Source organism: Sphingobium lactosutens, from assembly GCF_013393185.1.
Taxonomy (GTDB): domain Bacteria; phylum Pseudomonadota; class Alphaproteobacteria; order Sphingomonadales; family Sphingomonadaceae; genus Sphingobium; species Sphingobium lactosutens_A.
In genome coordinates this window covers 1-53,115 of sequence record NZ_QJQX01000012.1, presented here as the reverse complement: position 1 = coordinate 53,115, position 53,115 = coordinate 1, and the positions used below count along the sequence as shown (strand labels likewise).

At 65.5% G+C, this 53,115-nt stretch carries 61 protein-coding genes and 2 tRNA genes (1 of these 63 only partly in view); 42 read left to right on the top strand and 21 right to left on the bottom strand.

What is annotated here, in order from left to right; genetic code table 11:
• Positions 1–324, bottom strand: partial view of a MarR family winged helix-turn-helix transcriptional regulator gene (locus DM806_RS00385; protein WP_179041315.1) — the 5' portion only. 183 nt of this gene lie to the left of the window's left edge; the window shows 324 of its 507 coding nt (coding positions 1–324); the start codon lies at positions 322–324; the stop codon falls past the left edge of the window.
• Between the two features lie 125 nt (positions 325–449).
• Here DM806_RS00385 and DM806_RS00380 point away from each other — a divergent pair.
• The 4 genes from DM806_RS00380 to DM806_RS00365 all read left to right on the top strand — a co-directional run bounded on the left by DM806_RS00380 (position 450) and on the right by DM806_RS00365 (position 4,180).
• Positions 450–524 (top strand) — tRNA-Gln (locus DM806_RS00380).
• Positions 525–758: 234 nt separating this feature from the next.
• Positions 759–1,796, top strand: coding sequence for a rod shape-determining protein (locus DM806_RS00375; RefSeq protein ID WP_179041296.1), 1,038 nt, complete (start codon positions 759–761; stop codon positions 1,794–1,796).
• A 117-nt stretch (positions 1,797–1,913) separates the two neighbouring features.
• Positions 1,914–2,924 (top strand): aspartate carbamoyltransferase catalytic subunit, encoded by a 1,011-nt coding sequence (locus DM806_RS00370; RefSeq protein WP_256869015.1) that lies wholly within the window; start codon positions 1,914–1,916, stop codon positions 2,922–2,924.
• Between the two features lie 32 nt (positions 2,925–2,956).
• Positions 2,957–4,180 carry a dihydroorotase gene (locus tag DM806_RS00365; protein WP_179041314.1) on the top strand — a complete coding sequence of 408 codons (1,224 nt, stop codon included), beginning with the start codon at positions 2,957–2,959 and terminating at the stop codon, positions 4,178–4,180.
• Positions 4,181–4,368: 188 nt separating this feature from the next.
• Here the strand turns inward: DM806_RS00365 and DM806_RS00360 are convergent, their stop codons facing one another.
• From DM806_RS00360 to DM806_RS00340, 5 genes are all read right to left on the bottom strand, one after another.
• Positions 4,369–5,058, bottom strand: a complete 690-nt coding sequence (locus tag DM806_RS00360; protein ID WP_179041295.1) for an aspartate/glutamate racemase family protein — start codon at positions 5,056–5,058, stop codon at positions 4,369–4,371.
• A 183-nt stretch (positions 5,059–5,241) separates the two neighbouring features.
• Positions 5,242–6,663: an NAD(P)(+) transhydrogenase (Re/Si-specific) subunit beta gene (locus DM806_RS00355; protein WP_179041294.1), complete on the bottom strand. Its 1,422-nt coding sequence runs from the start codon at positions 6,661–6,663 to the stop codon at positions 5,242–5,244.
• Positions 6,663–6,947 (bottom strand): NAD(P) transhydrogenase subunit alpha, encoded by a 285-nt coding sequence (locus DM806_RS00350; RefSeq protein WP_066857938.1) that lies wholly within the window; start codon positions 6,945–6,947, stop codon positions 6,663–6,665. Before DM806_RS00350 ends, DM806_RS00355 begins: the two co-directional genes overlap by 1 nt.
• A gap of 108 nt (positions 6,948–7,055) precedes the next feature.
• Complete coding sequence (locus tag DM806_RS00345) at positions 7,056–8,180, bottom strand: NAD(P) transhydrogenase subunit alpha (RefSeq protein ID WP_179041293.1); 1,125 nt, start codon at positions 8,178–8,180, stop codon at positions 7,056–7,058.
• 34 nt (positions 8,181–8,214) lie between these two features.
• A complete protein-coding gene (locus DM806_RS00340; RefSeq protein WP_179041292.1) occupies positions 8,215–8,340 on the bottom strand; it encodes an aa3-type cytochrome c oxidase subunit IV in 126 nt (41 codons plus the stop codon).
• A gap of 154 nt (positions 8,341–8,494) precedes the next feature.
• Here DM806_RS00340 and DM806_RS00335 point away from each other — a divergent pair, with 154 nt between their 5' ends.
• Together DM806_RS00335 and DM806_RS00330 are read left to right on the top strand one after the other, a co-directional pair.
• A complete protein-coding gene (locus DM806_RS00335; protein WP_179041291.1) occupies positions 8,495–9,943 on the top strand; it encodes a sigma-54-dependent transcriptional regulator in 1,449 nt (482 codons plus the stop codon).
• A gap of 47 nt (positions 9,944–9,990) precedes the next feature.
• Positions 9,991–10,611 (top strand): hypothetical protein, encoded by a 621-nt coding sequence (locus DM806_RS00330; RefSeq protein ID WP_179041290.1) that lies wholly within the window; start codon positions 9,991–9,993, stop codon positions 10,609–10,611.
• A gap of 6 nt (positions 10,612–10,617) precedes the next feature.
• Here DM806_RS00330 and DM806_RS00325 read toward each other — a convergent pair whose 3' ends face one another.
• The 3 genes from DM806_RS00325 to DM806_RS00315 are packed head-to-tail and all read right to left on the bottom strand — an operon-like array spanning position 10,618 to position 12,775.
• A complete protein-coding gene (locus tag DM806_RS00325; protein WP_179041289.1) occupies positions 10,618–11,421 on the bottom strand; it encodes a hypothetical protein in 804 nt (267 codons plus the stop codon).
• Positions 11,418–11,735 carry a divalent-cation tolerance protein CutA gene (cutA, locus tag DM806_RS00320; protein ID WP_179041288.1) on the bottom strand — a complete coding sequence of 106 codons (318 nt, stop codon included), beginning with the start codon at positions 11,733–11,735 and terminating at the stop codon, positions 11,418–11,420. Before cutA ends, DM806_RS00325 begins: the two co-directional genes overlap by 4 nt.
• Positions 11,732–12,775: a COX15/CtaA family protein gene (locus tag DM806_RS00315; protein ID WP_179041287.1), complete on the bottom strand. Its 1,044-nt coding sequence runs from the start codon at positions 12,773–12,775 to the stop codon at positions 11,732–11,734. The genes cutA and DM806_RS00315 overlap by 4 nt, the downstream gene beginning before the upstream one ends.
• A gap of 137 nt (positions 12,776–12,912) precedes the next feature.
• Here DM806_RS00315 and DM806_RS00310 point away from each other — a divergent pair, with 137 nt between their 5' ends.
• The 5 genes from DM806_RS00310 to DM806_RS00290 all read left to right on the top strand — a co-directional run bounded on the left by DM806_RS00310 (position 12,913) and on the right by DM806_RS00290 (position 20,316).
• Positions 12,913–14,952 carry a hybrid sensor histidine kinase/response regulator gene (locus tag DM806_RS00310; RefSeq protein ID WP_218647259.1) on the top strand — a complete coding sequence of 680 codons (2,040 nt, stop codon included), beginning with the start codon at positions 12,913–12,915 and terminating at the stop codon, positions 14,950–14,952.
• A 135-nt stretch (positions 14,953–15,087) separates the two neighbouring features.
• A complete protein-coding gene (locus tag DM806_RS00305; protein ID WP_179041286.1) occupies positions 15,088–16,890 on the top strand; it encodes an IlvD/Edd family dehydratase in 1,803 nt (600 codons plus the stop codon).
• 177 nt (positions 16,891–17,067) lie between these two features.
• Complete coding sequence (locus DM806_RS00300; protein WP_179041285.1) at positions 17,068–18,645, top strand: aldehyde dehydrogenase (NADP(+)); 1,578 nt, start codon at positions 17,068–17,070, stop codon at positions 18,643–18,645.
• Positions 18,642–19,565 carry a Gfo/Idh/MocA family protein gene (locus tag DM806_RS00295; RefSeq protein WP_179041284.1) on the top strand — a complete coding sequence of 308 codons (924 nt, stop codon included), beginning with the start codon at positions 18,642–18,644 and terminating at the stop codon, positions 19,563–19,565. The genes DM806_RS00300 and DM806_RS00295 overlap by 4 nt, the downstream gene beginning before the upstream one ends.
• 16 nt (positions 19,566–19,581) lie before the next feature.
• A complete protein-coding gene (locus DM806_RS00290) occupies positions 19,582–20,316 on the top strand; it encodes a FadR/GntR family transcriptional regulator (RefSeq protein WP_179041283.1) in 735 nt (244 codons plus the stop codon).
• Between the two features lie 136 nt (positions 20,317–20,452).
• Here DM806_RS00290 and DM806_RS00285 read toward each other — a convergent pair whose 3' ends face one another.
• Complete coding sequence (locus DM806_RS00285; RefSeq protein WP_179041282.1) at positions 20,453–20,929, bottom strand: SspB family protein; 477 nt, start codon at positions 20,927–20,929, stop codon at positions 20,453–20,455.
• A gap of 85 nt (positions 20,930–21,014) precedes the next feature.
• Between DM806_RS00285 and hisB the strand changes: the two genes are divergently transcribed.
• From hisB to DM806_RS00245, 8 genes are all read left to right on the top strand, one after another.
• Positions 21,015–21,602, top strand: a complete 588-nt coding sequence (hisB, locus tag DM806_RS00280; RefSeq protein WP_179041311.1) for an imidazoleglycerol-phosphate dehydratase HisB — start codon at positions 21,015–21,017, stop codon at positions 21,600–21,602.
• 21 nt (positions 21,603–21,623) lie between these two features.
• Positions 21,624–21,911: a YciI family protein gene (locus tag DM806_RS00275; protein ID WP_179041281.1), complete on the top strand. Its 288-nt coding sequence runs from the start codon at positions 21,624–21,626 to the stop codon at positions 21,909–21,911.
• Positions 21,908–22,519: an imidazole glycerol phosphate synthase subunit HisH gene (hisH, locus tag DM806_RS00270; RefSeq protein ID WP_179041280.1), complete on the top strand. Its 612-nt coding sequence runs from the start codon at positions 21,908–21,910 to the stop codon at positions 22,517–22,519. Before DM806_RS00275 ends, hisH begins: the two co-directional genes overlap by 4 nt.
• Before the next feature lie 26 nt (positions 22,520–22,545).
• Positions 22,546–23,283 carry a 1-(5-phosphoribosyl)-5-[(5-phosphoribosylamino)methylideneamino]imidazole-4-carboxamide isomerase gene (gene hisA / locus DM806_RS00265; protein WP_179041279.1) on the top strand — a complete coding sequence of 246 codons (738 nt, stop codon included), beginning with the start codon at positions 22,546–22,548 and terminating at the stop codon, positions 23,281–23,283.
• Positions 23,284–23,383: 100 nt separating this feature from the next.
• Entirely contained in the window at positions 23,384–24,148 is a 765-nt protein-coding gene (gene hisF, locus DM806_RS00260) for an imidazole glycerol phosphate synthase subunit HisF (protein ID WP_179041278.1), read from the top strand.
• 158 nt (positions 24,149–24,306) lie between these two features.
• Positions 24,307–24,576, top strand: a complete 270-nt coding sequence (locus DM806_RS00255; protein ID WP_179041277.1) for a PEP-CTERM sorting domain-containing protein — start codon at positions 24,307–24,309, stop codon at positions 24,574–24,576.
• Between the two features lie 36 nt (positions 24,577–24,612).
• Positions 24,613–24,933 (top strand): phosphoribosyl-ATP diphosphatase, encoded by a 321-nt coding sequence (locus DM806_RS00250; protein ID WP_179041276.1) that lies wholly within the window; start codon positions 24,613–24,615, stop codon positions 24,931–24,933.
• A 71-nt stretch (positions 24,934–25,004) separates the two neighbouring features.
• Positions 25,005–25,577, top strand: coding sequence for a hypothetical protein (locus DM806_RS00245; RefSeq protein WP_179041275.1), 573 nt, complete (start codon positions 25,005–25,007; stop codon positions 25,575–25,577).
• 188 nt (positions 25,578–25,765) lie between these two features.
• On the opposite strand, the gene DM806_RS00240 is transcribed toward DM806_RS00245, so the two are convergent.
• Positions 25,766–26,659, bottom strand: a complete 894-nt coding sequence (locus tag DM806_RS00240; RefSeq protein ID WP_179041274.1) for a histone deacetylase family protein — start codon at positions 26,657–26,659, stop codon at positions 25,766–25,768.
• 57 nt (positions 26,660–26,716) lie between these two features.
• Between DM806_RS00240 and DM806_RS00235 the strand changes: the two genes are divergently transcribed.
• From DM806_RS00235 to DM806_RS00190, 10 genes are all read left to right on the top strand, one after another.
• A complete protein-coding gene (locus DM806_RS00235; RefSeq protein ID WP_179041273.1) occupies positions 26,717–28,186 on the top strand; it encodes a L,D-transpeptidase family protein in 1,470 nt (489 codons plus the stop codon).
• 6 nt (positions 28,187–28,192) lie between these two features.
• Positions 28,193–28,507, top strand: a complete 315-nt coding sequence (locus tag DM806_RS00230) for a hypothetical protein (protein WP_179041272.1) — start codon at positions 28,193–28,195, stop codon at positions 28,505–28,507.
• A gap of 52 nt (positions 28,508–28,559) precedes the next feature.
• Positions 28,560–29,258 carry a murein L,D-transpeptidase catalytic domain family protein gene (locus DM806_RS00225; RefSeq protein WP_179041271.1) on the top strand — a complete coding sequence of 233 codons (699 nt, stop codon included), beginning with the start codon at positions 28,560–28,562 and terminating at the stop codon, positions 29,256–29,258.
• Between the two features lie 120 nt (positions 29,259–29,378).
• Positions 29,379–30,296: a YihY/virulence factor BrkB family protein gene (locus DM806_RS00220; RefSeq protein ID WP_179041310.1), complete on the top strand. Its 918-nt coding sequence runs from the start codon at positions 29,379–29,381 to the stop codon at positions 30,294–30,296.
• 63 nt (positions 30,297–30,359) lie between these two features.
• Positions 30,360–30,435, top strand: a tRNA-Trp gene (locus DM806_RS00215).
• Positions 30,436–30,666: 231 nt separating this feature from the next.
• Positions 30,667–30,873: a preprotein translocase subunit SecE gene (gene secE / locus DM806_RS00210; protein WP_179041270.1), complete on the top strand. Its 207-nt coding sequence runs from the start codon at positions 30,667–30,669 to the stop codon at positions 30,871–30,873.
• A gap of 33 nt (positions 30,874–30,906) precedes the next feature.
• Positions 30,907–31,443 carry a transcription termination/antitermination protein NusG gene (gene nusG / locus DM806_RS00205; protein WP_179041269.1) on the top strand — a complete coding sequence of 179 codons (537 nt, stop codon included), beginning with the start codon at positions 30,907–30,909 and terminating at the stop codon, positions 31,441–31,443.
• Between the two features lie 383 nt (positions 31,444–31,826).
• Positions 31,827–32,258, top strand: coding sequence for a 50S ribosomal protein L11 (gene rplK / locus DM806_RS00200; protein ID WP_179041268.1), 432 nt, complete (start codon positions 31,827–31,829; stop codon positions 32,256–32,258).
• Between the two features lie 4 nt (positions 32,259–32,262).
• Positions 32,263–32,961, top strand: a complete 699-nt coding sequence (rplA, locus tag DM806_RS00195) for a 50S ribosomal protein L1 (protein ID WP_179041267.1) — start codon at positions 32,263–32,265, stop codon at positions 32,959–32,961.
• Positions 32,962–33,271: 310 nt separating this feature from the next.
• Complete coding sequence (locus DM806_RS00190) at positions 33,272–35,020, top strand: DEAD/DEAH box helicase (RefSeq protein ID WP_179041266.1); 1,749 nt, start codon at positions 33,272–33,274, stop codon at positions 35,018–35,020.
• A 121-nt stretch (positions 35,021–35,141) separates the two neighbouring features.
• On the opposite strand, the gene ybaL is transcribed toward DM806_RS00190, so the two are convergent.
• The 3 genes from ybaL to DM806_RS00180 all read right to left on the bottom strand — a co-directional run bounded on the left by ybaL (position 35,142) and on the right by DM806_RS00180 (position 37,508).
• Positions 35,142–36,785 (bottom strand): YbaL family putative K(+) efflux transporter, encoded by a 1,644-nt coding sequence (gene ybaL / locus DM806_RS00185; RefSeq protein ID WP_179041265.1) that lies wholly within the window; start codon positions 36,783–36,785, stop codon positions 35,142–35,144.
• A 148-nt stretch (positions 36,786–36,933) separates the two neighbouring features.
• Complete coding sequence (locus tag DM806_RS27045; protein ID WP_256869013.1) at positions 36,934–37,059, bottom strand: hypothetical protein; 126 nt, start codon at positions 37,057–37,059, stop codon at positions 36,934–36,936.
• 53 nt (positions 37,060–37,112) lie between these two features.
• The gene (locus tag DM806_RS00180) at positions 37,113–37,508 is read right to left on the bottom strand and encodes a hypothetical protein (protein ID WP_256869012.1); all 396 of its coding nucleotides are present in this window, start codon (positions 37,506–37,508) and stop codon (positions 37,113–37,115) included.
• Positions 37,509–37,695: 187 nt separating this feature from the next.
• Here DM806_RS00180 and rplU point away from each other — a divergent pair, with 187 nt between their 5' ends.
• The 3 genes from rplU to DM806_RS00165 all read left to right on the top strand — a co-directional run bounded on the left by rplU (position 37,696) and on the right by DM806_RS00165 (position 39,135).
• Entirely contained in the window at positions 37,696–37,992 is a 297-nt protein-coding gene (rplU, locus tag DM806_RS00175; RefSeq protein WP_004207901.1) for a 50S ribosomal protein L21, read from the top strand.
• A 27-nt stretch (positions 37,993–38,019) separates the two neighbouring features.
• Positions 38,020–38,289 carry a 50S ribosomal protein L27 gene (gene rpmA / locus DM806_RS00170; RefSeq protein ID WP_179041264.1) on the top strand — a complete coding sequence of 90 codons (270 nt, stop codon included), beginning with the start codon at positions 38,020–38,022 and terminating at the stop codon, positions 38,287–38,289.
• A 270-nt stretch (positions 38,290–38,559) separates the two neighbouring features.
• Entirely contained in the window at positions 38,560–39,135 is a 576-nt protein-coding gene (locus tag DM806_RS00165; RefSeq protein WP_179041263.1) for a GNAT family N-acetyltransferase, read from the top strand.
• A 70-nt stretch (positions 39,136–39,205) separates the two neighbouring features.
• On the opposite strand, the gene DM806_RS00160 is transcribed toward DM806_RS00165, so the two are convergent.
• On the bottom strand, positions 39,206–39,730 hold the full coding sequence (locus tag DM806_RS00160; RefSeq protein ID WP_179041262.1) for a GNAT family N-acetyltransferase: 525 nt from the start codon (positions 39,728–39,730) through the stop codon (positions 39,206–39,208).
• A gap of 250 nt (positions 39,731–39,980) precedes the next feature.
• Here DM806_RS00160 and DM806_RS00155 point away from each other — a divergent pair, with 250 nt between their 5' ends.
• From DM806_RS00155 to DM806_RS00140, 4 genes are all read left to right on the top strand, one after another.
• Entirely contained in the window at positions 39,981–40,598 is a 618-nt protein-coding gene (locus DM806_RS00155) for a TetR/AcrR family transcriptional regulator (protein WP_179041261.1), read from the top strand.
• Between the two features lie 90 nt (positions 40,599–40,688).
• Positions 40,689–41,786 carry a GTPase ObgE gene (obgE, locus tag DM806_RS00150; protein WP_179041260.1) on the top strand — a complete coding sequence of 366 codons (1,098 nt, stop codon included), beginning with the start codon at positions 40,689–40,691 and terminating at the stop codon, positions 41,784–41,786.
• Between the two features lie 97 nt (positions 41,787–41,883).
• Complete coding sequence (gene proB / locus DM806_RS00145) at positions 41,884–43,014, top strand: glutamate 5-kinase (protein ID WP_179041259.1); 1,131 nt, start codon at positions 41,884–41,886, stop codon at positions 43,012–43,014.
• Between the two features lie 23 nt (positions 43,015–43,037).
• Positions 43,038–43,934: an NAD-dependent epimerase/dehydratase family protein gene (locus DM806_RS00140; RefSeq protein WP_179041309.1), complete on the top strand. Its 897-nt coding sequence runs from the start codon at positions 43,038–43,040 to the stop codon at positions 43,932–43,934.
• 19 nt (positions 43,935–43,953) lie between these two features.
• On the opposite strand, the gene DM806_RS00135 is transcribed toward DM806_RS00140, so the two are convergent.
• From DM806_RS00135 to radA, 3 genes are read right to left on the bottom strand one after another with little or no spacing between them, the layout of a single operon-like run.
• Positions 43,954–44,475, bottom strand: a complete 522-nt coding sequence (locus tag DM806_RS00135) for a hypothetical protein (protein WP_256869011.1) — start codon at positions 44,473–44,475, stop codon at positions 43,954–43,956.
• Between the two features lie 3 nt (positions 44,476–44,478).
• A complete protein-coding gene (locus DM806_RS00130; RefSeq protein WP_179041258.1) occupies positions 44,479–45,000 on the bottom strand; it encodes a CvpA family protein in 522 nt (173 codons plus the stop codon).
• Positions 45,001–45,011: 11 nt separating this feature from the next.
• Positions 45,012–46,379, bottom strand: a complete 1,368-nt coding sequence (gene radA / locus DM806_RS00125; RefSeq protein WP_179041257.1) for a DNA repair protein RadA — start codon at positions 46,377–46,379, stop codon at positions 45,012–45,014.
• An 88-nt stretch (positions 46,380–46,467) separates the two neighbouring features.
• Here radA and DM806_RS00120 point away from each other — a divergent pair, with 88 nt between their 5' ends.
• The 3 genes from DM806_RS00120 (at position 46,468) to DM806_RS00110 (ending at position 50,072) form a co-directional block, all read left to right on the top strand.
• Positions 46,468–47,166, top strand: coding sequence for an endonuclease/exonuclease/phosphatase family protein (locus tag DM806_RS00120; RefSeq protein WP_179041256.1), 699 nt, complete (start codon positions 46,468–46,470; stop codon positions 47,164–47,166).
• A 75-nt stretch (positions 47,167–47,241) separates the two neighbouring features.
• The gene (locus tag DM806_RS00115; RefSeq protein WP_179041255.1) at positions 47,242–49,575 is read left to right on the top strand and encodes a patatin-like protein; all 2,334 of its coding nucleotides are present in this window, start codon (positions 47,242–47,244) and stop codon (positions 49,573–49,575) included.
• A 29-nt stretch (positions 49,576–49,604) separates the two neighbouring features.
• On the top strand, positions 49,605–50,072 hold the full coding sequence (locus tag DM806_RS00110; protein ID WP_179041307.1) for a hypothetical protein: 468 nt from the start codon (positions 49,605–49,607) through the stop codon (positions 50,070–50,072).
• A gap of 3 nt (positions 50,073–50,075) precedes the next feature.
• Here the strand turns inward: DM806_RS00110 and DM806_RS00105 are convergent, their stop codons facing one another.
• Positions 50,076–50,366 (bottom strand): 4a-hydroxytetrahydrobiopterin dehydratase, encoded by a 291-nt coding sequence (locus DM806_RS00105; RefSeq protein WP_179041254.1) that lies wholly within the window; start codon positions 50,364–50,366, stop codon positions 50,076–50,078.
• A 97-nt stretch (positions 50,367–50,463) separates the two neighbouring features.
• Between DM806_RS00105 and DM806_RS00100 the strand changes: the two genes are divergently transcribed.
• From DM806_RS00100 to DM806_RS00090, 3 genes are read left to right on the top strand one after another with little or no spacing between them, the layout of a single operon-like run.
• Positions 50,464–50,871, top strand: coding sequence for a metallopeptidase family protein (locus DM806_RS00100; RefSeq protein ID WP_179041253.1), 408 nt, complete (start codon positions 50,464–50,466; stop codon positions 50,869–50,871).
• On the top strand, positions 50,868–51,467 hold the full coding sequence (ccmA, locus tag DM806_RS00095; protein WP_179041252.1) for a heme ABC exporter ATP-binding protein CcmA: 600 nt from the start codon (positions 50,868–50,870) through the stop codon (positions 51,465–51,467). The genes DM806_RS00100 and ccmA overlap by 4 nt, the downstream gene beginning before the upstream one ends.
• Entirely contained in the window at positions 51,464–52,111 is a 648-nt protein-coding gene (locus DM806_RS00090; protein ID WP_179041251.1) for a heme exporter protein CcmB, read from the top strand. Before ccmA ends, DM806_RS00090 begins: the two co-directional genes overlap by 4 nt.
• A 147-nt stretch (positions 52,112–52,258) precedes the next feature.
• Here DM806_RS00090 and DM806_RS00085 read toward each other — a convergent pair whose 3' ends face one another.
• Complete coding sequence (locus DM806_RS00085; RefSeq protein WP_179041250.1) at positions 52,259–52,471, bottom strand: hypothetical protein; 213 nt, start codon at positions 52,469–52,471, stop codon at positions 52,259–52,261.
• Positions 52,468–52,932 carry a hypothetical protein gene (locus DM806_RS00080; RefSeq protein ID WP_179041249.1) on the bottom strand — a complete coding sequence of 155 codons (465 nt, stop codon included), beginning with the start codon at positions 52,930–52,932 and terminating at the stop codon, positions 52,468–52,470. The genes DM806_RS00085 and DM806_RS00080 overlap by 4 nt, the downstream gene beginning before the upstream one ends.
• Positions 52,933–53,115: the final 183 nt, after the last annotated feature.

Here is a 53,115-nt window from a genome sequence, read left to right as displayed (position 1 = left end):
CTGTCGCCGGTCGCTGGCCCCGGTCCGGGTCTCGATATAGCCGCGCTCGACCAGATCGTTGAGCACCCGCCCCAGCGACTGTTTGGTGATCGCGAGCAGCCGCAACAGATCCTTCACCGTCAGATCGGGCTGGCGCGAGATGAAATAGAGCGCCCGATGATGCGCACGGCCCAGCCCCTGCGCCGCAAGCCCCTCGTCGATCGACCGGGTGAGCGCCGAATAGCCGAAATAGAGCATCTCGATCCCGCGCCTGATCTCGTCCTCACGCAGGAAGAGCGGCGATGCGGAAGAAATCTGGGCGGTGGGTGCGTTAGGCAACGACATGAAGGGTGTGCGATCCGACAAAAGGGCGAGGTGCATATTGGCGTCATCAAACTATCATGACTAGGCTTTCCTTTCGCCAATCACACGTTATATGGCGGTCCGCGTCGGCGATCAGTCGGCTCTGCTGGGGCGTAGCCAAGCGGTAAGGCAGCGGTTTTTGGTACCGCCATGCGCAGGTTCGAATCCTGCCGCCCCAGCCAGATCGAATCCTCTGGATCCGGTCATTTTCAGCCCGACCGGCTTTAGCGCGGGCGCCTTCCGATTTTCTGTGCCGCAACCTCGAGATCGCATCCAAAAGCCCGATTCGGGCTTTTGCGGCGCTTGACGGCCTGTGCGTCCTGTCCGATCAGCGGGCCGCTCTGTCGCAGCATCCTTCTTCTGCGGTCCCCGGCCATGCAGGGCGCGGCTTTGCCAAGGACGAGTTCCCCGCCTCTATGAAACTTCCCCGTTTTCTGTCTTCCACCGCCGGCGACATGGCTATCGACCTGGGTACGGTCAACACGGTCATCTATGTCCGCGATCGTGGCGTAGTGCTCAATGAGCCGTCGGTGGTGGCGCTGGAAACGCGGCAAGGCGTTCGCCGTGTCAAGGTGGTCGGCAACGAAGCCAAGCTGATGATGGGCAAGACGCCATCCGGAATCGAGGCGATCCGCCCCCTGCGCGACGGCGTAATTGCCGATCTCGACATTGCCGAACAGATGATCCGGCACTTCGTGGGCAAGGCGCTCAGTGGCGGCCGCTATGGCCGGCGGCACGCCATCGTCATCTGCGTGCCATCGGGCGCCACGATGGTAGAACGGCGCGCCCTTCGCGATGCGGCGTCCAATGCGGGGGCATCGAGCGTGCGACTGATCGAGGAACCGCTTGCCGCAGCGATCGGAGCAGGTCTCCCGGTGACGCAGCCCAGGGGCGCCATGATTGTCGACATTGGCGGCGGAACGACCGAAGTCGCCGTGCTGTCGCTGAGCGGCATCGCCTATAGCGGATCGGCGCGGATCGGCGGAGACCGGATGGACGATGCCATCGCATCCTATATCCGCCGCGCCCACAATCTGCTGATCGGCGAAGCGACGTCCGAAAGGGTCAAGTTCCAGATCGGCGCGGCGACCCCACCATCCGGGGAGGGACAGCGGATCATCGTGAAGGGTCGCGACCTCGTGAACGGACGGCCCGCCGAAATATCCATAACGGAAGCGGAAATTGCAGGCGCCCTCGCGGAGCCTGTGAGTCAGATCACGGCTGCCGTTCGGGCCGCGCTGGAGCAGACCCCGCCCGAACTGTCCGCCGACATCATCGAGGAAGGTATTACGCTGTCGGGCGGAGGCGCCCTCCTCCACAGGCTGGACGAAGCACTGGTGGATGCCACGGGATTGCCGGTCAGGATCGCGGACACGCCCCTCATCTGCGTGGCGAACGGCGCCGGCATGGCGCTAGAGCAACCGGTCTATGAAAACATTCTCACCAGCCTTTGACCGGGCGGGCCTCCCTTAGCCAACATCACCGCCAATGTCTGGTTTCTCGCTTTTTATCGCGATTTCCGGATCGTCAGATGTTCCATCGCGCCAGGAATCGCTCTAGAGGGTCGGCTCATGCCCGACATTTTCATTCCCGACGCGCTCCCCCAGTCTTCTGGGCCTGAATTGACGGGGCGAGCGCTGTTCCCCCATCGGCATCTGCTGTCGATCGCCGATCTCAAGCCTTGGGAAATCCGCTTCCTGCTGGACGAAGCCGAACATTGGGCGCAGGCCAATAAGGGCCAGGCGCGCAAGCATGACGGCCGGCTGGCGGGTATGACCCAGATCAACGCCTTTTTCGAGAACAGCACCCGCACGCTGCTGTCGTTCGAGATCGCCGGCAAGCGGCTGGGCGCCGACGTCGTCAACATGCACGCCGGCCAGTCCAGCGTGAAGAAGGGCGAAACGCTGATCGACACCGCCATGACGCTGAACGCCATGGCCGCCGACGTGATCGTCATCCGCCATGCCAGTTCGGGCGCGGTCGCGCTGATCGCGGACAAGGTCGACTGCCCGGTCCTCAACGCGGGCGACGGCTGGCACCAGCATCCGACGCAGGCGCTGCTCGACGCGCTCACCATCCGCCGCCGCAAGGGCGGCTTTGAGGGGCTGATCGTGGCGATCTGCGGCGACGTGCTGCACAGCCGCGTCGCGCGCTCCAACATGCTCTGCCTCGCCGCACTGGGCGCTCAGGTCCGCGCGGTTGCACCGCCGACCCTGCTGCCGCCGGAGGTCGAGATGCTGGGCGCAATCCCCTTTACCCGCATGGACGAAGGGCTGGATGGCGCTGACGTGGTGATGATGCTGCGGCTCCAGAATGAACGGATGGACGGGGCGTTCATCCCCTCCCCGCGCGAATATCATGCGCTCTACGGCCTGACGCCGGAACGACTGGCGATCGCCAAGCCCGACGCGCTGGTGATGCATCCCGGCCCGATGAACCGGGGCGTGGAAATCACCAGCACCGTCGCCGATCATCCCGACCGATCGGCCATCACCGAACAGGTGGCGATGGGCGTGGCGGTGCGCATGGCGTGCCTGGATGTGCTGACGCGCGGCGCGCGTGGTGTGGAGGGATGGGCTTGAACATCCCGGCAAACAAGGAAATGGGGCTGGGCATGAGCCGCATTGCAATCATCAACGGCAAGCTCGCCGATCCCGCAGCGGATAGCCTTTCCCCCGGCACTGTGCTGATCGAGGACGATCGAATCATCGCCACCGGACAAATCGACATCCCGTCGGATGCCCAGCAGGTCGATGCGCAGGGTCTGGTGGTCGCGCCGGGCCTGATCGACCTGGGGGTCTTCGCCACCGACAAGCCGGCCTTTCATTTCGGCGGCATCACGCGCGCCGCGCTGATGCCCGACCAGCGCGCGCCGCTCGATGAAGTCGGCCTGATCCGGGAAGCGACCCGCGCAGGCAAGCCCGATTTCTGGATCCATCCGATCGCCGCCGCCACGCGCGGCCTGAAGGGCGCGGAAATGGCGGAAATGGGCCTGATGCAGGCGGCGGGGGCCAAGGCGGTCGGCACCGGTCGCCAGTGGATCGCCGATTCGGGCGTGATGTTGCGCGTTCTCTCCTATGCCAGCGGCCTCGGCCTCACCCTGATCGCCCATGCCGAGGATGGCGGGCTGACGGCAAAGGCGGTCGCGACCAGCGGCGAGACGGCGACGCGGCTCGGCCTGCCCCACGCCCCGGCCTGCACGGAGGCGATGGCGATCGCGCGCGACATCATGTTGGTGCGCGAAACCGGCGCGTCGATCCATTTCCGGCTGGTCACGACGAAGGCCGGCTTCGACCTGATCCGCGCCGCCAAGACCGAGGGACTGAAAGTGACCTGCGGCATCAGCCCGGCCTATCTGTTCCTGAACGATCAGGCCGCAACCGACTTCCGCACCTTCGCCCGCCTCTCGCCGCCGCTCCGGTCGGAAAACGACCGGCAGGCAAGCCTCGCCGCCGTCGCCGACGGCACGGTGGACGTTATCACCTCCAGCCACGACCCGCGCGGGCCGGAGGACAAGCGGCTCCCCTTCGCCGATGCCTCGCCCGGCATGGCGGGCGCGGAAACGCTGCTGGCGCTGTCGCTCAATCTGGTGCGCGAAGGTCAGTTGACGATCAATCGGCTGATGACTTTGCTGTCCGCCAATCCGGCGCGGATATTGGGCATCAACGCGGGCAGCTTTGCCGTCGGCAGCGCGGCCGATCTGATCTTCGTGGATCCCGATACCCCCTGGATCGTCGATTCCGCCAAAATGGCGGCGTCGGCAGGCAACACCCCGTTCGACAAGATGCCGGTGCAAGGCCGCGCGCGTCGGGTCATGAAGGGCGGCGCCTTCCTGTAACGGACCTTCCCATAACGGACAGGGCCGGCAGAATCGCTCGCCGGCCCCTGCCCTGTCCTACTTGACCTGATGATGGTAAAAGCTGCGGTCGCCCCAGCTCGGCTCGTAATAATATTACCCAGATGCAACCGTAAATTTCAAAATCTGCGGGAAATGTGCGAAGTTAAGCGCCGTATTTCCTACCGGCCTCACCCCAGGATGAAGTCCACGCCCGCCTTCGCGTGGATGCCGGTGCAGTCGTAGATCGGCAGCACATTGGCCTTCACGTCGACGATCAGCTCCAGCTCGGTACAGGCCAGCACCGCCGCCTGCACATCCTGCTTGGCGATGTCGGTCAGCTCCGACTTCATGTAGCGCTCGCTCTCGCGGCTGATCTTGCCGACGGTCAGTTCGTCATAGACGATGCGATCGATCCGCTCGGCCAGCTCCATGTCGGCGGGCAGCAACGACACGCCATGCGACACCAGTCGCTGGCGGTAGAATTTCTCGGTCATGACGTTGCGGGTGCCGATCAGCGCTGCCTTCTCGACGCCGTCGGCCAGCATTCTGTCGCCCACCACTTCGGCGATATGGATGATCGGAATACCGACTTCCGCCTGCACCTGATCATAGACGCGGTGCATGGAATTGGCGCAGATCAGCAGGCTTTCCGCGCCGCCCTGCTCCAGCCGCCGCGCCGACACGATCAGCTGGCCCGCCGCGGCGTCCCAGTCCGATTCGGTCCGGCACCCTGCGACGGAGGCGAAGTCGAGGCTGTCGATCAACAGCGGCGCGCTATGCTGCCCGCCCAGCGCGCGATGCACGGCCTTGTTGATGATCTCATAATAGCGGGCGGTGGACGTCCAGCTGAGACCACCAATCAGACCAAGTTTACGCATCATGACCCCTGGATACAAAAAACCGTTCGGTTCAAGCGCAGTCGAGAACCGGCCCCCAGGCGGCGCGGCATGTCTCGACTTCGCTCGACACGAACGGGTTAGGGTATCGGGGCGGCGCGGGGCAACCCCTCAGAGTGATTTCGCGCCGGATGGATCATCAGGCGGCGCGAAATCGCCGCAGTTTTAGTGGGCCAGCCCCTTGACGATCTCCTCGACCATCTTCTTGGCGTCGGCCAGCAGCATCATGGTGTTGTCCATGTAGAAGACTTCGTTGTCGACGCCGGCATAGCCCGCACCGCCCATGGAGCGCTTCACGAACAGCACCGACTTGGCGTTGGCGACGTCCAGGATCGGCATGCCGTAGATGGGCGACGTCTTGTCGGTCTTGGCCGCCGGGTTGGTCACGTCATTGGCGCCGATGACGAAAGCGACGTCGGCCTGGCCGAACTCGCTGTTGATGTCCTCCAGCTCGAACACCTCGTCATAGGGCACATTCGCCTCGGCCAGCAGCACGTTCATATGGCCGGGCATGCGGCCTGCGACCGGGTGGATCGCATATTTGACGCTGACGCCTTCCTTCTTGAGCAGGTCGCCCATCTCACGCAGCGCATGCTGCGCCTGCGACACCGCCATGCCGTAGCCCGGCACGATGATGACGCTGTCGGCCTGCTTCATCAGGAACGCCGCGTCCTCCGCACTGCCGCGCTTGTAGGGGCGATCGACCGCCGAAGCATCGGCCGACGCGCCGCCGGTTTCCGCGCCGAAGCCGCCCGCGATCACACTGATGAAGCTGCGGTTCATCGCCTTGCACATGATGTAGGACAGGATCGCACCCGAACTGCCCACCAGCGCGCCGGTGATGATCATCGCCGTATTGCCCAGGGTGAAGCCCATGGCGGCGGCGGCCCAGCCCGAATAGCTGTTCAGCATCGACACCACGACCGGCATGTCCGCGCCGCCGATCGGAATGATCAGCAGGAAACCGATGACGAAGCTCAGCGCCGTCACGGTCCAGAACACCCAGGGCGACTGGTCGGTCACGAAATAGGCGACCAGCCCCAGGATCGCGGCCAGCGTGCCCAGATTGATGACATGGCGGCCGGGCAGCATGATCGGCTTGCCCGACATGTTGCCGTTGAGCTTGAGGAAGGCGATGATCGAGCCGGAGAAGGTGATCGCGCCGATCGCAACCCCCAGGCCCATCTCGACCCGGCTGGCATTGTGGATCTCGTCCGTCAGCGGATCGAGAATGCCGAAGGCGCCGGGATTGAGGTAGGCGGCCGCGCCCACCAGCACCGCGGCCATGCCGACCAGCGAGTGAAAGGCGGCGACCAGCTGCGGCATCGCCGTCATCGCGATCCGCCGGGCAATCAGGAAACCGATGCCGCCACCGACGATGATCGCGCCGACAATCTCGGGCAGGCTGACGACATCATGGGTGTAGAGCGTGGTGGCGACCGCAATGGCCATGCCGATCATGCCCATGCGGTTGCCGCGACGGCTGGTGGCCGGGCTGGACAGCCCGCGCAGCGCCAGGATGAACAGGATGCCGGCGATCAGATAGGCCAGCGCCACGAAAGGAGAGACAGGAGCAAGCTCGTGCATCACTTGCGCTCCTTCTTCTTGTACATGGCCAGCATGCGTTCGGTGACGGCGAAGCCGCCGAAGATGTTCACCGATGCGAAGACCACCGCGACCAGCCCCAGCACCTTGGCGGCAATGCTGCCCGCCTCCGCCGACGCGACCAGCGCGCCGACGATGATGACCGACGAAATGGCGTTTGTGACCGCCATCAGCGGCGTGTGGAGCGCTGGCGTCACCGACCAGACCACATAATAGCCGACGAAGCACGCCAGCACGAAAATCGACAGGATGGAGATGAAGTCCATCGTTCCTACTCCCTGTTCGTCCCGCCCTCAAGGTGGCGAGACGTGCCCGCGCGGCCCGCCCCCTCGGCAGGCCCGCGCTCTATATTCCGTTTGGAACCAAGCCCGCCATCAACTCGTCAGCAGCCGCTCGTTGACGACCTTGCCACCCTGGGTCAGGCGGATGGCGTTGCCGATTTCCTCGTCCAGCACCGGCGCATTCTTTTCCTTGTCCCAGAAGGCGGACAGGAAATTGTAGAGGTTGCGCGAGAAGAGCGCTGACGTGTCCGTGGCAAGCCGCGACGGCATGTTGCGATGGCCGACGATTTTGACGCCATGGCGCTCGACCACTTCGCCGGCGACCGCGCCCTCGACATTGCCGCCCTGCTCGACCGCGAGATCGACGATCACGCTGCCCGGCTTCATCGTCGCGATCTGCGCGTCGGTGATAAGGCGCGGCGCGGGACGGCCCGGAATGAGCGCGGTAGTGATTACGATGTCCTGCTTGGCAATATGCGACGACACAAGCTCCGCCTGCGCGGCCTTATACTCGTCGGACATTTCGGTGGCATAGCCGCCGCTGCCCTCACCCTCGATGCCCGCGACCTTCTCCACGAAGATCGCCTTGGCGCCGAGCGATTCGATCTGTTCCTTCGTCGCCGCGCGGACGTCCGTGGCGGACACCTGCGCGCCCAGACGCCGCGCGGTGGCAATCGCCTGCAGACCCGCGACGCCGACACCCATGATGAAAGCCTTGGCCGCCGACACCGTGCCGGCCGCCGTCATCATCATCGGGAAGGCCTTGCCATATTCGGCGGCGGCATCGAGCACCGCCTTGTAGCCTGACAGGTTCGACTGGGAGGACAGGATATCCATCGACTGCGCACGCGTGATGCGCGGCATGAACTCCATCGCCAGCGCCTCGAACCCGGCGGCGGCATAGGCGTCGACACGCGCACGCTCGCTAAAGGGATTGAGGCCCGCCGCGATCCAGGCGCCCGGCTTTGCCCCAGAAAGGCCCGCTACATCCGGTCCCTGCACGCCCAATATGATGTCCGCGTCCGCCACTGTTGCAGCCCGGTCGGCAACCACAGCGCCCGCCGCAATATAGTCGGCGTCCGCAATCGACGCCGTCAGGCCCGCGCCAGCCTCGACCGCAATGTCGGCACCCAGCGCCTTGAATTTCTTCACCGTCTCCGGCGTCCCGGCAACACGGCGTTCACCCGCTGCCTGCTCCCTCAATATCGCTATTTTCATATGCGTAGCCCCCCTCCTGGTCCCGATCTTCCGCTCAGCTGGAAATCAGCAGGACCACGATGGCCGCAACGATCACGCTTGCAATGGTTCCCCATTTCATCAAGCCGACGAAACCACCATAGGTTTCGTTCGCGCTTTTCATATGTCCTTCATTCGACATATCCGCTCCTCATCCTGCACTTTTCGCGGCTCACCTCTTATCCTGTAGCCCTCCCCCCCTCAACCCAGAGGCCGACAAGAAAATCTTTCGCAGTTAAGTACGCCTTTACTCCTGCCCGTTAACCTTGGTCGCCTGTAATATTTGAGGGGTGAAGATGGCGCGCGACGGCGTACCGATGCTGATGCTGATCGACGACGAGCCGGCGCAGAGACGGCTGGTTTCCGCTCTGGCATCACGGGCCGGCTGGCGCACCATCTTCGCGCAGGACAGTGAAACGGCGATTGCGATGCTGGGCACGCAGGACGGGATGCGGCTCGATGCCATCATCCTCGACCAATGGAGCCCGGACTATGATCCCTCTGCGCTGATCCGGGAGATTCGCGCCCGACGCCCGGCCCTGCCCCTGCTGATCCTCACCGCCCACAATAATGTCTCCGGCGCGGTCGAGGCGATGCGCGCGGGTGCAACAGATTATCTTTCCAAGCCGATAGCCCCCGAACGCCTGCTTGCCGCCCTCAATGCCACGCTGGCCGAAGGCAGCGCGGCGGGTGAACTGCGCCCTCTGACCGAAAAGATTACTGCGCCCCTGTCCTTCGAGGATGTGGTCGGCTCCGCTCCGCTGTTCCGCGCCGCGCTCGCCATCGCGGCCAAGGCAGCCCGCGCCCGCGTGCCCGTGCTGATCGAGGGCGAGAGCGGCGTCGGCAAGGATGTGATCGCCTGCGCGATCCATGCCGCCTCGCCCCGCCACAAGCAGCCAATGATCACGGTCAATTGCGGCGCCATCCCCGCCAACCTCGTCGAATCGGAGCTGTTCGGCCATGAACGCGGCGCCTTCACCGGCGCCTTCGACCGGCATGTCGGCAAGTTCGTGTCGGCCGACATGGGCACCATCTTCCTCGACGAAGTCAGCGAAATGCCGCTCGATGCGCAGGTAAAGCTGCTGCGCGTCTTGCAGGATGGCGAAGTGCAGCCGATCGGCGCGCGCCGCCCGATCCATGTCGACGTGCGCGTGATCGCGGCCACCAACAAGCGGCTGATCGAAGAGATCGAGGCCGGCCGTTTCCGCGAAGATCTCTATTATCGACTCAACGTCGTCCAGCTCACCATCCCGCCGCTGCGCGAGCGGATGGGTGACATTCCTGCGCTCTGCCGCCACCTGCTCGCCCGCATCGCGACCCAGCCGGGGCTGCGCAGCCTGGGCCTGACCGACGACGCGCTATCCCTGTTGATGCAGCATCCCTGGCCGGGCAATGTCCGCCAGTTGCAGAATGCCCTCTTCCGCGCTGCCGTGCTGTGCGACGGCGACGCGTTGACCCCGCAGGATTTCCCGCAGATCGCGGCGCAGATTCGTGTCGGGGACGGCATCGACCGTATTACCGCCCGCCCGCGTGTCGTGGGCCAGCCTCATCGCGACGGCGCGGGCATCACCCTGTTCGAGGGCGACGGCCATGTTCGCCAACTGGCCGAAATCGAGGCCGACGTCATCCGCCTCGCCATTGGTCATTATCGCGGCCGCATGACCGAAGTCGCCCGTCGCCTGGGGATTGGGCGCTCCACCCTCTATCGCAAGCTCGCCGAACTGGGCATCGACAGCGCCGCCTGACGGGCTATGGCGTTGAAATCTGCCCGCGCCTATGCTTTGGACGGGACATGAAACATGCTTTGCTCGTCGTCTGCCTGCCCGTCCTGCTGCTCGCCGCCTGCGGCCGCACCGAACCTGTGGCAGACATGCCGAGTCAGGAGGAACTGGCCGCCGCCGCCAATGCCGCCGCCGCCAACGCCATTGCGAACCAGCAGTCGGACGAAACGCCCGACGGCCGCAACTATGTGAATATCGAACGCGGCTTTTCCATCACCCTCCCCGAGGGCTGGGTACGGGACAAGGGCGCCAGCAATGCGGATGGCGTCGTTTATGAAGACCCCGGCGCAGGCGCTGACGCGCGCGTCTTCTGGCAGAAGAATGACGGCGACCAGACGCTCCAGCAGATCGTCGAGGCGCTCAACACCGGCGCTGAAGGCGTGGACGGCGACTTTGTCGGCGACAATGAATATCGCGGCACCGCCAATGATGGCGAAGGCAATAATGTCGGCATCCGCCTGCTGCGCCAGCCCGACGGGTCGATCGTCACCGCGACCTTCGTCTATCCCGAAATGCTGAGCGAGCAATATCAGGCGATCTCCGAGACGCTGCTGACCAGCCTGCGCATCTTCGCGCCGAAGGAGGAGGCGGAAGCCGCTGCCGTCGCACCCGCCGCCAACGCAGCACGCTGACGCCGGTCAGGACGCGTCGCCTTCGCGCAGATCCCGCGTTTCGACAAGGGATTTTGCCCCCAGCGTCAGGTCGCGCGTCTGGTGCTCGACCATCCCGCTGTGCGTCGACAAGGCATAGCGCGCCACCAGTTGCACGCCATTGCCGGCCAGTCTCTCTTCCAGCTGGAACCGGCCGCCTTCGCGCGCTTCGAGCCGGAGCAGGCCTTCGACACTCACCGGCCGGCCCAGCGGCGATCCTGCCATGGTGCGCACGCCGCGCCCGACCGCATCATCCTCCACCTCACCGCCCGCAAAGAGAAAGAGCGGCTGATATTCGCCCGCGAGCAGCGCCAGCCGCCCTTCCGGAGGCAGACCGGCAAACAGCGCCTGCACCGCACCGGCCGCACGATACTGGGCAGAATCAGGCGCAAACCCGGTCATCATGCGCGCCAGTCCCTGCTCGACCGACCCCCAGACCTTTTCCATATCGTCGAGGCCGACGATCTTGCCCGTCGCATCGACGCGAAAGCCCATCTCCACGCCGACCAGCGGCGTCAGCGCCGCGCGCCAGGATTGGGTCGCGGCGGCCGGCGCATCGCTGTCGATCGTGCGCAGCGTGGCATGCAACAGATAGGCCTGCCCCACCCGCTCGAAACGCAGGCTGCGGGTCGCGCTGAACCGACTTTTCTGCCCTTCGACAATGCGGCTTTGCTCAATGTGGTAGACGAGATCGCGCCCAACCGGCGGGGCGAAGGCGATGGGGACCAGTTCGGCCGCAGCCGGTTGCGCGCCTATGACGAGCAGGGCGGACGCCAGCTTCCACATCTTCATTGAACCTGCTCCCCGACCCAGCCCGCAAAGGCGGCGGACGCCTTCCCATCGACCTTCACGATCGCCGGCAGGTCATAGTCGTGCAGTTCGGCGAGCCGGGCCTGCAACGCTTCGCTTCGTGCCGGACTGGTCTTGAACAGCGCAGGGGTTTCGGCCGCCTCCTCGATAGCCCCCTTCCATTTGTAGATGGACGTACAGGGCGCGCCGATATTGGCGCAGGCCGCCAGCCTTTCCTCGACGAGCTGCCGGGCGATGCGCCCGGCGTCTTCGGCCGATCCGAACAGCGTATAGACCAGCACGACCGGCTCGTTCATGCGCGCCGTCCGATGGCATGGGCGCCCCAGCTAGCCGACGCCACCACCAACGCGCCCACGGCTTGGTGCAGCACCGCCAGCGGCAGCGCGATACCGCTGATGACGGTCGCGATGCCGAGCAGCACCTGGACGCCGACCGTGGCATTGATCGCGATCGACGGGCCGCGCTGCCCCGCCTTCTTCGCGCGTCGCGCCAGCAGGATCAGCAGCGCCGCCGCGACCCAGGCCCACCAACGATGGATGAAGTGGACGAGATAGGGATCGGACGAGACGGTCGCCCAGAGCGATCCCACCCAGCTGATCCCTTCCGGCACCAGATAGTCGTTCATCAGCGGCCATGTATTGGAGATATAGCCGGCATCCAGTCCTGCGGTGAAGGCGCCGAACAGCAGTTGCACCAGCAACGCCAGCAGCGCCGCCAGCGCGAAGGGCGTCATCCGTGCCGGCCGCGCTGCCGGATTGCGTGCCAGCATCAGCAGGTCGAGCGCGGTCCAGATCAGGCCACCCATGATGAAGAGCGCGGTCAGCAGATGCACCGCCAGACGATAATGGCTGACATCCGTGCGCACCGAGAGGCCCGACTTCACCATCCACCAGCCGATTGCCCCTTGCAGCCCGCCCAGCGCCAGCAGCGCGGCCAGACGCCAGCCATAGCCGGACGGGACCGCGCGCTTCCACGCGAACCAGATCAGCGGCAGGGCAAAGGCAATACCGATCAGCCGTCCGAGCAACCGGTGCGCCCATTCCCAGAAGAAGATGAACTGGAAATCCCCCAGAGTCATGCCGCGTTTAATTTGCTGATATTCGGGGATCTGCTGGTAGAGGCGGAAGGCTTCCATCCACTGGTCATGGGTCAGCGGCGGGATCGCGCCGCTGATCGGCTTCCACTGGGTGATCGACAGGCCGGATTCGGTCAGGCGGGTGATGCCCCCCACCACCACCATGCAGAAGACCAGAGCGGCCACGGCCAGCAGCCATCGCGCGATGGCGCGGGGCATGGCGATGGCAGAGGAGCGGAAGGCGGAGGCAGCGGCTGTCATGCCCGTTCCATGCGCCGCCGCCTTGTCCGTTTCAAGAGCACAGGTGATGGACAAAAGGTCCGGGGCATCACATCAAGGGAAACAAATCGGCCCATGGGCGTATCGAGCCAATAGCATCGGATACAGAAGAGACTAGGATGACCGTCGCGCCCGGCATAGCAGACAGGATCGCGGCTCAAGGCCCCCTGGGCGCGCTCACGGCGGGCATCGACGCCGCATCGCCGCTTGGCCCGGTGGAAAGCTGGTCGCCGACCCTGGTGTCGACGGTGCGATTGATGCTGTCTTCCAGAGCGGAAATCGTGCTTTTCTGGGGAACGGATTTCTGCGCTCTCTACAACGATGCCTATGTCCCGACCATCGGCGACAAACATCCCCATGCGCTGGGACGCCCGGCCCGCGAGGGCTGGGCCGAACTCTGGAACGATCTGGAACCCTTGCTCCGGTCGGTGCGGGATGGAGGCGAAACGATTCATGCCAAGGACCGCCCCTTCTATATCGAACGCGATGGCGGCCGGGGGGAACAGGTCTTCTTCGACATCAGCTATTCGCCGGTCTTCGAGGCGGACGGATCAATCGACGGCGTGCTCTGCATCGTCAGCGAAACGACGAAGCGCGTGCTGGCCGAGCGGCAGATGGCGGCCGAGCGCGACCGTCTCTGGGCGCTGGCGCGCGACCCCTTCCTGATCGCCGATGTCAGCGGCGTCTGGCTGGCCGCCAGTCCAGCCTGGACCGACATATTGGGCTGGAGCCAGGAGGAGCTGGTCGGTCGCACGTCGGAGTGGATGGAGCATCCCGACGATAGGTCCGCCACCCGCGACAAGATCGACGAACTGGCCGATGGTCGGCCCACTTGGCGCTTTGAAAATCGATTCCGCACCAGGGCCGGCGACTATCGCACCTTCAGCTGGACCGCGGTGCCGGAGGGCGAGCATATCTACTGCGTCGCCCGTGACGTCACCGAGCATCGCGCCGAGGCGCGCGCCCGCGCAGAGGCGGAAGCAGCGTTGCGGCAGGCGCAGAAGATGGAAACGCTGGGCCAGTTGACCGGCGGTGTCGCGCACGACTTCAACAATCTGCTGCAGGTGGTGACGGGCAATCTGGAGCTGCTGCAACGCGGCCTGCCCACGGACACGCCGCGCCTGAAACGGGCGGCGGACAATGCCATGGCGGGCGCGGAACGGGCCTCCGTCCTGACCCAGCGCCTGCTGGCCTTTTCCCGCCGCCAGCCGCTCAGCCCGCAGCCGATGGATCCCAATCGCCTGATCACAGGGATGTCCGACCTGTTCCAGCGGACGCTGGGCGAGACGATCGAGGTCCGCACCGTACCGCTGGACGGCGCATGGGCGATCGAGGTCGATCATAACCAGATGGAAAATGCACTGCTCAATCTGGCGGTCAATGCGCGCGACGCGATGCCGGAGGGCGGCAAGCTGGACATCGAAATAGACAATCTCCAGATCGATTCCACACAGGCGGCGCGCGATGGAGAGATGACGCCCGGCCAATATGTGCAGATCAGCGTGTCCGACAGCGGCGAAGGGATGGACGCCGACACGCTCCATCATGCGGTCGAACCTTTTTTCACGACCAAGGATGTCGGGCGCGGGACGGGATTGGGCCTCTCAATGGTCTATGGCTTCATCCGGCAGTCGGGCGGCCATTTGCAGGTCTATTCCGAACCGGGCCTGGGCACATGCGTGAAGCTCTATCTGCCCCGCCGTCATGGGATTCTGCCTGTCGAGGAGAGCGGCGAAACGCTGCCGGTCCAGACCGTTGGCGGCACGGAAACCATCCTGCTGTGCGAGGACGACGAAAATGTCCGCGCCTATTCGGCCAGCGTCTTGCGCGACCTCGGCTACAGGATCGTGGAAACCGGCACCGCCGCCGATGCGCTCGCGGCGCTCGACGGCGCGAGCGAGCCGATCGACCTGCTCTTTACCGATGTCGTGCTACCCGGCGGGATGAGCGGCGCGGACCTCGCCCGCGAGGTTCATGTCCGCTACCCCGCGCTCCGCATCCTCTTCACCACCGGCTATGCCCGCAACGCCATCATCCACCATGGCCGGCTCGACCCCGGCGTCGAACTGCTGACCAAGCCCTTCACCTATGCCGATCTGGCCGCGAAGGTGCGAGCGATGCTCGACGACCAGTCGAGCCAGACCCGCCAGCCGGCCTAACCCCTCTTCCCGTGCCGCATTTCGCTGCGATTTTCCGCAGGGTCGCCTTCATGCGTCCTTGAAATAGTATTTGTATGAGTATATCGAAAAGGCGAGCGCGCAGAAGCGCCCCGTCTTTTTCGTCAGGATGCCCCAATGAGCGATTCGCCCAAGACTGCCCCGAAGCTGCGCAGCCGCGCCTGGTTCGACAACCCCGACAATATCGACATGACCTCGCTCTATCTGGAGCGTTACCTGAACTTCGGCCTCAGCCTCGAAGAACTGCGCAGCGGCAAGCCGATCATCGGCATCGCCCAGACCGGCAGCGACCTGTCGCCCTGCAACCGTCACCACCTCGTGCTGGCCGAGCGTATGCGCGAGGGCATCCGCGAAATGGGCGGCATCGCGCTGGAATTCCCGGTCCACCCGATCCAGGAAACCGGCAAGCGCCCGACCGCCGGCCTTGACCGCAACCTGGCCTATCTGGGTCTGGTCGAAGCCATGTACGGTTATCCGCTCGACGGCGTGATCCTGACCAGCGGTTGCGACAAGACCACCCCGGCGCTGCTGATGGCCGCCGCCACCGTCAACATCCCGGCGATCGCTTTGTCGGTCGGCCCGATGCTGAATGGCTGGCACAAGGGCGAGCGCACCGGGTCTGGAACGATCGTCTGGCATGGTCGCCAGCTGCTGGCCGCCGGCAAGATCGACGATGAAGGCTTCATCAAGCTGGTCGCCTCGTCGGCACCCTCGACCGGTTTCTGCAACACCATGGGCACCGCCAGCACCATGAATGCGCTGGCCGAAGCGCTGGGCATGATGCTGCCGGGCAGCGCGGCAATCCCCGCCCCCTATCGCGACCGTCAGGAAGCCGCCTATCGCACCGGCAAGCGCATCGTCGAAATGGTGCATGAGGATCTGAAGCCCTCCGACATCATGACGCTCGACGCGTTCCACAACGCCATCGTCGCCAACTCGGCGATCGGCGGTTCGACCAACGCGCCGATCCACCTCGCCGCCATCGCCCGCCACATGGGCGTCGAGCTGCCGCTCAAGGATTGGGAGACGGTCGGCCACAAGGTGCCGCTGCTGGTCAACATGCAGCCGGCCGGCGAATATCTGGGCGAGGATTATTACCGCGCCGGCGGCCTGCCCGCCGTCATCAGCCAGCTGATCGACCAAGGCCTGATCCGCGAGGGCGCGATGACCGTCAATGGCAAGACCATGGGCGAAAACTGCAAGGGCGTGGAGATCGAGGATGAAAAGGTCATCCGCCCGTTCAACCAGCCACTTAAGGACGAAGCCGGCTTCCTGGTCCTGACCGGCAACCTGTTCGACGAAGCGGTCATGAAGACCAGCGTCATCAGCGAAGAGTTCCGTCAGCGCTACCTGTCCAACCCCGATGATCCCGAAGCCTTTGAAGGCCCGGCGGTCGTGTTCGACGGGCCGGAAGATTATCACCACCGTATCGACGATCCGTCGGTCGGCATCACCGCCGACACGCTGATGTTCATGCGCGGCGCGGGCCCGATCGGCTATCCGGGCGCGGCGGAAGTCGTGAACATGCGTCCGCCCGCTTACCTCATCACCGAAGGCGTGTCCGCCCTTCCCTGCATCGGCGACGGTCGCCAGTCGGGCACGTCGGGTAGCCCGTCGATCCTGAACGCCTCGCCCGAAGCGGCGGCGATGGGTGGCCTCGCCCTGCTGGAAACCGGCGACCGCGTTCGCATGGACCTGAAGGCCGGCACGGTGAACGTGCTGATTTCCGACGAGGAACTGGAAGCACGCCGCGCGAAGCTGGTGGCCGAGGGTGGGTTCAAATATCCTGCCTCGCAGACGCCATGGCAGGAAATCCAGCGCTCGGTCGTCGGCCAGATGAACACCGGCGCCATCCTGGAAGGCGCGGAGAAATATCAGCGCATCGCCCAGACCATGGGCCTGCCGCGCGACAACCATTAATCGGGAATATTAAGTCCGACAAATATTCGGACATGCCCCTTGAAAGGACGGGGCGGCTATCCATCTGAACGCCGCCCCATCCTCCCGATTTTTGCATCACTTGTGCCGGAAAACGAACCGCTCTTTTTCGGCACGATCGTCTAGCCAGACCTTTCTGACCCCCTTCAGGAGACAGCCATGTTCAACGGAGCCATCCTCATCGGCGCGAGCGAGCGCAACAGCGGTGAGCCTTTCTACGCGATCAACCCGTCCACCGGCGGAAAGGGCGACGTCGCCTTTTCCAGCGCCATGCCCGCCGAAGTCGATGAAGCCGCCGCGCTGGCCGATGCCGCGTTCGAAAGCTTTTCGACCCTGTCGCCTGACGCTCGCGCGACCTTCATGGAAACCGTCGCCGACAACATCGTCGCGATCGGCGACCTGCTGATCGAAACCGCCATGGCCGAAACCGGCCTGCCGCGCGCCCGTCTGGAAGGCGAGCGTGGCCGCACCGTCGGTCAGCTGCGCCTGTTCGCTTCCTATGTCCGCCTGGGCGACTGGCTGGACGCCACCATCGACAAGGCGCTGCCGGACCGCACGCCGCTGCCGCGCGCCGACCTGCGCCGCGTCAACCATTCGGTCGGCCCCGTCGCCGTGTTCGGCGCGTCCAACTTCCCCCTCGCCTTCTCGGTCGCGGGCGGTGACACCGCATCGGCCTTCGCCGCCGGTTCGCCCGTCGTCGTCAAGGGCCACAGCGCCCACCCCGGCACCGGCGAGCTGGTCGCCCGCGCCATTCAGGCTGCCGTGAAGAGCCTTGGCCTGCATGAGGGCGTCTTCTCCTACCTGCCGGGCGCCAACCGCGCACTGGGCACCTCTCTGGTCGCCGACCATCGCATCAAGGCCGTCGGCTTCACCGGTTCGCGCGGTGGCGGCACGGCGCTGATGAAGATCGCGGCCGAACGCGCCGAACCGATCCCGGTCTATGCCGAAATGTCGTCGATCAACCCGGTCGTGCTGCTGCCCGGCGCGCTGGCGGCCAAGGCGGAAGCGCTCGGCACCGCTTTCGTCGGTTCGCTGACCATGGGATCTGGCCAGTTCTGCACCAACCCCGGTCTGGTCATCGCCTTGGACGGCCCGGACCTCGACACCTTCGTCGCCGCTGCCGCTACCACCCTGTCGGGCGCCGCGCCGCAGGTCATGCTGACGCCGGGCATCCACGCCGCCTATGAACAGGGCGTCGCCGCCCTCGTCGGCGCCGATGGCGTCACCACCGTCGCCCGTGGCACCGACCCCGAAGGCGTCAACCGTGGCCAGGCCGCCTTCTTCGCGACCGACAGCGCGACCTTCAAGTCGAACCCGGTCATCGCTGAAGAAGTCTTCGGCTCCTCCTCGGTCCTCATCCGTTGCTCCAGCATCGAAGAAGTCATCGCGACCATCGCCGGTCTGGAAGGCCAGCTGACCGCGACGTTGCACATCGGCGAAGGCGATGAAGGCGACGCCGCCAAGCTGCTGCCCACGCTGTCGCGCAAGGTTGGTCGCATCCTGACCAACGGCTGGCCCACCGGCGTCGAAGTGACCCATGCCATGGTCCATGGCGGTCCTTTCCCCTCGACCGCCGATGGCCGTTCGACCTCGGTCGGTACGCTGGCGATGATGCGCTTCCTGCGCCCCGTCTGCTATCAGGACGTGCCCGACGCGCTGCTGCCCGACGCGTTGCAGGACGCCAACCCCTGGGGTCTGACGCGCCGTAACGAAGGCAAGCTGGAAATCGCAGCATGACGATCAGGGCAGGTCTGGTAGGGCTCGGCAAGATCGCGCGCGATCAGCACCTGCCCGCCATCGAAAAGATCGACGGCATCGAACTGGTCGCCGTCGCCAGCCGCAACGCGCAGGGGGAAGGGGTGAACAACTACCCCGACCTCGGCGCGATGCTGGCGGGCGAGCCTGATCTGGATGCCGTCATCCTCTGCCAACCGCCGCAGGTCCGCTATCATGCGGCCCGGCAGGCGTTGCTGGCAGGGAAGCATGTCTTCCTCGAAAAGCCGCCGGGCGCGACCGTGTCCGAAGTGGAGGCGCTGACCGCACTGGCCCAGCGCCAAGGCGTCACGCTCTACGCCAGCTGGCACAGCCGCTATGCCGCCGCCGTGGCGCAGGCCAAGGCCTGGATCGCGGAGCGCAAGGTGGAACGGATCGACATCCAGTGGCGCGAGGATGTCCGACACTGGCATCCGGGCCAGCCCTGGATCTGGGAGGCGGGCGGCTTCGGCGTGTTCGATCCGGGCATCAATGCCCTGTCGATCCTGACCGAGATCGTCGGCGAGCCGATTACCGTGCTGTCGGCCTCGCTCGAAGTCCCGTCGAACAAGCAGGCGCCGATCGGCGCGACGCTCAGCATGGCGACGGCGTCGGGCGCAGCGATCGACACCGTGTTCGACTGGCGCCAGACGGGGCCACAGACCTGGGACATTGCAGTCGAGACCGACAAGGGCAGCCTGCTCCTGTCAGAAGGCGGCAATACGCTGCGCCTCGACGGTGAAGTGCAGATGAAGGCGCCGGACGAGGAATATCCGACGATGTATCGCCGTTTCGTCGGTCTGGTGGCGGACCAGGCGATCGACGCCGACACCGCGCCGCTGCGGCTGGTGGCGGACGCCTTCCTTTGCGGACGGCATTGCCCTACGGCTGCCTTCGAGGACTGATGTAAAGGAAAAGACGATGGGGAGCGCGCGACAGGACGGATCGTTCGGATCGGAAGAAGGCGCGCTCCGCATCCATCAGGCGATCGCCCGCGATCTGGGCACCGCCATATTGACCGGCAAGCACAAGCCCGGCGACCTGTTCGAGGGCGAGATCGAGGCGTCGGAACGGCTCGGCGTGTCGCGCACCGCCTATCGTGAGGCCGTACGCATCCTGATCGCCAAGGGGATGCTGGAAAGCCGCCCCAAGGCCGGCACCCGCGTCCTGCCCCGCGCGCGCTGGAATGTGCTCGACCCGGAAATGCTCGCCTGGATGTTCGCGGGGGAACCGGACGCAAATTTCATCCGCGACCTGTTCGAGCTGCGCGGGGTGATCGAACCCGCCGCCGCCGAATTCGCCGCGCGCCGCCGCACCGAGGAGCAACTGGCGGTGATGGACGCGGCTCTGGCGGAAATGGCGCGCTATGGCCTCTCCACGCCGGAGGGCCGCGCCGCCGACCAGCGTTTTCACCACGCCATCCTCGCCGCCGCGCATAATGACGCGCTGGAAGCGCTGGCGAGTTCGGTCGGGGCGGCGGTGAGCTGGACCACGACCTTCAAGCATCGCAAGAAGTTGCTGCCGCGCGACCCCCTGCCCGACCATCAGGCGGTACATCGGGCGATCGCCGCGCGCGATACGGCGGCAGCGCGCAACAGCATGGCCGAACTGCTGCGGCTTGCGCTGGCCGACATGGATATTGCGCTATCGGAATAGGGCTGCACGGCTTCGGCTGAGGCGCATTCGACGCGCTTCGGCTGAGATGGAACCGCTTTTCCAGCGGCCTGATGCAAACCGACGGCGGCGGGAAGCGACTATGCGTGCCAGAAGACGAACCCGCCCGCGCGCGCCCTTATTTCTTCTTCCCGAAATCCACCGTCACGACGTTCGAGCCGTCCTCGGTCTTCACTTGCGGCGCGTCATTTTCGGCCTGGTCATGCGGCTCTGGCTCCTCGTCGGCCTGAACCTGGAACTGGAGCGCGAAATTGACGGCGGGATCGACGAACGCGGTGATCGCGCTGAAGGGGATGAAAAGATGGGCGGCAATCTGGTTGAAGGTCAGGCTGACCTCGAAATGGGTGCCGCTGACCTTGAGATCCCAATATTTATTCTGGAGAACGATCGTCATTTCATCGGGAAAACGTTCGATCAGATGCTTGGGAATATCGACCCCCGGCGCCTGCGTCTTGAACGTGATGTAGAAATGATGCGCGCCCGGCAGCCCGCCGGTCTGCTGGACTTCGCCCAGCACCCGGCCGACGACTGCACGCAGGGCCTCCTGCACGATTTCGTCATAGGGAATCAGGCTATCGGGCAGATCTTCACTCATGGCCCAATGTCCTAGCGGCACGAAACAGAGGGTCAAGCCCGTCCAGACAGATTGCATGACGCGCGGCAGGCGCTATAGGGCGGCCATGCGCAAGGCCGAGATTCACCGCAACACGGCGGAAACCCAAATCGACGTCACCGTCAACCTTGACGGGACGGGCATTTATACCGTTTCGACGGGCATCGGCTTCCTCGACCATATGATCGAGCAGCTGTCGCGCCATTCGTTGATCGACATGGATGTGAAGACCGTGGGCGACCTGCATGTCGACCAGCATCACACCACCGAGGATACGGCTATCGCGATTGGCGAGGCTGTAGGCAAGGCACTGGGCGACAAGCGCGGCATCAGCCGCTACGGCAGCGTCTATTCGCCGATGGACGAGACGCTGACCCGCGTGTCGCTCGACATTTCGGGCCGCCCCTGGCTGGTGTGCAAGCTGCCCTTCACGGTCCAGAAGATCGGCGAATGGGATACGGAGATGGTGGAGCATTTCTTCCACAGCTTCGCCCAGGCCGCCGGCATCACGCTGCATATCGAATTTCTCTATGGCAGCAACAACCACCATATCGTCGAGAGCGCGTTCAAGGGGCTTGCCCGCGCCCTGCGCCAGGCGGTGGAGATCGACCCGCGCAAGGCCGACTCCATTCCCTCGACCAAGGGCATGTTGTAAGCGCATAGAAAGGCCGGTTCCATGTTCATCATCTCGCTGACCTACACGGCGCCGATCGAGGTGCTGGACGGCCTGCTGGCGGATCATCGGGCATGGCTGGACCGCGGGATCGAGGATGGCTGGCTGCTGCTGGCGGGCCGGCGCGAGCCGCGGACCGGTGGCATCCTGATCGCCCGCGGCGAAAAGGCCGAGATCGCGGCGAAGGCGGCGACCGATCCCTTCGTCGTCAATGGCGCGGCCTCCTTCGATCTGATCGAATTCCTCCCGGCGCGCGCCGCCAGCGTCAATCTGGAGACGCTGCTGCCATGATAGCCCTGATCGACTATGGCGCGGGCAATCTCCATTCGGTGCATAACGCCCTGCGCAAGGCGGGCGCGGACACTGTCGTCATCACCGCCGACGCCGATGTCGTGGCCAAGGCCGACCGCATCGTGCTGCCGGGCGTGGGCGCCTTCCGCGCCTGTCGCGATGCGCTGGTGGCGATCCCCGGCATGGTCGACGCCATGAACGAGGCCGTGAACGGTCGCGGCACGCCGTTTCTGGGGGTCTGCGTCGGCATGCAGTTGCTCGCCGATGCGGGTGAGGAATTTGGCCGGCATGAAGGGCTGGGCTGGATTCCCGGCACGGTGCGGCTGATCGAGCCGGCCGACGCCGCCGTGAAGGTGCCGCACATGGGCTGGAACGATGTCGTGCTGAACGGCGCGCCGCCCCTGATCGAGGCGGGCGAGGCCTATTTCCTGCATAGCTATCATTATGAAGTCGCCGATCCGGCGCATGTCGCCGCCACGACCGACCATGGCGGGTCGCTGGTCGCCGCCGTCGCGCGCGACACCATCATCGGCTGCCAGTTCCACCCGGAAAAGAGCCAGCGCTATGGCCTCTCTTTCCTGTCCCGTTTTCTCGACTGGCGGCCCTAAGCCCCGCTCGCGCAAAGGTTAAGTCCATGTCCCTGATCGTCTTTCCCGCCATCGACCTCAAAGGGGGGCAGGTCGTCCGCCTTGCCGAGGGCGACATGGACCGCGCCACCGTCTATGGCGACGATCCCGCCGCGCAGGCGCTGCTCTTCGCCGAGGCGGGCGCGCAACATCTCCACGTCGTCGACCTTGACGGCAGCTTTGCCGGCCATGCGGTCAATGCCGAAGCGGTCGAGAAGATCGTCGAAGCCTTCCCCGGCCATGTCCAACTGGGCGGCGGCATCCGTAACCGCGAATCGGTCGAGCGTTGGTTCGACCTGGGCGTGTCGCGCATCGTGATCGGCACGGCGGCGCTGAAAGATCCCACCTTCGTCAAGGCCGCGGCGCGCGATTTCCCCGGCGGCATCGTCGTCGCGGTCGATGCGCGCGACGGCTTCGTCGCGACCGACGGCTGGGCGGAAAAGAGCGACATGCCGGTGATCGACCTGGCCCGCCGGTTCGAGGATGCGGGCGTCGCCAGCCTGCTCTTCACCGATGTCGGCCGCGACGGCCTGCTCAAGGGCTGCAATGTCGACGCGACCGTCGATCTTGCCCGCGCCACCGACATTCCGGTGATCGCCAGCGGCGGTGTGGCGGGGATCGCGGACATCCGCATCCTCAGCCTCCATGCCGATGACGGGATCGAAGGGGTCATCACCGGCCGCGCCCTCTATGACGGCCGCCTCGACCTCAAGACCGCGCTGGCCGTGGCGCAGGCGGCGGCTTGATCCGACACGCCCCACTCCCCGTTCGGTTCGAGCTTGTCGAGAACCGTTGCGCGCGGGTTCTCGACAAGCTCGAACCGAACGGATTTGGGAGCCTGTTTCAATGACCGTCCGCACCCGCGTCATTCCCTGCCTCGACGTCGCCAATGGCCGCGTGGTGAAGGGCGTCAATTTCGTCGACCTGAAGGATGCCGGCGATCCGGTCGAGCAGGCCAAGCTCTATGACGCAGCCGGAGCGGACGAACTCTGCTTTCTCGACATCACCGCCACCCATGAGGCGCGGGGCACCATCCTCGACGTCGTGCGGCGCACCGCAGAGGTGTGCTTCATGCCCGTGACCGTGGGCGGCGGGGTGCGCAGCGCCGAGGATGCGCGCGCATTGCTGCTCGCCGGTGCGGACAAGGTGGCGGTCAACAGCGCGGCCGTGGCGCGCCCCGAACTGGTCGCCGACATTGCCGACCGATTCGGCAGCCAGTGCATCGTCGGGTCGGTCGACGCCCGCCGCGTCGGCGAGGAAAAATGGGAAATCTTCACCCATGGCGGCCGCAAGCCGACCGGCATCGACGCGCTGGACCATGCGCTCCGTCTCGCCGAGCTGGGCGCGGGCGAATTGCTCGTCACCTCGATGGATGGAGATGGTACGAAGCAGGGCTATGACCTCGCCCTCACCCGCACGATCGCGGACGCGGTGTCGATTCCGGTGATCGCCAGTGGCGGCGTCGGCACGCTCGACCATCTGGTCGAGGGTGTCGTGGAAGGCCATGCGAGCGCGGTGCTAGCCGCCTCCATCTTCCATTTCGGCCAGCATACGATCGCGGAGGCGCACCATGCGCTGGCGGCGGCGGGCGTGCCCGTCCGCGCTGGTTGAAGGCGTCGATTTACTTTACAACGACCACCAGTCCCGCCCGGCTGTTAACCATGATTTTCGGCGGAAATACGTCCGTTGATACCCTGTGGCACGAACCCTGCTTAACCAAAGTCGGTCGCGTTCAACCGATCATGGTTCGACGCAAACGGGGTAATGTGATGAAATTGACCAAGATGCTTCTCGCCGTCGGCGCTGCCGGCCTGATGGGCGCCGCCGTGCCCGCGCCTGCTCAGGCAACCTGGTGGTGCTGGTTCGGCAAGTGCAGCGGCTCGTCCAGCAGCGGCGGTGGCGACACGGGTTCGTCGGGTGGCGGCTCGTCGGGCGGCGATCCGACCAAGGTGCCGGAGCCGGAACAGATGGCGCTGTTCGGCATGGGCGCTGCCGTGCTGGCCGGCCGGGTACTCTACGCACGCCGTAAGAAGAAATGATTTGACGGGTCGCGCGCACGGCGCTTGATGCGCTGCATGCGCGCGACCCTTCAGACTCTCGAACAGACCATCCGCCAGCGGCGGAACGCCGATCCTTCGGCTTCCTATGTCGCCAAGTTGGCCGCCAAGGGCCGCGCCAAGATCGCCCAGAAAGTGGGCGAGGAAGCGGTCGAAACCGTCATCGCCGCCATGGCGGACGATCGCGACGGCGCGATCGGCGAAAGTGCCGACCTGATCTTCCACCTCATGATGCTGCTGGCCGATCTCGACATATCGTTCGATGCCGTGCTGGACGAGCTGGACCGGCGCGAAGGCGTGTCCGGCATCGCCGAAAAGGCGTCGCGCGCCAAGGACTGACCGCTCGCCGGGGAAAGATGTTGCCTGCCCCGCGTTGATGCGTCAGCTTCGCATCGGAAAAAGGGGGAGGCATGATGGTTCGTTCTCTGATCGGCGGCCTGCTGGGCGGTCTCGCCATGTTCATCACCGGCTTCATCTTCTGGGGCACGCCCTTGAGCGCGCTGGCGTTCAGTCGCGCCGACGGGCAGGCGAGCGCCAATTTGCAGGCAGCGATGGCGCAGGCGCTCACCCCGACCGGTACCGGCGTCTATGTCATCCCTGATCCGGCCACCGCGCAGGGCACGATCCTCTACGGTCGCGGCCCCGTGGCGCAGGTCTTCTACAATAGCAGCGGTTTCCCGGTGATGGACGGCGCCAGCCTGATCGGCGGCCTGATCCTGTCGCTGGTCGTCGGCGTAGTGATCGCGCTGGCGCTGCGCTTCGCTCTGGCCGACTTCGCCAGTCGGGTGCGGGTGACGATCCTCTTCGCGCTGGCCGCCGTGCTATGGCTGCATGTTGGACAGGCCGTGTTCAACCATGCGCCCTGGGGCTATATCCTCTACCTCGCCTTCAGCGATTTCGTCGCGCTGACCGCCGCCGGCCTGATCGCGGCGAAGCTGATGGAGGGCAAGGACTCCTCAGCGACGGCCGGCACGCTGCACTAGGAGCGATCGACGTTCAGATGATGACGTGGCGAAAATGGTGGGTTTTCGTGACCCTTGAAGCGAGTCACGTGCCTCGCTTCAACGCAGCGTACTAAAAGTATGTGAGCACCGGAAGCGCCGAAAGTTGGGCCGAGGCACGTGACCCGGCTCAACATTTGCAGCCCGTCAGGGCTGAATGCCGATCGCTCCTAAATTTCCTCCGCCATTCGGATCATGCAGGCGGCGTGGCGGTGCGCGACCGCCATGCGGTCCGCGCCATAGCCGCCGCCCATGGTGCTGGCGACAGGCAGACCGCGCCCGCGCGCCTGGCGCATGACATAGCGATCGCGGGCATCCAGCCCGGCATCGCTCAGCGCCAGCCGGCCCAGCCGATCCTCGCCATGGGGATCGACTCCGGCCTGATAGAGGATCAGGTCCGGTGCGAAATCATCCAGCACGCGCGGCAGCGTGTCCGCCAATATGGCCAGATAGGCCTCGTCGCCCGTGCCATCCTCCAATCCGATATCGAGCGTCGACCGCGCCTTGCGCACCGGGAAATTCTTTTCCGCATGGATCGACAGAGTGAAAATCTCCGGTCGCCCCGCCAGCAGGGAGGCGGTGCCGTCGCCCTGATGCACGTCGAGGTCGAGGATCAGGATTCGCGCTGCATCACCCTCCGCGATCAACCGGTTGGCCGCGATGGCGAGGTCGTTGAACACGCAATAGCCCGCACCGGTATCGGCCAGCGCATGATGGCTGCCACCGGCCGCATTGGCGGCATAGCCATGAACCAGCGCCAGCTTCGCCGCCAGCCAGGTGCCGCCCGGCGACAGCATCGACCGGCGCATGACGCGCTCCGTCACGGGAAAACCGATGCGCCGCTCCTTGTCCGCCGGCACCGACAGGGTCAGCACCTCGTCGACATAGGCCGGATCATGCACCGCCGCGATCCACTCGCGCGACATGAGCTGTGGCGCATGGGTCACATGGGAAACCCCGGTTTCCCGCAGCGCGTCCATGACCAGGCCATATTTGTCGAAACGAAAAGCACTGCCGGGTGTTGCAGGGGAGACATAGGCGGGATGGTGAACAACGTGCAGCATGATCTTTTCCCGCTATCGCGATTTGAACGATGGCGGCTTTGCGCTATCTGGTCCAGCATGAACCGTCCCGATTTGATCCGCTTCTCGCTGCTAGCGCTCACCGGCCTTGGCACCGCTCCTGCTGTAGCGCAAAAATCTGCCGCGCCCCCTGCGGTCGTTCCGACGCTGCCGGCCCAACCGCAGCAGGTCCAGCCGCTGCCCCCCGCCATCGTCACCCCGCCGCCCGTCCCGATCCCGGCGCTGTCCCCGGCGCAAGAGGCCTGGGCGAACGATTGGCTGAAGTCCGGCGCGGCGCAGGGCCTGATGGCCCGGCAGAAGGCCAGCGGCCCGCTGAGCGGTCCTGCCCTCGTCAGCGCGGTGCTCGACCGGGCCAAGGCGCTCAGCACTGGCCGGGTCGACACCGCCGACTTCCTCGACATCTGGGCGCTGCGCCCCGCCGCCTTCGATCCGCGCCCCGGCCTTGCCAAGGCCGTCACCGAAGATCGCCTTCAGCAATGGGCCACTGGCCTGACCCCGCCCTGGGCCGGCTATGAAACGCTGCGCAAGGGCCTCACCAAATATGAGGCGATTCGCGACAAGGGCGGCTGGCCGACCCTGACCGCAACTTCGACGCCCGATGTCGTGCGCAAGCGCATCGCGCTGGAAGACTCCGCCGTCACGCCGGACGAAAATCTGGTCGACGTGATCCAGCGCGCGCAGCGCCGCTATGGCCTGGAACCCACCGGCCAGCTCGGCGCCCGCACCCTGACCGCGCTCAACGTCAGCGTGGACGACCGGATCGCCGCGATCATGGCCAATATGGAGCGCTGGCGCTGGATGCCGCGCAGCCTGCCGGTCAATCGCGTCCAGGTGAATATCGCCGCCGCCGTGCTGACCGTGTTCGAGGGCGACCAGCCGGTCAGCTCGATGCGCGCCGTCACCGGCAGCCCGGACAATGCGACGCCGATGCTGTCGTCCAGCATCCATTCGATCGTGGTCAACCCGCCGTGGAACGTGCCCATGTCGATCGCCAAGCGGGAATTGTTCCCCAAGGGTCGTGCAGCCCTGGCCCGGCAGGGCTACAAGATTATCAAGACTCCCGAGGGCGGCGAGCGCATCGTCCAGCCGGCCGGCCCCGGCAGCGCCCTTGGCCGGTTGAAGTTCGACTTCAACAATCCCTTCGCCGTCTATCTGCACGACACGCCGTCGCGCGGGAAATTCTCCAGCTATGACCGGCTGGCCAGCCATGGCTGCATTCGCCTTGAAAAGCCGGTGTCGCTGGCCGAGCAGATGGTCGCCGCTGATCCGAACCTCAACGGTCAGATCCAGACTCTGATCGACGAGGGCAAAACCCAGCGCGTGTCGTTGCCCAGTCAGGTCGCGGTCTATCTGCTCTACTGGACTGCCTTCGCCAGCAATAACGGTACGGTCAGCTTCCGCGCCGATCCCTATGGCTGGGACAAGCTGCTGGCACAGAAGATCGAGGCGTCGAGCCGCCGGCTCGATCCGACCATCGCCTCTCCCACGAACATCGCCTCCAAGGACTGACATCCCATGCGCAAATTTGCCCTGATCGCTCTTGCCGGCGCGCTTGCCCTTTCTGCCTGCGGCAAGAAGGAAGAGGAAGCGCCCGCCACCAACAATCTGGTCGAACCGCCGGTCGAGAATGTGATCGTCAACGAGCCGGACGCTGCTCCGCTGCCCGAACCGCAGAACAACGCCGTCGCGACTCCGGCCGCGCCGCCGCCGACCGTGTCGGAACAGCAGCAGATACAGGATGACGCCGAAGCCACCGGCATGACGTCGCGCCTGCCCGAAGGCGGCGAACAGAGCCTGCCTGCGGACGGAGCGAACAAGACGGGCGAATGAGGTCGTGCGCCCCGGTCTTCAATCGGGGCGCTGACTTTGCTATATTGGTCGGATGGATCGCCGTAATTTCACGAAGTTCGCTTTAAGCGGACTCGCTTTTTCGTTTCTGTCCGACAGCATGGGCCGTGCCGCGCTGCCTGCGACAGGTTTCGGAACTTCTGGGCCCGGAACTTTGGGGCCTCAACCCGCGAGTCCCGCTCCGGTTCCCGCCGTGCCGCGCCCCGTTCCGCCCAAACCCTATGCCGCACTGCTGGAGCGAGCCAAGGCGGCGCTGGACGATCATGCCCATCATTTCACCCTGCGCGACCGTGTGGCGATTGTCGACTTCGACGCGCCCTCGAAGGAGGCGCGCATGCATATCGTCGACCTGATCGGCGGGCAGAGCAGCAGCTATCTGGTGTCGCACGGGCGCGGCTCCGATCCCGGCCATTCCGGCTGGTTGCACAGTTTTTCTAATGAATTCAACTCACTAGCCAGCAGCCAGGGCGCGTTCAGGACGGGCGACATGTATTTCGGCCAGCATGGCCGGTCGATGCGCCTCATCGGCCTCGACGCACAGAACAATAATGCCGAATCGCGCGCGATCGTCATCCATGGCGCCGATTATGTGACCGAGGATCATGTCGCGGCCTGGGGCAAATGCGGTCGTTCCGAAGGCTGCTTCGCCGTTGCCCCGCATATCGTGCCGCAGGTGCTGGGCCTGCTCGGCCCCGGCCGGATGCTCTACGCGGACAAGATCGGCAAGGGCTGATAGGCCGTTTGGAAATCCGGCAGAAGCCGGATTTGCCGCACCAGCCCTCTCCCCCACCCAGCCGCCCAAGGAACCCCCTCCCCGTTCATGCGCTTGCCTCATGAACAGCAGGGGAAGATGATGACCGCAACCGTCGCGCAGCAGGTGCATGTCGATGCGCCGTGGAAAATCCCGCCCTGCGCCTGGTGGGAGATATTGAAGCGCGTCTATGCGGCCATGTCGGGCAATCATCTTGGCCTGTTGTCGGCGGGCGTCGCCTATTATGCCTTTCTCTCCATCGCCCCGCTGCTCGCCGCCGTCGTCCTGACCTATGGGCTGATCGGCGACCCCGCGCTGGTCCAGCGGCACATGGCCGCGATCATCACCGTCGTGCCGAATGACGCCGCCACGCTCATCAACGATCAGCTGATCGGCGTCGTCTCCGCTGCCAAGGGCACCACCGGGCTGGGCCTGGTCATGGCGCTGGCGCTCGCCGTCTATGGCGCGACGCGCGCGGCGACCGCGATCATGGAAGCGCTCAACATCGTTTATGCGTCGAAGGAGGCGCGCGGCATCATCGCCCTCTATCGCGTATCGATGGGCATTACCTTTTCGGCTGTGCTGGTCGTCGTGGCAGGCGTCGTCACCGCGACCATCATCGGCCTCATCCAGAAACTGCTGATCGGTTGGGGACCGGGCGTGATCTTCGCGATCAAGGCCACGACGTGGGTCAGCGCGGGCCTGCTCGCGAGCGCCATCTTCGCGCTCATCTATCGGTTCGGCCCGCACAGGCGCAAGGCGCAATGGCAATGGCTGACGGTCGGGTCGGTGACGGCGACGCTCTTCTGGCTACTCGTGACGCTCGGCGTGTCCTTCTACGTCTCGCGCTTCGGCAATTACAACGAAACCTACGGGTCGCTGGGCGCGGTCGTCGTGCTGCAACTCTGGCTGTTCGTGTCCGCCTATGTCGTCTTGCTGGGCGCGCAGATCAACGCGGAGGCCGAGCGCCAGACCAGCGCCGACACCCAGGTCGCGGAGCCGATGCAAAAAGCCGCATAATGGCGCTTGCCCTTCCCGCCACGCCACGCTAAAGCGCCCTCCTTCGCTGGCTCCGGTCAGTGCAGGAGTGTAGCTCAGTTGGTAGAGCGTCGGTCTCCAAAACCGAATGCCGTGGGTTCGAGTCCCTCCACTCCTGCCAAGCGAACTGGCCGCGAACCCTTGAAAAACCAAGAGTTCGCGGCTAAGTGCGCTTAGCGATTTCGAAGTGGACGGAACGTCCGCTGGTTAAGAAATCGCGGCCAAATAGGCCAGTGAAGCTTGGTCGCGGAGCATGCGGCCGCACCCCCGGACGCCGAACAGGGCGGGATCGGGAGGGCGGACTGTTGCTTCGCGAATTGGTGTTGGTTCGAGACGTTCAAGAAGGCAGGCGATGGCGAAGGTTTCCCCCGGCGAATTCGTCAATCAGGTACAGACCGAAGCGAAGAAGATCGTGTGGCCGACCGGCCGCGAAACGCTGATGACCGGCGTGATGGTCGTCATCATGACCACGCTGCTGGGCCTCTTCTTCTTCGGCATCGACACCTTCTTCGGCGCGATCGTTCAGTGGCTGCTGAGCGTTGCAGCGGGCCAGGCCTGATTTCTAGGCTAATTGGGAGTTTGAAACGGTAACATGGCGCGCTGGTACATCATCCACGCCTATTCGGGCTTCGAAAACAAGGTCAAGGAATCGATCCTGTCCGAAGCCGAGCGCATGGGCCTCTCCCAGCTGGTCGAGCAGGTGGAAGTCCCCACCGAGACCGTGACCGAGGTCAAGCGCGGCAAGAAGGTCCAGGTCGAGCGCAAGTTCATGCCCGGCTACGTCCTCGCCAAGCTGGCGATGAACGACGACATCTATCACTTGGTCAAGAATACGCCCAAGGTGACGGGCTTCCTAGGATCGAGCGGCAAGCCGCAGGCGATCAGCGAAGCCGACGCCGCCCGCTATTTCGGCGCCCAGAAGGAAGCCGAGGCCGCGCCCAAGCACAAGGTCAATGTCGATTACGAGATCGGCGACAGCGTCAAGGTGCTGGACGGCCCCTTCGCCAGCTTCAACGGCGTGGTCGAGGAACTGGATTTCGAAAAGAACCGCGTCAAGGTGTCTGTGTCGATCTTCGGTCGCGCTACCCCGGTCGAGCTGGACTTCGAGCAGGTCGAACTGTCGAAATAAGCCGCCGCTTCGGCGGATGCACAAAAGGGTCGCCAGCCTGCCGGGCCGGTGGCCCTTTTTGCATTGGAGCTGGACAAGCTGCTTCCTCCCGTTCGCTTCGGGCGAAGTCGAGAAGCGATAGGACGGCACTGCCCGCTTCTCGACTGCGCTCGAAACGAACGGAGGTGGGGCAGTTCCGCTTCAAGCAACGTGCCGAACCGGCGATTTTGTTTCCCAAAACTCGCCCCTTTCCTTCGGAGGAAAAGATCGCTATAGGCCCGCGCTTCCATGCCGCCCCCGGGCAGCAGGAACATGCGCGGGAGGCTTCCCTGGGGAGCCGTTCGACCGCTAAACTTGAACCGGTGGATTTGCCTGCAAGTCCACCAGCTACAGAGTGAGTGAAAATGGCCAAGAAGATTACGGGCTATATCAAGCTCCAGGTGCCCGCCGGAGCCGCCAACCCCTCGCCGCCGATCGGCCCTGCCCTGGGTCAGCGCGGCGTGAACATCATGGAATTCTGCAAGGCGTTCAACGCCTCGACGGACAAGATGGAAAAGGGCACCCCGCTGCCGACCATCATCACCGTCTTCGCGGACCGTTCGTTCACCTTCGTGACGAAGCAGCCGCCAGCCACCTATCTGATCAAGAAGGCCGTCAACCTGAAGTCGGGTTCCAAGGAACCGGGCAAGGTCGTCGCCGGCAAGATCACCCGCGCCCAGCTCGCCGAAATCGCGCAGACCAAGATGGTCGACCTGAACGCGAACGACATCGACGCGGCGACGAAGATCATCGAAGGCTCCGCTCGCGCGATGGGCCTCGAAGTGGTGGAGGGCTAAGACCATGGCAAAGCTGACGAAGAAGGCGAAGGCCCTGGCCACTGCCGTTGACAAGGAAAAGCTGCACGGCGTAGCCGAAGCGCTGGGCCTGATCAAGACCCACGCGACCGCCAAGTTCGACGAAAGCGTCGAAATCGCAATCAACCTGGGCGTCGACCCGCGTCACGCCGACCAGATGGTCCGTGGCGTCGTCACCCTGCCTGCCGGCACCGGCAAGGACGTCCGCGTCGCCGTGTTCGCCCGTGGCGACAAGGCTGAAGCCGCGACCGCCGCTGGCGCCGACATCGTGGGCGCCGAAGACCTGCTCGAATCGATCCAGGCCGGCAACATCGACTTCCAGCGCGTGATCGCCACCCCCGACATGATGGGTCTGGTGGGTCGCCTCGGCAAGGTTCTGGGCCCCAAGGGCCTGATGCCGAACCCGAAGCTGGGCACCGTCACCCCGAACGTCGCCGAAGCGGTCAAGGCTGCCAAGGGCGGCCAGATCGAGTTCCGCGTCGAAAAGGCCGGCATCATCCACGCCGGTCTGGGCAAGGCGAGCTTCTCGGCCGAAGACCTGCGCAAGAATTTCGACGCCTTCGTCGACGCGATCGTCAAGGCGAAGCCGTCGGGTTCGAAGGGCAAGTACGTCCGCAAGATCGCCCTGTCGTCGTCGATGGGCCCGGGCGTGAAGGTCGATGTGGCGGAAGTCGCATCGATCTGATCCCACGCGGATAACAGGTAAAGGGGCCGCCCTCCCTCCTTGCGAGGGAAGGCGGCTTTCTTATTTTATGAGATCATCCTCCCTGGAAAGGGAGATGGAGGGCGCGGCAGCGCCTGACGGAGGGGTGTCCCCCTCTGGCGGAGGGCAGCCCCTCCCCACTTGCCCGGCAAGTGGTCCCTCCACCGGCAAGGGGGAGGTGAAGACCAAGACGCACGACCTTGCGCCTTGGGTTCCCGTTTCGGGAGCATGGAAAAGGTCTTTGTATCCGTCGGACAATGGCGGGTCGCTTTATCCGATGGAAAACAAGAACATGACATTTGAAACTCTTCCCCCCCTCCTGTCCCAGGCGCTGACTGCCAAGGGGTATGAGGCGCTCACCCCTGTCCAGAGCGAAGTCACCCAGGAGGAAGCGCATGGCCGCGACCTGCTGGTGTCGGCGCAGACCGGATCGGGCAAAACGGTCGCCTTCGGCCTTGCCATGGCAGGCGAATTGCTGGGCGACGCCGATCGCCTTCCCATGCCGGAAAAGCCGCTGGCGCTGGTGATCGCACCGACGCGCGAACTGGCGTTGCAGGTGAGCCGCGAACTGGAATGGCTCTATGGCGCGGCCCGCGCCCGCATCGCGACCTGCGTGGGCGGCATGGACGCCGCCAAGGAGCGCCGCAACCTGTCGCACGGCACCCATATCGTCGTCGGCACGCCGGGCCGCCTGCGCGACCATCTGGAGCGCGGGGCGCTGGACCTGTCGGCCGTGCGCTCCGTCGTGCTCGATGAAGCCGACGAGATGCTCGACATGGGCTTCCGCGAAGATCTGGAGGAAATCCTCGACGGCGCGCCGGAAAGCCGCCGTACCCTGCTCTTCTCCGCCACCATGCCCAAGCCGATCGTGGCGCTCGCCAAGCGTTACCAGCGCGACGCGCTGCGTATCTCGACCATGAGCGAGGAACGCGGCCATGGCGACATCAGCTATCAGGCAGTGACGGTCGCTCCGTCCGACATCGAGAATGCGGTGGTCAACCTGCTGCGCTATCATGAGGCGGAAACGGCGATCCTCTTCTGCGCGACCCGCGACAATGTGCGCCACCTGCATAGCAGCCTGACCGAGCGCGGCTTCGCCGCCGTGGCGCTGTCGGGCGAGCATAGCCAGAATGAGCGCAACCATGCGCTGCAGGCGCTGCGCGACAAGCGGGCAAGGGTCTGCGTCGCCACCGACGTCGCCGCGCGCGGCATCGACCTGCCCTCGCTCAGCCTCGTCGTCCATGTCGAGCTGCCGCGCGATGCGGAAACGATGCAGCACCGGTCGGGCCGCACCGGCCGTGCGGGCAAGAAGGGCACGGCCGTGCTGATCGTGCCCTATCCCCGTCGTCGCCGGGTCGAATCGATGCTGCGTGGAGCGAAGATCCCGGTCGAATGGGGCACTCCGCCGAGCAAGGAAGCGATCCTGGAGCAGGACAATGTCCGCCTGCGCACCACCTTGATGGAAAAGGCGGAGCTGGACGAGGCGGATTGGGCGCTGGGCGCCGAACTGCTGGCCGAGAAGAGCGCCAAGGAAATCGCGGCGATGCTGGTGAAGAGCGCCCGCGCCGCCCTCCCCGCGCCCGAGGAGTTGCTCGACCGCAGCGAAGCGCCGGTGCGCAACGACGGGCCGCGTCCGGGCTTTGAGGACACCCAGTGGTTCCGCATGGACATCGGCCGTCGCCAGAATGCCGATCCGCGCTGGATCCTGCCGCTGATCTGCCGTCGCGGCCATGTGTCGCGCCAGGATATCGGCGCGATCCGGATCACCACCAACGAGACGATGTTCGAAATCCCCAAGGCGATCGCCAGCCGCTTCATCGCATCGATCAAGCGCACCGGCGAAGCCAGCGACGAGGGTGCGGACGTGGCGTTCGAGCCGATCGACGGCGCGCCGCGCGAGCAGGCCCGCGAGCATAAGCGGGCCGGCGGCCGTCCCAATGATCGCGGACCGCGCGCAAATGCGCCGGGCGGCTACGCGCCCCGTCCCTTCAAGGGCGGACCCAAGCGTGGCGGCCCCGGCGGACCGCGCAAACCGCGCTGACATCCTGACGCATCGCCAGGCATGAAAGAGGGCCGCCGGTCGGATGACTGGCGGCCCTCTTTTCATTTCCGGTCCTTTGAACGGGGTGACTTCAGCCTGATCCCCCGCTCCGAAGCATCGTCTATCCGACGCCGCAGAGCGTCAGCATCCGCGCCGCCAGTTCCCGTTCGCCCATGACGACATGCGGCACGCCCATACGCTCCAGATGCGCGACTTCGGCGTCCGAATGGGCGCGGGCGATGACCTGGAGATTGGCGTTGAGGTTGCGCGCATGATCGTGGATCGCCGCGCCTTCGAACCCTTCGGGCACCGCGATCAGCAAATGACGCGCCTCGCATATGCCGGCGGCGAGCAGATGCTTGTCCTCCAGCGCATTGCCCTTCACGACCGGGAGGCCGGCCTCTTCGGCCTCCTCCACTCGTTCCGGGTCGCCTTCCACGATGACGAAATGGACCTTGCGTTCGTGCAGACGGCTGGCGATCAGCTTGCCGACACGGCCATAGCCGACCAGGATGACATGGCCGATACGCGGGCGTTCCGAGGCGCCTGAGGTCTGCCTGCCTTCCTCCGTCTCGTCCTCGTCCTTCTTATTCTCGCGCACGATCATCGAGAAGATGATGGGATTGAGGAAGATCGACGCCATCGCGCCGGCCAGGATCAGGTCGCGCGCATCCGGTGGCAGGACGCCGAGCCCCGCGCCGAGCGAGGCGAGGATGAAGGAGAATTCGCCGATCTGGGCGAGGCTGGCAGCAATGGTGAGCGCGGTGACATTGGGATAGCCGAAGGCACGGACGATGCCCCAGGCGGCGATGGACTTGCCGATGACGATAATAAGGATCGTGGCCAGCAGGGGCAACGGATGCTCGATCACGATCGACGGGTTGAAGAGCATCCCCACCGACACGAAGAAGAGGACGGCGAAGGCGTCGCGCAAGGGGAGCGTTTCTTCCGTGGCCCGGCGGCTGAGCGGCGTTTCGCCCAGGATCATGCCGGCGAAGAACGCCCCCAGCGCGAAGGACACGTCAAAGGCGAGGGCCGCACCGAAGGCGACACCCAGCGCGATGGCGAGGACGGCGAGGCGGAACAGCTCGCGCGATCCGGTGTGGACGACCCAGTGGAGCGCCCAGGGAATGACGCGACGGCCGACGATCAGCATTACCGCGACGAAGCCCACCACCTTCAGCAACGTGCCCAGCAGCGGCGCGACGAGCGCTCCTGCCCCGCCGCCTTCGGCATTGTTCATGACGCTGGCGAGCGCGGGGAGCAGGACGAGGGCGAGCACCATCACCAGATCCTCGACGATCAGCCAGCCGACCGCGATGCGACCACGCCGGGTTTCGACCAGATCGGCGCCTTGCAGCGCCCGCAGCAGCACAACGGTGCTGGCGACCGACAGGGCAAGGCCGAAGACGAGGCCGCCCATCAGCGTCCATCCCATGAGGTGGGCAAGGCCCATGCCGAGCAGGGTCGCGACAGCGATCTGGACAATCGCACCGGGGACGGCGATCGCCTTCACCGAAAGCAGGTCCTTCAGCGAGAAATGTAGGCCGACCCCGAACATGAGCAGGATGACGCCGATTTCGGCCAGTTCATTGGCAAGACCGGCATCGGCGACGAAGCCGGGGGTGAAGGGGCCGACCATGATGCCGGCGATGAGATAGCCGACCAGCGGCGAGAGTTTGAGGCGATGGGCGATGGCGCCCATGATGAAGGCAACGACAAGGCCGGCAACGATCGTACCGATAAGGGGCGTGTGATGGGGCATGAATGCCTTTCGATCCAGTCGCCGGGCGCTGCGGGAAAACGCCACGGCGGAAAGCTAACATTTCCGGGTTCATCCAACCATGCCGTTCGTTTCGATCGGGTCGGAAAACAGCAAGTGCGAAACGAACGGCGGTTGGGAAACGCCGATTCTATTCGACGATGGTCATCATCGCCGCAGACAGGGCCACGGCGGCGGCGCCGAGGCCCGCCATGACGACGGGCATGAACCACCAGGGCGGACGACGACGGCCGCGGCGCAGGGATTTGCGGGGCATGAGAAAGCTCCTCTTCCGACGAAAGCCCGTGCATGACGGGCGGGTTCGGGTCGTCAGAAGAAGGCGGGCGGCGCTCTGGCGCGATGCGCCTGGATGAGGTGCAGGCGGCCAGGCGCGTTCGCCTCACCAATGGCGGGAAGGATGGAGGGCCTGCGCCAGAGACCAGGCAGCAACGCCATGGCAAGGCACAGGATCGCAACCGGCGGCAGACCGTCGCCATCGGGCCGGACGGGCTGGGCCACCTGCGTCATGACGCGGGCGCGCGCCTTGAGCACGACTTCGCTGGTCGCAGGGTTGAAGGCCGACCCCTTCAGTCGGCTGAGGGGCGGCCCCAGCGGCGCGAGCGCCGACAGGAGGGTGACGGCGATCAGGGTCCAGACAGCGGCAAGGATCGCGGCGCGGCTGACGCCCGCCCTTTCCCTGCACTTTTCTGTTCCCATATGCTGCATAGGCCGCGCCATTCCCTTCGTCCGGGCCAAGATAGGAAAAGAAAGCGCGGAAAACCAGTCCGGATACTGGCCCCGATCAGTTGACAGGGCCGAGTCATTCCACTAACGGGCCACATTCCCGCGCGGGTCGACAGGATTTCTCCTCGATGATCTGCGTAAAGCAGATTTGAACGAGAAGAGACAAGCCATGTTCGCTATCGTGCGCACGGGCGGCAAGCAGTATCGCGTCGCCGCCGGAGATAAGATCGTCGTTGAAAAGCTGGCTGGCGAAGCCGGCGACAAGGTCACGCTGGACGACGTCCTGCTGGCCGGCGAAGGCGGCGACCTGAAGGACGCTGCAAAGCTGACCGTCGCAGCCGAAATCATCGCGCAGGCGAAGGGCGAGAAGGTCATCGTCTTCAAGAAGCGTCGTCGTCACAACTACCGCCGCAAGAACGGCCATCGCCAGAACCACACGATCCTCAAGATCGTGTCGATCGCCTGAGCGCAGCTGAGATAAGGAGTTTAGGTCATGGCACATAAAAAAGCTGGCGGTTCGTCGCGCAACGGTCGCGATTCTGAGTCGAAGCGCCTTGGCGTGAAGAAGTTCGGCGGTCAGGACGTGATCGGCGGCAACATCATCATTCGCCAGCGCGGCACCCGCGTGTACCCGGGCCGCAATGTCGGCATGGGCAAGGATCACACCCTCTTCGCGCTCGGCGAAGGCAAGGTGGTGTTCCACACCGGCAAGCTCGGCCGCAAATATGTGTCGGTAGACGCGCTGGCCGAAGCCGCGGAATAACGGACGACTTGATGAAGGGTCGTCCTGCGATAGGGGCGATCCTCATGGGTTCGGGTCATTGGTCCGAAACCCTGTCCGAGGGAACAAGGGGCGCTCCTTCCATGTGAGGAGCGCCCCTTTTCCGTTGGGCGAATCCTCCCTCAAAAATCCCTCAAGCCCCTGGAACTGAACCGCTTCTCACGCGTCATGCGGGCGGGGAAAGCTTCCAGAACAGACCGTCGCGAAGCCGTCATGAAAGGCGGTTAACGGCGCGCACAAGAGGAGACGAGAATGTTCGCCCGTACCCCCCGCCTGCTGCTGCGTCCCGGCTGGATGGAAGACGCCCAGGCGCTGACCCAGGCCATCAATGATGGCGCCGTCCTGCGCAACCTGGCGCGCGCGCCCAGCCCCTATGGCCTGGATGACGCCGAAGCCTTTCTGGCGCTGCCCCAGCATCCGCGCCTGCCACGCCTGCTGGCCTTCACCCGCACCCAGGGCGCGCCGCGCCTGGTCGGCGGATGCGGTATCCATCTGGACGAGCAGGGCGTGCCGGAACTGGGCTACTGGATTGCCCGCCCCTATTGGGGGCTGGGCTTCGCGACCGAGGCCGCCCGCGCCGTGCTGGCGATGGCGCGGGCCAACCGCGTCGGCGACATCCGCGCCAACCATTTCATCGACAATGCCGCGTCGGGGAACGTCTTGCGCAAGCTGGGCTTTCGCTTCACGGGACAGATCGAGCAGCGTTACAGCCTGGGCCGGGATGCGCTGGTCGACTGCCTGCTGTTCGAGGAAGGCGAGGACGGGCGAATGACTCCCGACCCGGCGATGGATCTCTACGGAGACGCCATGCCGGCCATGGCGGCCTGATAGAGGCGGCATGATCGTCATCCCCGCGCGGGCGGGGATGACGCCTTATTTCAGGCCATGTCAGGCAATGTCAGGAACGCGGCCGGTCGAACACCCGCGTCGGCTTGCCGCCCAGTTCCGTATCGATGAGCGGCGCAAAGCCCAGTTTCTCCGCCACCTTGATCGACGCCAGATTATCCGGGTCGATGATGCAGCGGAGCGACGGCGAGTCGAGATGGGCATCGGCCCATTCCAATATCGCCTTCATCGCTTCGGTGGCGATCCCCCTGCCCCAAGCCTCCGGGCCGAGCACCCAGCCGGCTTCGGGCACGCCCTCCAGTTCGGGCAGGCCACGCTCGGCGCTGAGGAGGCCGGCTTCGCCGAGGAAGGCGCCGCTGTCGCGCTCCTCGATCACCCACATGCCATAGCCCAGCATCGGCCACATGCCGCCATAGCGCAGCAGGCGGAACCACACCGCCTGCGCATCCTGCGGCAGGCCGCCGATATGGCGCACGACATCGGCGTCACCCCATAATTTCCGACAGGCGACATAATCCTCCACACGATGCGGGCGCAGGATGAGGCGGATGGTTTCCAATATGGGCGCGTGAGTCATGCACGGATAAGAAACCTGCGCCGCCCGTCGGTCAAGCGGCCGGTCGGCAGGCAGGCAGGCATCCGCATATCGCGAAACGGGTCGATCGGGGCATTGAAGAAAGCCGTGGCGATCGGATCATTGTTCAGTCAATGTCACGCTATTGCGCGGTTCGCGCGAAACGAGGGTTGCGCGGCAGGATGGTGGGATCGCCGGGATCAGGGGGCGCCGCCCTTACCTATAATGATGCAAACATGAGTTACTGACGCCTATGTCGATTAGACGCGCCCGCCTACGCCCCGATGAAAGCCGCCTCGTCGCGGTGGAAGCGGCGCGCGACCTGCTGATCGAGGCCGGGCCGCAGGCCGTGACGCTGAAGGCGGTGGCGGGACGTGTCGGGCGAACGCACGCCAATCTGCTTCATCATTTCGGATCTGCGGCGGGACTGCAAAAGGCGCTGGCCGGCCATCTGGCCGAAACGATCACCGCCAAGATCGGCGAGGCCGTCAACGCGGCGCGACGCGGCGAGGTCAGCCCGCGCATCATCGTCGATATGACATTCGACGCTTTCGATCATGAAGGCGCCGGCGCATTGGCGAGCTGGATGCTGGCGTCGGGCAATGAGGATGCGCTCGATCCGGTGGTGGACGCGATTCACCGGCTGGTCGACAAGCTGGCGGCAAGCGCCCTTACCCCCAATATGGGCGAGCTGATCCGCGACAATACACTGATGCTGGTGTTGCTGGCGCTGGGTGATTCGCAGCTGGGCGGGCCGATGGCCGGGGCGCTGGGCCTGCCGCGCGAAAAAGCGCGGGAAATCGCAACCCGGAACCTGTCCTTCGCCTTGATGCAGGAGGCCGCAACGATCGCGGCGCAGGCCAAGGTTTAACTTTGCCTCCAATCGCGCTATTTCTACTTTTCCGCATTCTGTGAGCCGTCGGCGGTTCCAGCCGCCTCCAGAATGCTCTATGGGCGCGCCATGCATTTCCTCGATCAAGCCAAAATCTATATCAAGTCCGGCTGGGGCGGCCCCGGCGCGGTCAGCTTTCGCCGTGAAAAATATGTCGAATATGGCGGCCCGGACGGCGGCAATGGCGGCAAGGGCGGCGACATCATCTTCGAAGCCGTGGCCGGCCTCAACACGCTCATCGACTTCCGCTACACCCAGCATTTCAAGGCGCAGCGCGGCCAGCCCGGCATGGGCAAGAACCGTTATGGCGCGGGCGGCAACGACCTGATCGTCAAGGTGCCGGTCGGCACGCAGATATTGTCCGACCCCCAGCCCATCGAGGGCACGGAGGATGAGGACGGCTATCCCGACTATGAGGATCAGGAGATCCTGGCCGACTTCACCGAGGTCGGACAGCGCGTCACCTTCTTGCGCGGCGGTGACGGCGGCCGGGGCAACCTGTCCTACAAGACTAGCACCAACCGTGCGCCGCGCCAGCATGGCACGGGCTGGCCGGGGCAGGAAATGTGGGTGTGGCTGCGGCTGAAGCTGCTGGCCGACGTCGGCCTTGTGGGCATGCCCAATGCGGGCAAGTCGACGCTGATCAACCAGGTGACGAATACCAAGGCGAAGGTCGGCGCCTATGCCTTCACCACCACCAAGCCGCAGCTGGGCGTGGTGCTGCACCGCGACCGCGAATTCGTGCTGGCCGATATTCCCGGCCTGATCGAGGGCGCCGCCGAGGGCGCGGGCATCGGCGATCGCTTCCTGGGGCATATCGAGCGCTGCCGCGTGCTGCTGCACCTGATCGACGCAACCGGCGACGATCCGGTCGACGCCTTCCGTATCGTGACCGACGAACTGGCGGCCTATGGCGGCGGACTGGAAGACAAGCCGCAGATCGTGGCGCTCAACAAGGGCGACCTGCTGGGGCAGGACCTGATGGAAGACATCGCCGCGCAGCTTCGCGAGGAAGCGGGCGTGGAGGATGTGTTCATCATTTCCGGCGCGACCGGCGAAGGCGTGGGCGCGCTGATGGACGCGGTGCTGCCGATGCTGGATCAGGACGTCGAGGATGAAGAGGATGAGGGGGGCGATGAGGCGGAAGCCACATGGTCGCCGATCTGACGGCGACTAACCCAAACCCGTTCGGTTCGAGCGAAGTCGAGAACCGTTTCGCGCTCCGCTTCTCGACTTCGCTCGAAGCGAACGGATATTCAATCCCGTGACCAACGCCCTCTCCGGTTTCCCCCCTGCCCTTGTTCGCCGCCTGGTCATCAAGATCGGGTCGGCCCTGCTGGTCGATCCAGAGGGACAGGTGCGCGTCGACTGGTTGCGCACGCTGGTCGACGACGTTGCGACACGCAAGGCCGCAGGGCAGCAGGTCATCATCGTGTCGTCGGGCGCGATCGCGCTGGGCGCTCGGCGGCTGAAGCTGTCCAAGGGCGGTCGCGGCAGCCTTGAGGATGCGCAGGCGGCGGCGGCCACCGGGCAGATCGCGCTGTCGCAATGCTGGGCCAGCCTGCTCGCGGAAAAGGGCATCACCGCCGCGCAGATGCTGGTGACGCTGGACGATCTGGAGAATAGGCGGCGCTACCTGAACGCATCGGCCACGCTGGAGCGGCTGGTGGCGCTGGACGTCGTGCCGGTCATCAACGAGAATGACAGCGTGGCCACGACCGAGATCCGCTTCGGCGACAATGACCGGCTGGCGGCGCGTATCGGACAGGCGGCACGGGCTGACGCGGTTGCGCTGCTTTCCGATGTGGACGGGCTTTACACCGCCAACCCGCACGCCGATGCCAGCGCCATGCTGATAGAGACAATCGAGACGATCGACGCGCGGATCGCGGCGATGGCCGACGGCGGCTCCGCGTCGGGCATGGGGTCGGGCGGAATGGTGTCGAAAATCCAGGCGGCGCGCATCGCCACCGGCGCAGGCGCGCATCTGGCCATCATTTCGGGCAAGGTGGATGCGCCTCTGTCCCACTGGGCCAATGGCGGGCGCGGCTCGATCTTCCTCGCCGCGCAAGGGAAAGGCGCGCGCAAGGGCTGGCTGGCGGGCCGGCTGACGACGCGCGGGCGGGTCATCGTCGATGCAGGCGCGGAAAAGGCGCTGGGCAAGGGCAACAGCCTGCTGCCCGCCGGGGTCGCGCAGGTCGAGGGCGTGTTCGATCGCGGCGACGTGGTCGACATCGTCGCGCAGGACGGCCGGGTGATCGCGCGCGGCCTGATCGAATATGACAGCGAGGCGGCAGCGAAGATCGCCGGACGCCGCAGCGAGGATATCGCCGCACTGCTGGGCGAAATGCCGCGGTCCGTCTTGATCCACCGCGATCATATGGCGATGGTCTGATCGTGACGCCTTTCCGTATTGCCATGACGGGCGCGACGGGCTTCGTCGGCGCCGAGGTGCTGGAGCAGGCGCTGGGCGAAGGGCTGCGCGTCAATGCGCTGACCCGCCGGGCGCAACCGCCGCGCGCGAAGCTGAAATGGGTGCCGGGGTCGCTGGAGGATGCGGCCGCGCTCGATACGCTGGTGCGCGATGCCGATGCGGTGGTGCATATCGCCGGGGTCGTGAATGCGCCCGACCGCGAGGGGTTCGAGGCGGGCAATGCGCGCGGCACGGTGGCGGTGATCGACGCGATGCGCCGGCGCGGGATCAAGCGGCTGGTGCATGTGTCCTCGCTCGCCGCGCGCGAACCGCAGCTGTCGCATTATGGCTGGTCCAAGGAACTGGCCGAACGCCATGTGAAGGCGAGCGGCCTCGACTGGACGATCGTGCGGCCGCCGGCCATTTACGGGCCGGGCGATCGGGAAATGCTGGAACTGTTCCGCATGGCCAAGCGCGGCATCATGATGCTGCCGCCTGGCGGACGGCTGTCGGTCATCCATGTCGGCGATCTCGCGCGGCTGCTGCTGGCACTGGCGCAGGAGAAGGAATATAGCCTGACCCGCACCTTCGAGGTCGACGACGGAACGCCCGATGGCTGGGATCACAAGGATTTCGGCGCGGCGATCGGGCAGGCAGTGGGACGGACCGTGAAAACGGTGGCGACGCCCGAGTGGCTGCTGAGCCTCGCCGCGCGGACAGATCGCCTGGTGCGCGGACGCAAGGCGAAGCTGACGCCGGACCGGGTCGATTATTTCTGCCATCCCGACTGGGTCGTCACCCAGCGCAGGCAGCCGCCCAGGCGGCTGTGGATGCCGCAAATGCCGACCGAGGAAGGGTTGAAGGCCACGGCCGAGGCCTATCGGGAGAAGGGTTGGCTGTAGGGCTGCGAGGACCGGGCTGTCACGCCAGCGCGGCGAGGCTGCGGCCCCGGTCCCTGTCCTTGGGACGGCCGAAACCGGCCAGCAGTTGCTGGAGTTCCAGCCGGTTGGGAATGAAGAGCGTCACGCCATCGACCTGAACTGGGCAGCGGGTTTCAGGCTGGACCTCGCGCCAGCCCGTCGTCGAGCGATAGCGAAAACCGGCCATGAACTCGACCGGGAGCGGCGCTTCCCGCCAGGTACCGAAGAGGTCGGATCGGAAGCACTCGCTACCTGTATCCCGCCGAGCTTCCACGCCAATGGCGGGCAGGATGCGCAAGGCGTCATCGACGCTCAGCAGCACGTCCACATCGGCCACCCTTCCGGCATCCGCGCCATGCAGGGCGACCGCCGCGCTGGCGATGATCCACCAGCGATCGTTGGCTGCGCTCATCACCGACCCGACCGCCTTCAGCGACGTCGCCAGCGCCGGATCGATCCCTGCCCCTGCCCGGTTTGCCGGGGCTTGGCTGGAACCGACAGGCAAAGGCGGCTCGTTCGGCATCGCCTAGATGCGATCCTCCAGCGCGGGCTTCTTGGCGCGCTGTTCGGCGAGAAATTCGCTGATCGCCTGGCCGCTGGCGTTAAGCAACGGATAGGTGCGCGCGTCGCTCAGCCAGTCGGGACGGCGCGCGCCGCTGCCGTAGAAAGTGTCGTAGACGAGGCTGAAGGCGAGGAAGAGGAGGGTCGCGCCGATCAGCCCCTTCACCGCGCCGAAGCCCGCTCCCAGTACCCGATCGACGGGGCCGAGGATCGACTGGCGCGTGCGGCGGCCGATGGCATGGGCGATCAGCTTGCCGATGCCGAAGGTGACGCCGAAGACGAGGATCAGCGCCAGCACCGCCGCGCCGCTGGGGCTGCTGACGAAGGCGCTGAGCAGTTCGGCGGCCGAGGCGTGGAACAGGCGGATGGCGAAGATCGCCAACACCCAGGCGATCAGCGACAGCGTTTCCAGCACGAAGCCGCGCATGAGGCCCAGCACGGCGCAACCGCCGATGGCGGCGAGGACGAGAATATCGATGGCGTTCATTGCCAGCGTGGCTATCCGCGTCCCAGCATCTGGTCAACCAGCCCTGCAAGCGTGCGAAAACCGCTGACGGCGATTCCCTTGATCCCGTCCGCCGCCGACGCCGGGATGAAGGCGCGGTTAAAGCCCAGCTTGGCAGCTTCGCGCAGGCGCAGCGGCGAGTGGGAGACGGGGCGGATCTCGCTCGACAGCGCGATTTCGCCGAACAGCACGACATCGACCGGCACCGGCCGTTCCGACATGGCGGAGATTAGCGCAGCCGCGACGGCCAGGTCGGCCGCCGGGTCCGTCAGGCGATAGCCGCCCGCGACGTTGAGATAGACTTCGCAGGTCGAGAAGCTGAGACCGCAGCGCGCTTCCAGCACGGCGAGGATCATGGCGAGCCGCCCGCTGTCCCAGCCGACGACCGCGCGCCGGGGCGTTGCCCCGCTGGAAAGGCGAACGACCAGCGCCTGGATTTCGACCAGTACCGGCCGCGTCCCTTCCAGCGCGGGGAAGACGGTCGCGCCCGTCACCGTCTCGTCGCGGTTGGTGAGGAACAGGGCGGAAGGATTGGCGACTTCCTCAAGTCCCTCCGCGACCATGGCGAAGACGCCGATCTCGTCGGTGCCGCCAAAGCGATTCTTGACCGCGCGCAGGATGCGATATTGATGGCTGCGCTCGCCCTCGAAGGCCAGCACGGTGTCGACCATATGTTCGAGCACGCGCGGGCCGGCGATGCTGCCATCCTTGGTCACATGGCCGACGAGGATCAGCGCGGTGCCGCGCTGCTTGGCGAATTTGATGAGTTCCTGACTTGAGGCGCGCACCTGGCTGACGGTGCCGGGCGCGCCTTCGATCAGGTCGCTGTGCATGGTCTGGATCGAATCGATGATGAGCAGCGCGGGCGGCGGCCCATCCCCCAGTGTCGTGAGAATGTCACGGACGGAGGTGGCGCTGGCGAGTTGAACCGGCGCGTTGCCGAGACCAAGGCGCTGGGCGCGCAGGCGGACCTGGTCGGCCGCTTCCTCGCCGCTGATATAGGCGACCGACAGCCCGCGCGACGCAATGCGCGCCGCCGCCTGGAGCAACAGGGTCGACTTGCCGATGCCCGGATCGCCGCCGATCAGGGTTGCGGAGCCATGGACGATGCCGCCGCCCAGCGCCCGGTCGAACTCGGCAATGCCAGTGCTGGTCCGCGGCGGCAATTCGACTTCGCTGTCGAGGCCGACCAGGGTGATGGCGCGTCCGCCATTTTGCAGGTCATGGCGCTGCGAGAAGACGGTTTCGGCCGCTTCCTCGACGATGCTGTTCCATTCGCCGCAATCCTCGCACTGGCCCTGCCACCGGCTGGCGACAGTGCCGCATTGCTGACAGACGAATTTGCGTTTTGCCTTGGCCATGGCACGGATATGCCGAGGGCGTGCGAACATTGCAAGAACATCGATGCGGAAGCTGGAAACATCCGTCCTGCTGGCGCATTGAAACGACATGAGAACGATCCGCGTCGCCAGCTATAATATCCGCAAGGCCATCGGCACCGATCGGCGCCGGGTGCCCGAACGGGTGCTGGAGGTGCTGGCGGAGGTCGATGCCGACATCGTCGCCTTGCAGGAGGCGGATCGGCGTTTCGGCGTGCGCTCGGCCGCGATTCCGCCGCTGCTGATGGACAATCAGAGCTGCTACAAGCCCGTGCCGCTCAACGTGCAGGTCGACTCCATGGGCTGGCACGGCAACGCCATATTGGTGCGCAAGGAGGCGCAGATCGCCGCGCATGACGTGCTGCACCTTCCCTATCTGGAACCGCGCGGCGCAACCATGGCCGAGGTGACGCTGAAAGGCGCATCGGTGCGGGTGTTCGGCATGCATCTCGACCTGTCGGGCCTGTGGCGGCGGCGACAGGCGGCGGCGGTAATCCATGCGGCGGCGCAGGGGCAGGAGATGCCGACCGTGCTGATGGGCGACCTTAACGAATGGAGCGCGGGGCGCGGCTGCCTGGCCGATTTTGCGCGCCATTACAGCTTCGCGCCGTGTGGGCGGAGCTTCCATGCGCGGCGGCCGGTGGCGCGGCTGGACCGGATCATGCATTGCGGGAAGCTGAAGCTCAGGGATTGCGGCGTGCATGAAAGCGCGGCAGCGCGAACCGCGTCGGACCATCTGCCGATCTGGGCGGAATTTGCGGTTGGGTGAGTGCGATCTGAGTGAAAGAGGCGTGGGACAATCCATCCCCTCGACAATTTTCCCATACTCTGCGACGCTTAGCGCATGAAGGAGCGGGAACTGCGGCTGGCGCTGGTCTGCTATGGCGGCATCAGCCTGGCGATCTACATGCATGGCATCACCAAGGAAGTGTGGCGGCTGGCGCGGGCGAGCCGGGCCTTTCACGACCATGCACCGGCCGGCACGGGCAGCGAGGCCGTCTATCGGCAGATGCTGGAGGCGATCGAGGCGCAGAGCGGCATCCGGCTGCGGGTCATGCCCGACATCATCGCGGGCGCGAGCGCGGGCGGGATCAACGGCATCTTCCTGGCGCAGGCGATCGAAACCGGCCAGTCGCTGGAGCCGCTGACCGACCTGTGGCTGGACAATGCCGATGTCGACAGGCTGCTCGACCCCGATGCGCGGCCGGCGCGGGCCATGACGAAATTCTGGGCCACCCCGCTCGTCTGGATGGCGGCGCGGCGGCCGGGCGATGCGGTGGAGCGCACCGTCGCCCCCGACACGCGCGAGGAAGTGCGGATGAAGCTGTCCCGCTTCATCCGGTCGCGCTGGTTCGAGCCGCCCTTTGGCGGAGAGATTTTCTCCAACATGCTGATTGACGCTTTCGACGCGATGGCGGCGGCGGAGAAGGGGCTGCCGCTGCTGCCTGACGGCCATCCGCTCGATCTGTTCGTCACCGTCACCGATTTCGAGGGGCATCCGCAGAGCCTGAACCTCAACAGCCCGCCACAGGTAATCGAGACGGAGCATCGGCTGTCGATCGGCTTTCGCGCGCGTGGCCGGGGCGAACGGCTGTTCGCCGACCCGGCCGAACTGGTCTTCGCCGCGCGGGCGACGGCAAGCTTTCCCGGCGCCTTCCCGCCCTTCACCGTGCGCGAACTGGACCGGGTGCTGGCGCGCAAGCATCGCAACTGGCCGACCCGCGACGCCTTCCTCGCCCGCGCCCTGCCCCGCCATGTGGCGCGCGGGACGGCCGAGGATGCGGTGCTGATCGACGGGTCGGTGCTGGCCAATGCGCCCTTCGCCCAGGCGATCGGCGCGCTGCGCAACCGCCCGTCGCGGCGCGAGGTCGACCGGCGCTTCGTCTATATCGATCCCAAGCCCGGCATCCGGTCGATCCGGCTGAACAAGGAGGGCGAGCAGGAGGATGCCCCGACCGGTGAGGCCGCGCCCCTGCCCGGCTTCTTCCGCACCATTTTCGGCGCGCTGAGCGACATTCCGCGCGAGCAGCCGATCCGCGACAATCTGGAGGCGATCGACCGCCATTCCGCGCGCATCCGGCGGATGCGGCGCATCCTCGACGCGCTGCGGCCGGGCATAGAGGAGGAGGTGGAGGGCGCGATCGGGCGGATGCTGTTCCTCGACCGGCCGACCCCGGCACGGCTGTCGGCCTGGCGCGCCAAGGCGCAGCAACGGGCGGCGAGCGCGGCGGGCTTTGCCTATCCGGCCTATGGGCATCTGAAACTGTCGGGCATCGTCGAATCGCTTTGCGCCCTGCTCTTCCGCCTGTCGGGCGAGGACAGCGCGATGATGCGCGAAACCTATCGCCAGGCGATCTGGGCGGAGATCCGCAAGATGGGCGCCGATCATCTGGGCGAAGGCAATGGATCGGCGGCGGCGCCGGTCGCCTTCTTCCGCGCGCATGACCTTGCCTATCGCATCCGCCGCCTGCGCTATCTGGCGCGGCGGCTGGCCGATACGCTGGAACTGGAGGCGGACGCCGACGATCCGGCGGTGCAGGCGATGCACGACGCCATCTATGGCGCGCTATCGCTCTATGCCGAGTGCGAGGAGAGCGACTTTCACGGGCCGGCGATGGTCGAAGCTGCCAAGGCGGTGCCGACCGACGCCGCCGCCGCGTTGGAAGCGATCGCGACGGCGCGGGGCCTCAAGGCGCGGGATGATTCGGCCGACCTGATGCTGGCGGAAGCCTTTGCCGGACTGCCCAAAGCGGGGCGGCGGACGATGCTGCTCGCCTATCTCGGCTTTCCCTTCACCGATATCGCGACATTACCGTTGCTCCAGGGTGACACTCTGGACGAATATGATCCGGTCAAGGTCGACCGCATCTCGCCCGAAGACTGCACCGCGATCCGCAGCGGTGGGGCGGAAGCGACGCTCAAAGGCATAGAATTCAACAATTTCGGCGCCTTTTTTAGCAGGGTCTATCGCGAGAATGACTATCTTTGGGGGCGGCTCCATGGCGTCGAGCGGCTTCTGGATATCGTGAATTCGGCAACACCTGTGGCAAGCCGTCTTTCCCCCGCGATACTCGCCGACTATAGGCGGGCCGCGTTTCTGGCGATCCTCGACGAGGAAGAGTCGCGGCTGCCGCATGTTGCGGATCTGATCGCCAGCCTGCGGGAGGAAATCGGTTGAGCAAGCGGGTGGTGCTGGTTCCGATGGTCATGATGCTGGCGCTTGCCGGTGGATGCCGCGCGTCGGACGACGGCGCCCAGGCGGACAATGGCGTGCCGACGCCGCCGCTGGTCGCAGCCGCCCCCGACAATGCCGTGCCGCCCCCGCCGGCGCCGCCCGTCACCCCGCCCAAGCCCGGCCCGATCGTCACCGTCCGCGCCCAGCCCGCGCCCTATTTCCCGCTCGACCTGCCGCCGTCCGACGTGGCGGCAAGCGCCGCGCCCTTCCCGCGCGAAGTCACCGAGTTCATGGTCGCCCGCGACGGGTGCGACCATTTCCGGGGCGAGGAACCCTATGACGCGGAACGCCGCGCCTATATCGAGGAAAGCATCGCCGAACTGTGCCAGGGCACCGACGCGAAGCTGGCCATGCTGCGCCGCCGCTATGCCGGCGACCCGTCGGTCATCTCCGCCCTCAAGGGTTATGAGGACCGGATCGAGGCACCGCAATCCTATTGATCCTCAGCCCAGCAGCCGCTCGATCGCGTGGGCGAGGTCGATGTCGCGCTGCGACAGGCCACCGGCGTCATGGGTAGTCAGCACGATGTCGACCCGGTTGTAGACGTTCGACCATTCGGGATGATGGTCGGCCTTTTCCGCCAGGATCGCGACGCGGGTCATGAAACCGAAGGCGGCGTTGAAGTCGGCGAAGGTGAAGCGGCGCGAAATCCCTTCCGGCTCCGCGACCGGCGTCCATTCCGGCAAGTCGGCGAGCGCCAGCGCGCGTTCCTCTTCGGTCAATCTGGCAATCATGTCCTGTCCTTATCCCATGGCCTGAGGCGGCGTGCCGGCCGCGATTTCCGGGCGGGCCAATGTTCCCTTTCCCGCGATATGCCTTTATGTGGCAGCCATGTCATCCAACGGTCAATCGCCCCGCTTCGCCCCCACCAGGGAAGAGATTGAAACGCTCGCCCTGGCGGCGCTCAGTCGCCTGCCCGCGCCGTTCAGCGAGCATCTGGCCGATGTCCTGCTGTTCGTCGAGGAGTTCGCCGACGCCGGCATATTGAAAGAGATGGAACTGGACGATCCGTTCGAGCTGACCGGCCTCTATAGCGGCCGGACCGTCGGACAGGAGGCCCAGACCGGAGACATGCCGCCGACCGTGCACCTGTTCCGCCGGCCGCTGCTGGACGAATGGGTCGAGACCGGCGTGCCGCTCGACGCGCTCATCACCCATGTGGTGGTGCATGAGATCGGCCATCATTTCGGCCTGTCCGACATCGACATGCATGTGCTGGAGGACATGGTCACTTTATGACCGGCGCGATGTTGCGCCTGACCGACGTCGCCTGCCTGCGCGGCGGGCGGATGCTGTTCCGGGGCGTCGGCCTGACGCTGACGCCGGGTGGCGGGGCGTTGCTGACCGGCCCGAACGGCGTGGGCAAATCGAGCCTGCTGCGGGTCTGCGCCGGGCTGCTGCCGGCCTTTGCCGGGACGGTGGAGCGATCGGGCGGCATCGCCCTGACCGACGAGCGGCTGGCGCTCGATGCTGACCTGCCCTTGGCGAGGGCGCTGGAGTTCTGGGCGCGGCTGGACCGGGCCGGGCCGGATGCCGTCGTCGCCGCGCTGGAGGCGATGGCACTGACGCCGCTGGCGCAGGTGCCGGTGCGGATGTTGTCCACCGGGCAGCGCAAGCGGGCGATGTTGGCGCGGGTGATTGCGAGCGGCGCGGGCATATGGCTGCTGGACGAGCCGGGGAACGGGCTGGACGTCGCGTCGCTGGACCTTCTGGGCCGGGCGGTGGCGGGCCATCTGGCGGCAGGCGGGATCGTGGTCGCCGCGTCGCACCAGCCCTTGCCGATCGCGGCGCCGTTGACGCTGCATCTAGCCGATTATCAGGCGGAATCGGCATGAGGATGCTCTGGCTGCTCGCGGCGCGCGACCTGCGCCAGGCCTGGGCTTCGGCGGGGCTGTGGCTGCCGGTCGCCTTCCTGCTGCTGGTCGCCAGCCTCTATCCCTTCGCGGTCGGGCCGGATGCCGCGCTGCTGGCGCGGACTGGCGGGGGCATGTTGTGGATCGCAGCGCTGCTCGCAAGCCTGCTGCCGGTCGACCGGCTGGTCGCGCCGGATCGCGATGCCGGCGTGCTGGACCAGATCGCGCTGCGCGGCATCGGCGAGGAAATGGTGGTGATGGCGCGGCTGGTGGCGCACTGGCTGGGCTTCGGCCCGCCATTGATGATCGCCACCCTGCCCGCAGCCGCGCTGCTGAAGCTGGAGGCCGGAACGATCGTCAGGCTGGAGATCGGGTTGGCTGTAGGGACGCCGGCGCTCGCGGCGCTGGGGCTGCTGGTGGCGACACTGACCGCCGGACTGCGGTCGAGCGGGGCGCTGGCGGGACTGCTGGCGCTGCCGCTGGCGGTGCCGCTGCTGATCTTCGGCGCGGGGACGCTGGGCGATGGCAGCGGGGCGGCGCTCAAATTCCTGGGCGCGGCGTCGCTGCTGCTGGTGGCGATCACCCCCTTTGCCGGCGGCGCGGCGATCCGGGCCGGGCGGGAATAGGATTTCGCTCGCTTAACTTCGCACATGTCCCGCAGATTTTGACATATTGTTACGCCGGACCGGTCCTATCGGAATGTCCGGTGTGAGGCGTGTCAGGCTTATCGCATAAGGACGGGGTGTAGGACAGAGGGCGGGTAACGACCAGTTTCAGACCTTAGAACCGTTCCGGGTCCGCTCAGAAAGCTGCCGCTTGGCCTGCGCGATTGCTTCCTTCAGCTTGCTGTATCGGAATGCGCCAACGCTAAAGGAGTCGATCGGTCGGCGCAAAATCCCAAGGTTCGCCATTTCGGTCACTTCCGCTTCAGAGAGTGGTGCTAGCCCCAGTCCCGGTCCATTTCCCAGTTCCACATTCGTTGTCACGATGCATTCTCCGTGCGAGCAGCATGCGACATAGCAACTATCTTTGCCCGATCTTGCCTCAGGAATCGGCTACGATTCTGGAATGCCTTGCCGCTGACTTGGCCGTCGGCAAACTCGCGCGCTAACAAGCGCTCGTTCCTTTCCACAACTCTCTTTAAGGCCTTGAGGCTTTCGCCATAATCAGCCGTTTTCCCTGCACGTTCCTGGGCGAAGACATGGGGGCCATGCTCAGGATACGGAGTAGCGTTGACTAGCTGCCGGGTATGTAGAGAGGCGTCGCGATGAAATTCATACGCCGCACCGCTTACAGCTATTTCAGCGTTCATAATGGAAATTTGCTCTTGCGCGAGCAAGGAATTGAGGTCGCGATGTTGCCAATCAGGCTGAACACATCCGCCATCGTCTTCCCACGAGTTTATACTGAGGTCGCGTGAAGAAGTGTTATCTTTCGGCCGGGCCATAATGCTGCTCCTCTGCGTTTAAGCGGGAGCGCGTCACATCTCTCAGCCGTCCACATGCTGAATTTGCTGAACGGTGGAGGATAGATGGTAAGTCGGTCAGCAAATTACAATCAGTATGGCGGGAGCGTGCGTGGTTCGCTCTGTCCATCGGATCACCGAAAGCGGCTGTTCCCCTTTCCACCC

Excerpts from the sequence above, each read along its gene's own strand:
- DM806_RS00375 (WP_179041296.1), top strand. The coding sequence starts at position 759 with ATGAAACTTCCCCGTTTTCTGTCTTCCACCGCCGGCGACATGGCTATC.
- DM806_RS00370 (WP_256869015.1), top strand. The coding sequence starts at position 1,914 with ATGCCCGACATTTTCATTCCCGACGCGCTCCCCCAGTCTTCTGGGCCT.
- DM806_RS00365 (WP_179041314.1), top strand. The coding sequence starts at position 2,957 with ATGAGCCGCATTGCAATCATCAACGGCAAGCTCGCCGATCCCGCAGCG.
- DM806_RS00360 (WP_179041295.1), bottom strand. The coding sequence starts at position 5,058 with ATGCGTAAACTTGGTCTGATTGGTGGTCTCAGCTGGACGTCCACCGCC.
- DM806_RS00355 (WP_179041294.1), bottom strand. The coding sequence starts at position 6,663 with ATGCACGAGCTTGCTCCTGTCTCTCCTTTCGTGGCGCTGGCCTATCTG.
- DM806_RS00350 (WP_066857938.1), bottom strand. The coding sequence starts at position 6,947 with ATGGACTTCATCTCCATCCTGTCGATTTTCGTGCTGGCGTGCTTCGTC.
- DM806_RS00345 (WP_179041293.1), bottom strand. The coding sequence starts at position 8,180 with ATGAAAATAGCGATATTGAGGGAGCAGGCAGCGGGTGAACGCCGTGTT.
- DM806_RS00340 (WP_179041292.1), bottom strand. The coding sequence starts at position 8,340 with ATGTCGAATGAAGGACATATGAAAAGCGCGAACGAAACCTATGGTGGT.
- DM806_RS00335 (WP_179041291.1), top strand. The coding sequence starts at position 8,495 with ATGGCGCGCGACGGCGTACCGATGCTGATGCTGATCGACGACGAGCCG.
- DM806_RS00330 (WP_179041290.1), top strand. The coding sequence starts at position 9,991 with ATGAAACATGCTTTGCTCGTCGTCTGCCTGCCCGTCCTGCTGCTCGCC.
- DM806_RS00325 (WP_179041289.1), bottom strand. The coding sequence starts at position 11,421 with ATGAAGATGTGGAAGCTGGCGTCCGCCCTGCTCGTCATAGGCGCGCAA.
- cutA (WP_179041288.1), bottom strand. The coding sequence starts at position 11,735 with ATGAACGAGCCGGTCGTGCTGGTCTATACGCTGTTCGGATCGGCCGAA.
- DM806_RS00315 (WP_179041287.1), bottom strand. The coding sequence starts at position 12,775 with ATGACAGCCGCTGCCTCCGCCTTCCGCTCCTCTGCCATCGCCATGCCC.
- DM806_RS00310 (WP_218647259.1), top strand. The coding sequence starts at position 12,913 with ATGACCGTCGCGCCCGGCATAGCAGACAGGATCGCGGCTCAAGGCCCC.
- DM806_RS00305 (WP_179041286.1), top strand. The coding sequence starts at position 15,088 with ATGAGCGATTCGCCCAAGACTGCCCCGAAGCTGCGCAGCCGCGCCTGG.
- DM806_RS00300 (WP_179041285.1), top strand. The coding sequence starts at position 17,068 with ATGTTCAACGGAGCCATCCTCATCGGCGCGAGCGAGCGCAACAGCGGT.
- DM806_RS00295 (WP_179041284.1), top strand. The coding sequence starts at position 18,642 with ATGACGATCAGGGCAGGTCTGGTAGGGCTCGGCAAGATCGCGCGCGAT.
- DM806_RS00290 (WP_179041283.1), top strand. The coding sequence starts at position 19,582 with ATGGGGAGCGCGCGACAGGACGGATCGTTCGGATCGGAAGAAGGCGCG.
- DM806_RS00285 (WP_179041282.1), bottom strand. The coding sequence starts at position 20,929 with ATGAGTGAAGATCTGCCCGATAGCCTGATTCCCTATGACGAAATCGTG.
- hisB (WP_179041311.1), top strand. The coding sequence starts at position 21,015 with ATGCGCAAGGCCGAGATTCACCGCAACACGGCGGAAACCCAAATCGAC.
- DM806_RS00275 (WP_179041281.1), top strand. The coding sequence starts at position 21,624 with ATGTTCATCATCTCGCTGACCTACACGGCGCCGATCGAGGTGCTGGAC.
- hisH (WP_179041280.1), top strand. The coding sequence starts at position 21,908 with ATGATAGCCCTGATCGACTATGGCGCGGGCAATCTCCATTCGGTGCAT.
- hisA (WP_179041279.1), top strand. The coding sequence starts at position 22,546 with ATGTCCCTGATCGTCTTTCCCGCCATCGACCTCAAAGGGGGGCAGGTC.
- hisF (WP_179041278.1), top strand. The coding sequence starts at position 23,384 with ATGACCGTCCGCACCCGCGTCATTCCCTGCCTCGACGTCGCCAATGGC.
- DM806_RS00255 (WP_179041277.1), top strand. The coding sequence starts at position 24,307 with ATGAAATTGACCAAGATGCTTCTCGCCGTCGGCGCTGCCGGCCTGATG.
- DM806_RS00250 (WP_179041276.1), top strand. The coding sequence starts at position 24,613 with ATGCGCGCGACCCTTCAGACTCTCGAACAGACCATCCGCCAGCGGCGG.
- DM806_RS00245 (WP_179041275.1), top strand. The coding sequence starts at position 25,005 with ATGATGGTTCGTTCTCTGATCGGCGGCCTGCTGGGCGGTCTCGCCATG.
- DM806_RS00240 (WP_179041274.1), bottom strand. The coding sequence starts at position 26,659 with ATGCTGCACGTTGTTCACCATCCCGCCTATGTCTCCCCTGCAACACCC.
- DM806_RS00235 (WP_179041273.1), top strand. The coding sequence starts at position 26,717 with ATGAACCGTCCCGATTTGATCCGCTTCTCGCTGCTAGCGCTCACCGGC.
- DM806_RS00230 (WP_179041272.1), top strand. The coding sequence starts at position 28,193 with ATGCGCAAATTTGCCCTGATCGCTCTTGCCGGCGCGCTTGCCCTTTCT.
- DM806_RS00225 (WP_179041271.1), top strand. The coding sequence starts at position 28,560 with ATGGATCGCCGTAATTTCACGAAGTTCGCTTTAAGCGGACTCGCTTTT.
- DM806_RS00220 (WP_179041310.1), top strand. The coding sequence starts at position 29,379 with ATGACCGCAACCGTCGCGCAGCAGGTGCATGTCGATGCGCCGTGGAAA.
- secE (WP_179041270.1), top strand. The coding sequence starts at position 30,667 with ATGGCGAAGGTTTCCCCCGGCGAATTCGTCAATCAGGTACAGACCGAA.
- nusG (WP_179041269.1), top strand. The coding sequence starts at position 30,907 with ATGGCGCGCTGGTACATCATCCACGCCTATTCGGGCTTCGAAAACAAG.
- rplK (WP_179041268.1), top strand. The coding sequence starts at position 31,827 with ATGGCCAAGAAGATTACGGGCTATATCAAGCTCCAGGTGCCCGCCGGA.
- rplA (WP_179041267.1), top strand. The coding sequence starts at position 32,263 with ATGGCAAAGCTGACGAAGAAGGCGAAGGCCCTGGCCACTGCCGTTGAC.
- DM806_RS00190 (WP_179041266.1), top strand. The coding sequence starts at position 33,272 with ATGACATTTGAAACTCTTCCCCCCCTCCTGTCCCAGGCGCTGACTGCC.
- ybaL (WP_179041265.1), bottom strand. The coding sequence starts at position 36,785 with ATGCCCCATCACACGCCCCTTATCGGTACGATCGTTGCCGGCCTTGTC.
- DM806_RS27045 (WP_256869013.1), bottom strand. The coding sequence starts at position 37,059 with ATGCCCCGCAAATCCCTGCGCCGCGGCCGTCGTCGTCCGCCCTGGTGG.
- DM806_RS00180 (WP_256869012.1), bottom strand. The coding sequence starts at position 37,508 with ATGCAGCATATGGGAACAGAAAAGTGCAGGGAAAGGGCGGGCGTCAGC.
- rplU (WP_004207901.1), top strand. The coding sequence starts at position 37,696 with ATGTTCGCTATCGTGCGCACGGGCGGCAAGCAGTATCGCGTCGCCGCC.
- rpmA (WP_179041264.1), top strand. The coding sequence starts at position 38,020 with ATGGCACATAAAAAAGCTGGCGGTTCGTCGCGCAACGGTCGCGATTCT.
- DM806_RS00165 (WP_179041263.1), top strand. The coding sequence starts at position 38,560 with ATGTTCGCCCGTACCCCCCGCCTGCTGCTGCGTCCCGGCTGGATGGAA.
- DM806_RS00160 (WP_179041262.1), bottom strand. The coding sequence starts at position 39,730 with ATGACTCACGCGCCCATATTGGAAACCATCCGCCTCATCCTGCGCCCG.
- DM806_RS00155 (WP_179041261.1), top strand. The coding sequence starts at position 39,981 with ATGTCGATTAGACGCGCCCGCCTACGCCCCGATGAAAGCCGCCTCGTC.
- obgE (WP_179041260.1), top strand. The coding sequence starts at position 40,689 with ATGCATTTCCTCGATCAAGCCAAAATCTATATCAAGTCCGGCTGGGGC.
- DM806_RS00140 (WP_179041309.1), top strand. The coding sequence starts at position 43,038 with ATGACGGGCGCGACGGGCTTCGTCGGCGCCGAGGTGCTGGAGCAGGCG.
- DM806_RS00135 (WP_256869011.1), bottom strand. The coding sequence starts at position 44,475 with ATGCCGAACGAGCCGCCTTTGCCTGTCGGTTCCAGCCAAGCCCCGGCA.
- DM806_RS00130 (WP_179041258.1), bottom strand. The coding sequence starts at position 45,000 with ATGAACGCCATCGATATTCTCGTCCTCGCCGCCATCGGCGGTTGCGCC.
- radA (WP_179041257.1), bottom strand. The coding sequence starts at position 46,379 with ATGGCCAAGGCAAAACGCAAATTCGTCTGTCAGCAATGCGGCACTGTC.
- DM806_RS00120 (WP_179041256.1), top strand. The coding sequence starts at position 46,468 with ATGAGAACGATCCGCGTCGCCAGCTATAATATCCGCAAGGCCATCGGC.
- DM806_RS00115 (WP_179041255.1), top strand. The coding sequence starts at position 47,242 with ATGAAGGAGCGGGAACTGCGGCTGGCGCTGGTCTGCTATGGCGGCATC.
- DM806_RS00110 (WP_179041307.1), top strand. The coding sequence starts at position 49,605 with ATGATGCTGGCGCTTGCCGGTGGATGCCGCGCGTCGGACGACGGCGCC.
- DM806_RS00105 (WP_179041254.1), bottom strand. The coding sequence starts at position 50,366 with ATGATTGCCAGATTGACCGAAGAGGAACGCGCGCTGGCGCTCGCCGAC.
- DM806_RS00100 (WP_179041253.1), top strand. The coding sequence starts at position 50,464 with ATGTCATCCAACGGTCAATCGCCCCGCTTCGCCCCCACCAGGGAAGAG.
- ccmA (WP_179041252.1), top strand. The coding sequence starts at position 50,868 with ATGACCGGCGCGATGTTGCGCCTGACCGACGTCGCCTGCCTGCGCGGC.
- DM806_RS00090 (WP_179041251.1), top strand. The coding sequence starts at position 51,464 with ATGAGGATGCTCTGGCTGCTCGCGGCGCGCGACCTGCGCCAGGCCTGG.
- DM806_RS00080 (WP_179041249.1), bottom strand. The coding sequence starts at position 52,932 with ATGGCCCGGCCGAAAGATAACACTTCTTCACGCGACCTCAGTATAAAC.